The organism is Synechococcus sp. FACHB-909, assembly GCF_014698945.1.
GTDB lineage: Bacteria > Cyanobacteriota > Cyanobacteriia > PCC-6307 > Cyanobiaceae > Cyanobium.
Window position 1 is genome coordinate 1 of record NZ_JACJTY010000002.1, and the last position, 57264, is coordinate 57264.

General features: G+C 67.8%; 50 protein-coding genes and 1 pseudogene (1 of these 51 only partly in view). 19 read left to right on the plus strand and 32 right to left on the minus strand.

The features are described from left to right. A partial coding sequence (locus H6G99_RS03400; protein WP_199296973.1) for a hypothetical protein occupies nt 1-200 on the minus strand: 200 nt, incomplete at its 3' end. Nucleotides 201-1004: 804 nt separating this feature from the next. On the opposite strand from H6G99_RS03400, the gene H6G99_RS16520 reads away from it, so the two are divergent. Both H6G99_RS16520 and H6G99_RS03410 read left to right on the plus strand, forming a co-directional pair. Further along, nucleotides 1005-1259, plus strand: a complete 255-nt coding sequence (locus tag H6G99_RS16520; protein ID WP_502707669.1) for a class I SAM-dependent methyltransferase — start codon at nt 1005-1007, stop codon at nt 1257-1259. Beyond that, entirely contained in the window at nt 1157-1459 is a 303-nt protein-coding gene (locus H6G99_RS03410; protein WP_190610555.1) for a class I SAM-dependent methyltransferase, read from the plus strand. The genes H6G99_RS16520 and H6G99_RS03410 overlap by 103 nt, the downstream gene beginning before the upstream one ends. A 324-nt stretch (nt 1460-1783) precedes the next feature. On the opposite strand, the gene H6G99_RS03415 is transcribed toward H6G99_RS03410, so the two are convergent. The 6 genes from H6G99_RS03415 to H6G99_RS03440 form a co-directional block, all read right to left on the minus strand. After that, complete coding sequence (locus H6G99_RS03415; RefSeq protein WP_199296974.1) at nt 1784-2188, minus strand: ASCH domain-containing protein; 405 nt, start codon at nt 2186-2188, stop codon at nt 1784-1786. After that, complete coding sequence (locus H6G99_RS03420; protein ID WP_190609902.1) at nt 2188-3660, minus strand: GNAT family N-acetyltransferase; 1473 nt, start codon at nt 3658-3660, stop codon at nt 2188-2190. Before H6G99_RS03420 ends, H6G99_RS03415 begins: the two co-directional genes overlap by 1 nt. 191 nt (nt 3661-3851) lie before the next feature. Further along, nucleotides 3852-4307: a hypothetical protein gene (locus H6G99_RS03425; protein ID WP_190609904.1), complete on the minus strand. Its 456-nt coding sequence runs from the start codon at nt 4305-4307 to the stop codon at nt 3852-3854. Nucleotides 4308-5337: 1030 nt separating this feature from the next. Next, a complete protein-coding gene (locus H6G99_RS03430; protein ID WP_190609905.1) occupies nt 5338-5766 on the minus strand; it encodes a hypothetical protein in 429 nt (142 codons plus the stop codon). 122 nt (nt 5767-5888) lie between these two features. Beyond that, entirely contained in the window at nt 5889-7145 is a 1257-nt protein-coding gene (locus H6G99_RS03435) for a hypothetical protein (RefSeq protein WP_190609907.1), read from the minus strand. Between the two features lie 405 nt (nt 7146-7550). Next, complete coding sequence (locus H6G99_RS03440) at nt 7551-7799, minus strand: tyrosine-type recombinase/integrase (protein ID WP_502707665.1); 249 nt, start codon at nt 7797-7799, stop codon at nt 7551-7553. A gap of 50 nt (nt 7800-7849) precedes the next feature. On the opposite strand from H6G99_RS03440, the gene H6G99_RS03445 reads away from it, so the two are divergent. From H6G99_RS03445 to H6G99_RS03460, 4 genes are read left to right on the plus strand one after another with little or no spacing between them, the layout of a single operon-like run. Then, nucleotides 7850-8104, plus strand: a complete 255-nt coding sequence (locus H6G99_RS03445; RefSeq protein ID WP_190609908.1) for a type II toxin-antitoxin system Phd/YefM family antitoxin — start codon at nt 7850-7852, stop codon at nt 8102-8104. After that, nucleotides 8058-8489: a type II toxin-antitoxin system VapC family toxin gene (locus H6G99_RS03450; protein ID WP_286190975.1), complete on the plus strand. Its 432-nt coding sequence runs from the start codon at nt 8058-8060 to the stop codon at nt 8487-8489. The genes H6G99_RS03445 and H6G99_RS03450 overlap by 47 nt, the downstream gene beginning before the upstream one ends. Then, nucleotides 8486-9391 carry a GNAT family N-acetyltransferase gene (locus H6G99_RS03455; RefSeq protein ID WP_190609910.1) on the plus strand — a complete coding sequence of 302 codons (906 nt, stop codon included), beginning with the start codon at nt 8486-8488 and terminating at the stop codon, nt 9389-9391. The genes H6G99_RS03450 and H6G99_RS03455 overlap by 4 nt, the downstream gene beginning before the upstream one ends. 37 nt (nt 9392-9428) lie before the next feature. After that, nucleotides 9429-10184 carry a phytochelatin synthase family protein gene (locus H6G99_RS03460; RefSeq protein WP_199296975.1) on the plus strand — a complete coding sequence of 252 codons (756 nt, stop codon included), beginning with the start codon at nt 9429-9431 and terminating at the stop codon, nt 10182-10184. Here H6G99_RS03460 and H6G99_RS03465 read toward each other — a convergent pair. From H6G99_RS03465 to H6G99_RS03500, 8 genes are all read right to left on the minus strand, one after another. Next, the gene (locus H6G99_RS03465) at nt 10117-11202 is read right to left on the minus strand and encodes a glycosyltransferase family 4 protein (protein WP_190609912.1); all 1086 of its coding nucleotides are present in this window, start codon (nt 11200-11202) and stop codon (nt 10117-10119) included. The genes H6G99_RS03460 and H6G99_RS03465 overlap by 68 nt on opposite strands. Before the next feature lie 20 nt (nt 11203-11222). Beyond that, complete coding sequence (purF, locus tag H6G99_RS03470; protein ID WP_286190976.1) at nt 11223-12755, minus strand: amidophosphoribosyltransferase; 1533 nt, start codon at nt 12753-12755, stop codon at nt 11223-11225. Further along, nucleotides 12755-15124 (minus strand): phosphoribosylformylglycinamidine synthase subunit PurL, encoded by a 2370-nt coding sequence (gene purL / locus H6G99_RS03475; RefSeq protein WP_353617157.1) that lies wholly within the window; start codon nt 15122-15124, stop codon nt 12755-12757. The genes purF and purL overlap by 1 nt, the downstream gene beginning before the upstream one ends. Nucleotides 15125-15152: 28 nt before the next feature. Continuing rightward, the gene (locus tag H6G99_RS03480) at nt 15153-16055 is read right to left on the minus strand and encodes an RNA methyltransferase (protein ID WP_190609914.1); all 903 of its coding nucleotides are present in this window, start codon (nt 16053-16055) and stop codon (nt 15153-15155) included. Nucleotides 16056-16059: 4 nt separating this feature from the next. Then, nucleotides 16060-17223: a DNA polymerase III subunit beta gene (gene dnaN / locus H6G99_RS03485; protein WP_190610524.1), complete on the minus strand. Its 1164-nt coding sequence runs from the start codon at nt 17221-17223 to the stop codon at nt 16060-16062. 373 nt (nt 17224-17596) lie between these two features. Next, on the minus strand, nt 17597-18655 hold the full coding sequence (gene thrC, locus H6G99_RS03490; protein ID WP_094586351.1) for a threonine synthase: 1059 nt from the start codon (nt 18653-18655) through the stop codon (nt 17597-17599). A gap of 94 nt (nt 18656-18749) precedes the next feature. Then, nucleotides 18750-19364, minus strand: coding sequence for an alpha/beta hydrolase (locus H6G99_RS03495; RefSeq protein WP_190609916.1), 615 nt, complete (start codon nt 19362-19364; stop codon nt 18750-18752). 37 nt (nt 19365-19401) lie between these two features. Continuing rightward, on the minus strand, nt 19402-21294 hold the full coding sequence (locus H6G99_RS03500; RefSeq protein WP_094586349.1) for an ABC1 kinase family protein: 1893 nt from the start codon (nt 21292-21294) through the stop codon (nt 19402-19404). Nucleotides 21295-21458: 164 nt separating this feature from the next. On the opposite strand from H6G99_RS03500, the gene recN reads away from it, so the two are divergent. Further along, nucleotides 21459-23177 carry a DNA repair protein RecN gene (recN, locus tag H6G99_RS03505; protein WP_190609918.1) on the plus strand — a complete coding sequence of 573 codons (1719 nt, stop codon included), beginning with the start codon at nt 21459-21461 and terminating at the stop codon, nt 23175-23177. Between the two features lie 37 nt (nt 23178-23214). Here the strand turns inward: recN and H6G99_RS03510 are convergent, their stop codons facing one another. The 3 genes from H6G99_RS03510 to gad all read right to left on the minus strand — a co-directional run bounded on the left by H6G99_RS03510 (nt 23215) and on the right by gad (nt 28902). Beyond that, a complete protein-coding gene (locus H6G99_RS03510) occupies nt 23215-24786 on the minus strand; it encodes a B12-binding domain-containing radical SAM protein (protein ID WP_190609919.1) in 1572 nt (523 codons plus the stop codon). A gap of 234 nt (nt 24787-25020) precedes the next feature. Beyond that, entirely contained in the window at nt 25021-27417 is a 2397-nt protein-coding gene (locus H6G99_RS03515; RefSeq protein ID WP_190609921.1) for a cation-translocating P-type ATPase, read from the minus strand. Nucleotides 27418-27504: 87 nt separating this feature from the next. Continuing rightward, entirely contained in the window at nt 27505-28902 is a 1398-nt protein-coding gene (gene gad / locus H6G99_RS03520; protein ID WP_190609922.1) for a glutamate decarboxylase, read from the minus strand. A 725-nt stretch (nt 28903-29627) separates the two neighbouring features. On the opposite strand from gad, the gene H6G99_RS03525 reads away from it, so the two are divergent. Genes H6G99_RS03525 through H6G99_RS03545 form a run of 5 tightly spaced genes read left to right on the plus strand, consistent with a single transcriptional unit; the run spans nt 29628 to nt 35738 of the window. Continuing rightward, nucleotides 29628-30581: a helix-turn-helix domain-containing protein gene (locus H6G99_RS03525; RefSeq protein ID WP_190609923.1), complete on the plus strand. Its 954-nt coding sequence runs from the start codon at nt 29628-29630 to the stop codon at nt 30579-30581. Nucleotides 30582-30595: 14 nt separating this feature from the next. Further along, nucleotides 30596-31189 (plus strand): DUF4334 domain-containing protein, encoded by a 594-nt coding sequence (locus H6G99_RS03530; protein ID WP_190609924.1) that lies wholly within the window; start codon nt 30596-30598, stop codon nt 31187-31189. Between the two features lie 37 nt (nt 31190-31226). Further along, a complete protein-coding gene (locus H6G99_RS03535) occupies nt 31227-32162 on the plus strand; it encodes an oxidoreductase (protein ID WP_190609926.1) in 936 nt (311 codons plus the stop codon). Between the two features lie 51 nt (nt 32163-32213). Continuing rightward, the gene (gene uvrA, locus H6G99_RS03540) at nt 32214-35240 is read left to right on the plus strand and encodes an excinuclease ABC subunit UvrA (protein WP_286190978.1); all 3027 of its coding nucleotides are present in this window, start codon (nt 32214-32216) and stop codon (nt 35238-35240) included. A 3-nt stretch (nt 35241-35243) separates the two neighbouring features. Then, complete coding sequence (locus H6G99_RS03545) at nt 35244-35738, plus strand: tellurite resistance TerB family protein (RefSeq protein WP_190609928.1); 495 nt, start codon at nt 35244-35246, stop codon at nt 35736-35738. Nucleotides 35739-35742: 4 nt separating this feature from the next. Here H6G99_RS03545 and H6G99_RS03550 read toward each other — a convergent pair whose 3' ends face one another. Together H6G99_RS03550 and purT are read right to left on the minus strand one after the other, a co-directional pair. Next, on the minus strand, nt 35743-36672 hold the full coding sequence (locus H6G99_RS03550) for an LCP family protein (protein ID WP_353617158.1): 930 nt from the start codon (nt 36670-36672) through the stop codon (nt 35743-35745). 135 nt (nt 36673-36807) lie between these two features. Further along, on the minus strand, nt 36808-38013 hold the full coding sequence (gene purT / locus H6G99_RS03555) for a formate-dependent phosphoribosylglycinamide formyltransferase (RefSeq protein WP_190609931.1): 1206 nt from the start codon (nt 38011-38013) through the stop codon (nt 36808-36810). An 84-nt stretch (nt 38014-38097) separates the two neighbouring features. Between purT and H6G99_RS03560 the strand changes: the two genes are divergently transcribed. Further along, nucleotides 38098-38286, plus strand: a complete 189-nt coding sequence (locus tag H6G99_RS03560; RefSeq protein WP_353617160.1) for a 5'-phosphoribosylglycinamide transformylase — start codon at nt 38098-38100, stop codon at nt 38284-38286. Nucleotides 38287-38316: 30 nt separating this feature from the next. Here the strand turns inward: H6G99_RS03560 and H6G99_RS03565 are convergent, their stop codons facing one another. The 3 genes from H6G99_RS03565 to H6G99_RS03575 form a co-directional block, all read right to left on the minus strand. Then, complete coding sequence (locus H6G99_RS03565) at nt 38317-38565, minus strand: hypothetical protein (RefSeq protein ID WP_094586250.1); 249 nt, start codon at nt 38563-38565, stop codon at nt 38317-38319. 61 nt (nt 38566-38626) lie between these two features. Continuing rightward, nucleotides 38627-39703 carry a phospho-N-acetylmuramoyl-pentapeptide-transferase gene (gene mraY / locus H6G99_RS03570; RefSeq protein ID WP_094586249.1) on the minus strand — a complete coding sequence of 359 codons (1077 nt, stop codon included), beginning with the start codon at nt 39701-39703 and terminating at the stop codon, nt 38627-38629. A 34-nt stretch (nt 39704-39737) separates the two neighbouring features. After that, entirely contained in the window at nt 39738-39989 is a 252-nt protein-coding gene (locus H6G99_RS03575; protein ID WP_015109952.1) for a DUF3134 family protein, read from the minus strand. Between the two features lie 53 nt (nt 39990-40042). On the opposite strand from H6G99_RS03575, the gene H6G99_RS03580 reads away from it, so the two are divergent. Continuing rightward, on the plus strand, nt 40043-40255 hold the full coding sequence (locus H6G99_RS03580) for a hypothetical protein (RefSeq protein ID WP_094586248.1): 213 nt from the start codon (nt 40043-40045) through the stop codon (nt 40253-40255). An 87-nt stretch (nt 40256-40342) separates the two neighbouring features. After that, complete coding sequence (locus H6G99_RS03585) at nt 40343-41557, plus strand: argininosuccinate synthase (protein ID WP_094586247.1); 1215 nt, start codon at nt 40343-40345, stop codon at nt 41555-41557. Here the strand turns inward: H6G99_RS03585 and H6G99_RS03590 are convergent. The 4 genes from H6G99_RS03590 to H6G99_RS03605 all read right to left on the minus strand — a co-directional run bounded on the left by H6G99_RS03590 (nt 41520) and on the right by H6G99_RS03605 (nt 44182). Next, entirely contained in the window at nt 41520-42263 is a 744-nt protein-coding gene (locus H6G99_RS03590; protein WP_094586246.1) for a hypothetical protein, read from the minus strand. The two genes, H6G99_RS03585 and H6G99_RS03590, sit on opposite strands and share 38 nt — an antisense overlap. Nucleotides 42264-42320: 57 nt before the next feature. After that, on the minus strand, nt 42321-42683 hold the full coding sequence (gene rpsF / locus H6G99_RS03595) for a 30S ribosomal protein S6 (protein ID WP_094586245.1): 363 nt from the start codon (nt 42681-42683) through the stop codon (nt 42321-42323). Nucleotides 42684-42763: 80 nt separating this feature from the next. Beyond that, nucleotides 42764-43231, minus strand: coding sequence for a Tic20 family protein (locus tag H6G99_RS03600; protein WP_190609933.1), 468 nt, complete (start codon nt 43229-43231; stop codon nt 42764-42766). A 36-nt stretch (nt 43232-43267) separates the two neighbouring features. Next, nucleotides 43268-44182 carry a shikimate dehydrogenase gene (locus H6G99_RS03605; RefSeq protein WP_190609934.1) on the minus strand — a complete coding sequence of 305 codons (915 nt, stop codon included), beginning with the start codon at nt 44180-44182 and terminating at the stop codon, nt 43268-43270. A gap of 176 nt (nt 44183-44358) precedes the next feature. Here H6G99_RS03605 and dnaK point away from each other — a divergent pair, with 176 nt between their 5' ends. Next, nucleotides 44359-46263 carry a molecular chaperone DnaK gene (dnaK, locus tag H6G99_RS03610; RefSeq protein WP_190609936.1) on the plus strand — a complete coding sequence of 635 codons (1905 nt, stop codon included), beginning with the start codon at nt 44359-44361 and terminating at the stop codon, nt 46261-46263. A 76-nt stretch (nt 46264-46339) separates the two neighbouring features. Here the strand turns inward: dnaK and H6G99_RS03615 are convergent, their stop codons facing one another. Beyond that, entirely contained in the window at nt 46340-47479 is a 1140-nt protein-coding gene (locus H6G99_RS03615; protein ID WP_190609938.1) for an NAD(P)/FAD-dependent oxidoreductase, read from the minus strand. 157 nt (nt 47480-47636) lie between these two features. Next, a pseudogene (gene psbQ / locus H6G99_RS03620) lies at nt 47637-48092 on the minus strand (photosystem II protein PsbQ); the annotation flags it as partial. Between the two features lie 124 nt (nt 48093-48216). Here psbQ and purU point away from each other — a divergent pair. After that, complete coding sequence (gene purU, locus H6G99_RS03625) at nt 48217-49071, plus strand: formyltetrahydrofolate deformylase (RefSeq protein WP_190609941.1); 855 nt, start codon at nt 48217-48219, stop codon at nt 49069-49071. An 82-nt stretch (nt 49072-49153) separates the two neighbouring features. After that, complete coding sequence (locus H6G99_RS03630) at nt 49154-50401, plus strand: O-antigen ligase family protein (RefSeq protein WP_190609943.1); 1248 nt, start codon at nt 49154-49156, stop codon at nt 50399-50401. On the opposite strand, the gene H6G99_RS03635 is transcribed toward H6G99_RS03630, so the two are convergent. Then, nucleotides 50328-51941 (minus strand): B12-binding domain-containing radical SAM protein, encoded by a 1614-nt coding sequence (locus H6G99_RS03635; RefSeq protein ID WP_190609944.1) that lies wholly within the window; start codon nt 51939-51941, stop codon nt 50328-50330. The two genes, H6G99_RS03630 and H6G99_RS03635, sit on opposite strands and share 74 nt — an antisense overlap. Nucleotides 51942-52089: 148 nt before the next feature. On the opposite strand from H6G99_RS03635, the gene H6G99_RS03640 reads away from it, so the two are divergent. Further along, a complete protein-coding gene (locus H6G99_RS03640) occupies nt 52090-53181 on the plus strand; it encodes a calcium/sodium antiporter (RefSeq protein WP_190609946.1) in 1092 nt (363 codons plus the stop codon). A 63-nt stretch (nt 53182-53244) separates the two neighbouring features. Here H6G99_RS03640 and H6G99_RS03645 read toward each other — a convergent pair whose 3' ends face one another. Then, complete coding sequence (locus H6G99_RS03645) at nt 53245-54858, minus strand: glycosyltransferase (RefSeq protein ID WP_190609947.1); 1614 nt, start codon at nt 54856-54858, stop codon at nt 53245-53247. Nucleotides 54859-54870: 12 nt separating this feature from the next. Beyond that, nucleotides 54871-57264, minus strand: partial view of a two-partner secretion domain-containing protein gene (locus H6G99_RS03650; RefSeq protein WP_353617163.1) — the 3' portion only. It continues 1131 nt past the right edge of the window; 2394 of the gene's 3525 nt are visible here — the last part of the coding sequence; its start codon lies off the right edge, out of view — the gene reads right to left on this strand; the stop codon is at nt 54871-54873.

The window sequence follows — 57264 nt, forward strand, 5'->3', positions numbered from 1 at the left end:
GCCGGCAGGGCCCAGAGGTAGGCCTGGGTGGCGCGCTGGAAGTCGAGCTCGTCGTAGAGCCTGGCAGCGGTGGCCTTGGTGGGGTAGCCGTTCTCCAGTTGAAGAACCCCAAGCCTTGTCTGTTGGACATCAGCTGCTGGGGGCTGCTTGGCATGCACGCCACTGAGGAAGCTGATACCGGCCAGGGAGGCGATCAGCAACTTCCGAAAGAGGATGAGCTTCAAGGATTTAAGTCAGCGATCGACTTTAGCTGCTCGACCAGCTAAGGCCGAGCGAACGCTGTTCCTGAGAGGCAGGCAAGGTGCTATCGCTGTCGAGACAAACTCAACGATGCCCTGTCTACACCAGGGGATTGCTCAAAGGTGTCGCATCAAGACAAGCAAGGCTTTCGGACCTAAACCTCTTCCGCCATGCTCAAGTCAGCTCGGCTTCACATCACACTCTGGCCATCAACTTCAGTGCATGGGCCGAGACGATCATGATGATGGCAGTAAGGCTCTGACGTGACCCCATCTTTCGCCCAGTTCTTTTGAGAGCTGGTGGTTGGTCAAGCCGCTCTCAACTGGGCGCTTGGGTGGTTCTCATGGCGTCGTGACGCAGCCAAGGGGGCGTACCGGGGGGGGCGTTCCGGCCGCGATGGACCTCTGGCCGCCCTCGACCTGGCGGAGCAGCTCGAGACACTCTGCCGCGACATGCCGCAGGTGGGCCCCGCCATCGCAACGCTGACGGACGCATCGACCTGGAGGAGCTCGCCCGCCTGCTGGAGGGAGCGGGTCGGAGAGCTGATCCCGGCCAGCGGTGAGATGGATGCCCTGATCGCTGCGGTCGACAGAGATGCCTACGGCCGTGTGGATGCCGAAGAATTCCGGCGGCTGTTCCAGGACGCAGAGAATCGCCAGCGGCGCCGTTCCAACACCTCGATGCCTGACCGGGACTGGTGGGGAAGCCTCTGGCCCGAACCCGCCGACACGCTCCTTCAGATGGGATTGCGTCCCGGCATGGCGATGCTGGACGTGGGGTGCGGCTATGGCCTGTTCACGATCCCGGCCGCTCGGCTCGTGGAGTCCCGGCCGGTGGTGGGTCTCGACATCGACGCGGAGGTGCTGGAGCAAGGAAGGAGCCTGGCCTCCGGTCTGACCAACCCACACCCTTCGAGATGGTGTTCCTCCACAGCACCCTGCACGGCATCGAAGACAAGATCGGCCTGGTGCGCGAGGTGCATGCCCTGCTGGCCCCGGGGGGCCGCTTCGCGGTGGTGAACTGGCTGCCGATTCCCCGCGAGCTGACCATCTGGCTGGGGCTTCCGCGCGGTCCGAAGCAGGAGGTGCGCATGGGAGCCGAGGCCACCGCGGATCTGGTGCTGGGCGCCGAACCGGAACTGCGGCTGGAGCGCACCGCTCCTCTGCCTCCCTTCCATTACGGCCTGATCTTCACCAAGGATGACGGAGCGATCGCCTAGAAGCGTCTGGCGCATCGCCCGAGTCCAGGCCTTGATAAAGATGCCCCTCAATGTTCTGTCTTACCAGGTTGAACAGTGGCAAGGGGTGTGAGGCCACAACTCCTAACAAGACCCTTTGTCTGCCGCCCAACGCTCACGATCAGCGGCGAGATGCACTGCGTGAGTATCAAAGGTATCATTACAACCGTACGCTGAATCTTGATGTTAGCCGGCAAGAACGGCACAAGACACTAGAGTGCTGAAATCACACGACCAAGATTGATCGGGCTTCGAGAAGGGATTTCAGCCATACTTCTTCTGTTGGCTGCGCAGCGCAACACAGGCCTAAGCCGAGACAAGGTTGGATGTAAACATTTGAGAGCAAAGATCAGAATCTAGATATCTAAAGCTCTGTGGAGGTCGCTTGGATCCGATAAGCTCTTCAAGCTGCAAAGGCGTTAAAAGCTTATGAACTTTGCCAACCCTAATTGCGATCCCTCGTTCAACACCATTAAAGTAATTATCAAAGTCTCTGTGCTTGATACCCGCTACTTCCTTATACATGCCCCAGAGGCTTGCTGGATCTGAGGCATCTATTCCATCTACAGTGAAATATCCAACCACCTGAGAGACAGGAGACGTAGAGTAAATAACAACAATAGAGGGTGCGTTGCTGAACATCCACTTGCGAAATTCTACTTTCTTAGATCCATTGAGTATTTTATTGGCATACTCAGGGTGAATGGACATCAAGGCGATTGAGGGATCTTGACAGAGAGCCATGAGATTCCTGGTTCCTTGACTTCTACTATAGACACAGGAGGACCGTTCAGCAAGCCGGCCTGATTAAGTGTATCAAGCGGCATAGGTGGGATTAAGTTTCGGTCTTGTCGGAAGAGGATTGCTAGGGTCTCTTTCCCACCTCTACACATCGCAGTTATATCTGAAGAGCTAAATACTGTCCGCTTGCCGACAAAGCGCTGGATCTCTGATCCTTCAGCCGAGACCAGGGTTTTCTCAACTACACCAAGAGGAGAAACTGATTTGGCGATTTTAGACTGGTAAAACAGAAGGATGTCCCCAGGGCTAATTTTTCTAATATTCGAGTTGCATAGATAAGCTTTCATGATACTGTTGCCAAATGGATATGCACCAGCGAACAGGGATGTTTGCTCCGTCAGCTCGGGGAATAACAGTGCGTGCCACTGTGGTTTAATCGGAACAATAAACACCTTATTGCCGCTAAGCTTAATGAATGGTGGCCCGTAGCGAATATGAGCTTCTAGGCATGAGAGAGCTTCGATCTCATGCTCATTACATCGGAACTGTTTTGCCATTACTGATTCCCCATTGGGATTTACTGCAATTTGCTCAAATCCAAATGCCTCAAGCAACCTCACAAGCTCGCTGTGATGGTCAAAGACAGTTAGGTATGTGGATCTAATGCGATTATTTGCTATGTGGTTAAAGACAGCCTTGAGAAGTAATTCACCATAGCGGCGCCCTCTATGCTGATCGCTTACCTTAAAAGTGCAGATCTTTAGCGTTGGACATTTGAGCCCATACTCGCTCTCTGTCTCTGTCTTCATTATACAAATCCCAGCATATTCTCCACCATGTATCTTGACAATCCAAGCTTGTCTGTGTTCACGTTTGCATTTCTTCAGCCAGTCATCAAAGCCCTGATAGTCTAGTCTTAACGTGTCAAATATTCGATCAGTATCGTTAATCTCATGACACAAGACTCTGTCAACTGCTGGCGGTGGGCTAGGGATCTTTTCTAGCAGGCCTCGTAGGGCTGCAACCGCCTCTGAAATTGATAAGACCCTCTCAGCAATATCTAACTGCCTGGCTTTCCTGTGAATTCCCCTATCTTCAGTTACAAGGTAATCAACCGCATCTACGACTACGCAGGTCAGAAGTAAGCAATCAGCCTGATCGTGTTTGTTGTGCGTTAGATCGGAGAGCTTATCTAGGATTGATTCGTGGACTGTTTTTGGTGGTGCGGGCAATCGAGGATACTTTGAGACGAGAATTCTTCTCGCTTCTCTCCTGGAAGATACCTGATCTCCCTCTAGCTCTTCAATAGAGGCTGGATGGATATAATGCTGATGATTGCCCTCAGCAATTAAACGAAGTAGATCAGCTACGACTGGTGACTTTGATTCAAGATATTCAGGGCTGACTGGCTCGGCGGGAATTATCGCGTTGGTATCGAGCAAGAGTTTCATTGCGCCCTAGAAGCTTGCCGTAGCTGGTTCAACTTTAGAGGCATTGATGCTAGTGGCAAGTAGGGGTTGGCCGTAGATCGCACGATTGCTGCTAGCTAATACTTTGGCAACCTCTGAAAAGGGTGTCAATCCGGCTAACGCATCGGATTGTGCCGCGCCGAGACGTGGGCTTGAATGAATTGTTAGCTCTCAAGGTCGGCTAGCTTGACTGAAAATCTATCGCCACCTTGGTCTGATGTGTCATAAGCACGGATCTGCATACCGTCACTACTGCAGGCGTGCAAATGATTGAGATAGTTCTTAGAACGAGAAAAAGTGCGCCAAAAGATTGGCTTTTGGATGTCGAGAGTCTGACGGCTGTCCGACCGCAGAACGATCAGCCGGTCCAAGTACTCGATGATCGACCCAAAAGAAGCCGAGCGAGCCTTAATAATTCGAGAGATAGCTGAGTCAAGTCCTGCAGCTTCGTCTGCATCTCCGATGACCTCTTTACCCACAAGCCAGCGATACTCGTTCCGCCCCGAGGTCTCCAATCTTGCTGTAATCGGCTCCGCATTTTTTGCCCGCCTCATGCTATTGAAAAAGTCTAGTTCATCCGCATAGTCCATTCTCATCGGAAGTGGCATGAACGTTGTCACGTAGGTGTGTTCTCGGCTATTTGCAACAAGGTTAGCTCCGAACCAATCGCAGTCAAATATATCGTCTTCCACGAGCGGCCTCTCAGGTCCATTCAGGATCAATACGCTAAGCCCATTGCTTCTGCTAGCTATAGCAAGACGGCCCCCATCGCCAGGTGCCATTGAGTAGATGTAGCCACTCTTTATGCTTTTAATACTATCAGGTGATATCGATTTTGAAGTGTACCTAAATTCTGCAGTATACGCGCCTGATTCATCAGATATATAGATCTTGTTGGCATATATACTGAGGTCCGTTGGCCAAACCTCCCATAGGATAGAACTAGTTTTGGAATCCCGAAGAATGTCGTTAGGCACTTCTAGTTCTAACCCATGGTCCCCTTCCGCCAAAGCGTTCGGCTTCCTTGAGTCAAGAAATAGTGGCGCCAAGTATTCGCGACCATGTATGTCTAGGGTTAACGAAACCATCCTTTGCCAATCATAAGATGTGATTGCCCCATCCATGCTAATCAAAAAAAGCGTGCCAGAATAAAGAAACGAGTCAAGATAAATATTGTTAATCCGCAATGTAGTGTGTTGGATCATTGATATTGTCCCTTTTGAATACGTCGTACGTCAGAAATATCTACTCGGCCCGCCTCGCACCATGCTCTCATGGCTCCCGCCGGTGGAATGTCGGATTTCACTGGACGTACCGGATATCCATGCCACTCACAATTGGGGTCTGAAACAAATTTTGCGATCCACAAATCACCTTCATGATCCTCTCCCAGTCGATGCACAGGCACCCCAACTGCCTCGGATGCGTTCCATAGCTTCCCCTTGCTGCATGCCCAGTTATTCAAAGCAGCCTCTGAGCAGAGTGCGACCTCTCGCCAATCGGAAATCCGCCACACGCTAGCGACGGCTGTTGGTTGTGCCACACGATGCTTTAGGTTTATGACGTAGCGAGAAATTGGCATTGAGATCTACCGTTGGAATTCTGCGTCCGCCGTAGGCGGTCCGCTGGAATGACGTGTTAGCCGATACGCTACACCCATGGGTTTTGATAGATGGTCCTACGAAGTGCACGTACAGCAAATAGTGCCATGCATTCAAGCTCCTGCTCGGTTTGCTCAGGGCGTTCGAGGAGATTTGAATCGCTCCAAGGTTCATCAACATGAATCCATTTGTTGCGGTATATCCTCAACACATGGAAATCGTCCGCAAGGCCGGCATCAATACTAGCGCGATTGGTTAACTCAATAAGCCGTTCCTTGCCAGTTTCGGAGCGCTCAGATCGAAGGTAAGTCTCAATTCCAGATACAGTAGTGTGAATCCACGCCAGATCTGCGCCGTCTGCAAATGCCACGTCCGCTTCCTGGACGATAAAGCTACACCATTCAGAAAGGATGACTCCGCCTTTGAGCAGTTCTTCGTCGAGGCCGACTAGTTGTGCCCAGCGGTCGTCTTGGGTCATGCTGACTAACGTTCCGGTTGAGCGGCAGCAGATCGCCTCAAGCGATAGGCAAAAAACTTCACCTGCCCGCTCCAACCGGGTTGTTATGCCTCCTGCGCTGAGCAGCCAACCAGCCCATTAAACTAAAAGCGACAGGCACGAACAAACTGATCAACAGATACTTCGATGTTAATCATTTGGTCAATCCAATCTTCTATTGGCTGCAAACTAGCAGGTCTCCTTGTAGGGACAACTGGGGTGATACACCCATCTCCCAAAACTACGGGCGGAAGAACTATTGATTTGTTATAAAGGTTTTCCATTGATAAAACATTCCGCCCCCAAACCCCTCTTTGTTCAAAGTTTTCTCTTCCAATGGAGAGCAAGGCATTTGCTTGATCTGCGTAAATCCCCTTTATCACATCTTTGTCAAGTTCTTTCATTCGAGCAATAGCTAAAGACTCAATTGAATCTAGACTAGGAAGTCCAGCTCTTGTTACGGCTTCTTGAAGCCATAGTTCAACAGAAGTCTCACTTCTATATGTAGGGGCTTGTTGAGCAATAGCAAAAAATGCGAACCCTGGATCTGAGAGTTCTTTGAGCGCTTGGACTCTATCACCCCAAACATTGAACTCCTCTGGCAAAAGTAAGTTATGAAATAGCTCCTTAGGTAGATTCAGGCAGAGAGTTGCTAGAGCAGAAGAATATTCATAAGCCCGGAAGGCATCATTGACTTGAATTGAGTTAGCCAGGCAATGTGTCACCATTGAGTAGATTACTAATTTAGGGTCATAGAGATTCTGTAGGAATTCCTGCTCTAGGCGAATTTGCTCTACTAGTCTCGAATCATCATCGAGAAGTGCAAGACTCTGGCTTTTAACCTTGAACTCAGCATAAGTCGCCGTAGCCTCAGTCAATGCAAACATGCTAAATGGAACGCGAATAATCCGCTGATCGTTGGAATTTGAGAAAACAGTAAACACAAATGGCCTATCTGCTCTTGGCCTACCATCAATCCCAAATTCAAGCCCAGAACCATACGAATACCGCCAAGGAGTAGGCTGTACATCTTGCTGACTTACTTCATACTCTTCTGTATAGTAGAGCGCAAGTCTCGCCCTATGTCTTTCAGAATTAGCAATAGCAATTCTGTAAAAATCATACTCATCTTGATTTGTCCACGCACTGATAGCATTGTAAATGAGAACCAATTGTCTTTGCCCCCAAAGAGTAGATGTATGGTCTAGCCAATGCGTAAACTCATGTACGCATGTTGAGTAGAATCGTGCTATAGATTTATAGTCTGCCCGTAGTGCAGCCCTTTGAGCTCCTTGATCACCTTGATTACCTTTGCTTAATTGAAAATGCTCTAGTAGCCGCGAAAAGGTCTCTTCGTCCAAGTAGTCTAGAGAAACAATTTGTGAAAAGTCATCATAGCAGCCCAGTAATTCGAGATTAGCAAAGATGGCCGAGTTTCTTGCATGATATCTCAGCTTTTGAACAGCGTCCCGATTCGCGTTCCTGCCCATAGGTCAAAGTTCTGCAGCACCATGTCGCCGATCTTAGAGCCCTTTATGTCATCACGCTCCGCATGAATCTCTAAAACTGCAATCTACTCAATAACTGAAGCATAACTCTTTCTTGGACGGTTCCGTGAACCACGGACCTGCTCATACCCCTTTCCGTGAACCGCAGCTAACGCCAGTGAACCATCGGTCGAGAGTCCTTTCCTGAACAGCGATCTTAGTTGGAAGGCCAAGTCGTTGGCCGTGGTGCACGGGTCCGATAACCACATGTAGCCATGGCTACATCATGTCTGCTGGGCTGCAGACACCGAGCGGCCCTCTATTCAGCACATGGGTGTAGATCATGGTGGTGCTCACGTCCTGATGTCCCAGCAGCTCCTGGATCGTGCGGATGTCCTGCCCCCGTTCCAGCAGGTGGGTCGCAAAGGAGTGGCGGAAGGTGTGGCAACTGGCCGCCTTCGTGAGTCCCGCCTCGGCCACGGCCCGCTTCACCGCCTTCTGCACGACGCTCGTAACTGCCAGGGCCACCCGTCCCCACACGCCCTAATCTGTACAGACTCCATGTACAGACGCCCACCATGGCGCGCGTCTCCGTGACCCACCTGCGCCAGAACCTGCCGGCCTGGCTCAAGCGCGTGCAGGCCGGGGAAGCCATTCAGGTCACCTCCCACGGCCGGGTGATTGCCCGCATCGAGCCGGAACAGGACCCGGCCGAGGAGGCGCGCCGCTGGCTGGAGGGGCTGGCGGGCAGCGTCACGCTGGGGGATGTGGTCGCCTCGATCGCCGATGGCGACGCCGATCTCGAAGGCGCCGGTGATGCTGACCATCTGTGACACCCATGTCCTGCTGTTCTGGGCCCATGAGCCCGCCCGGCTGTCCCGGCGCGCCGCGACGGCACTGGCGCAGGGGCGCGCCCAGGGCCAGCTGGCCATTGCGGACATCAGCCTCTGGGAGCTGGCCCTGCTGCACGAACGCGGACGCCTGACCCTCCCGGAAGCCGTGCCCCCGGCCCTCTACCTGCGCCGTCTGCTCGAAGCTCTGAGGCTGCAAGTGCTGCCGATCACCGCCGAGATCGCCCTGCTCTCCCGGGGCCCCCAGTTCCGACGTGTTGACCCGGCCGATCGCCTCATCGGCGCCACGGCCCTGCAGGGCCGCCGTCCCCTGATCAGCGCCGACGAGAAGCTCCGCGCCATTCCGGAGCTGGAGACGATCTGGTGAGCACGCCCGTCCGGAGCCGCCCCTCCCCCCTCACGATCCGCCCCCTGCAGAGCGCCGACATCCCCACCATCACCGGCTGGGCCCGCCAGGAGGGCTTCGCGCCGGGCGTGGGCGATGTGGCCATCTACCGCCAGACCGACCGCCAGGGCCTCTGGGTGGGCTGGCTCGGCGACGAGCCGGTGGGGTGCATCGCCGGGGTCCGCTACAACGCCTCCTACGGCTTCATCGGCCTGTTCCTGGTGGTGCCCGCCCAGCGGGGCCGGGGCTACGGGGTGCAGCTGTGGCGCCACGCCCTCCAGCACCTGGCCGACGTGCCCTGCATCGGCCTGGAGGCCGCCCCCGACCGGATCGACGACTACGCCGGCTGGGGCTTTGCGCCCGCCTCCCCCACCACCCGCTGGCAGCGGCTCGCCGACGACGGCGCGCTGGCTCCGGTGTCCGCCGCGCCGGAACCCCCCTGGTGCCTGCTGGAGGGTGGTGCCATCCCGGCGACGGCTGTCCAGCGCTTCGATGCCGAGCGGGAACCATCGCCCCGCCCCCACTTCCTGCGCCAGTGGCTGCGGCATCCGGCCGGGACGGTGCTGGCCCTGGTGGACCGCCGCGGCGCCTGCCACGGCTTCGGCCGGGTGCGGCCCTGCCTGCTGCCCGATGGCGAGGGCTGGCGCGTCGGGCCCCTGGTGGCCGACAGCCCCGCCGCCGCCCGGGCCCTGCTCGAAGGCCTGCTGCAGCGCCATGCCGGCACGGTGCTGATCGATGCCCCCGGCGCCAATGCCACCGCCGACCCGCTGCTGGCGTCGCTCGGGTTCGCCCCCGTCTCCCGCACCCTGCGCATGTACCGGGGCGCCCCGCCGGCGGTGTCGCTGGCGGATGTCTACGGCCTGGCCTGCCTGGAGCTCGGCTGACCCCCACCCCAGCGATGGCTCCCCTACCTTCGAACCCATGCCGTCGCGCTCGACAATCCCGTTCCCCGGCCTGGTGCTGCTGTCGCTGGCCCTGGCGGCACCGCTGCGGGCGGCGCCGATCCCGCTGATGGAGCCAGCGGGCATGGACCTGCTGGTGGCCAGCACCGCCGCCAGGGCCGACTACGGCCCCCTGGCCGAGCAGTTCCTCACCCAGGCCAACCTCGCCTACTGCGGTGTGGCCAGTGCCGCCATGGTGCTCAACAGCCTGGCCGTGCCCGCCCCGGCCGTGCCGGGTTACGGCCGTTACCGCTTCTGGACCCAGGAGAACGTCTTCGAGGTGCCGGCCGGCCGCCAGGTGGTGAGTGCCGAGGTGGTGCGGCGCCAGGGCATGACCCTGGCCGAACTGGCCGGCCTGCTGGCGGCCCACGGGGTGGCGGCCGAAGCGATCCACGGCGACCAGCTCAGCCTCGAGCAGTTCCGCGCCCTGCTGCGCCGCAACCTCAGCCAGCCCGGCGACCGCCTGCTGGCCAACTACGACCGGCCCGCCCTCGGCCAGGCCGGCGGCGGCCACATCGCTCCGCTGGCAGCCTTCCATGCCCCCTCCGACCGGGTGCTGATCCTCGATGTGGCCCGCTACCGCTACCCCTCGGTGTGGGTGCCGGTCGCCGACCTCTGGGCCGCCATCCGCACCCTTGATTCCACCTCGGGCCGCAGCCGTGGCCTGGTCACGATCCGGCGGCTGCCGGGGGCGACACCGCCTCCAGGAACCGTTCCGCCACCCGGTCCCAGCTGAACGGCCCCACGTGCTCACGGCCGTAGGCCCGCTGCTGGGCCTGCAGTTCGGGTTCGGTGAGCAACTTGAGAAGGGCCTCGGCCAGCGCCTGGGGATCCCGCGGCGGCACCAGTAACCCAGCCCGGCCGTGGGGCACCACCTCGGGGATCGCCGTGGCCGTGGTGCTCACCACCGGCAGCCCGCTGGCCATTGCCTCGAGGAACACGATCCCGAAGCCCTCCTGGATCGACGGCAGGCAGAACACCGCACTGCGCCGGTACCACTCGCGCACGGCGCCGTCGTCGGGCAGGGCCCCCAGCAGCTGCACCACCTCCCCCAGCCCCAGCCGCTCCACCAGCTCCTGCAGCGCCGCGTGCTCCGGACCGTCGCCGATCACCACCAGCCGGGCGCTGGGCAGCCGCTGCTGCACGCTCTGGAACGCCGTGATCAGATCCCCCACCCGCTTGCGGGGGTACTGGCGCGCCACGCACAGCACCGTGTGGGGCTCGCGAGCGGCATCGTCCCCGCCCGCAGGATTCCATAGGCCGACATCGATCCCCTCCGGCACCAGCCGCAGCCGCTCGGCTGGCACGCCGTAGTGCTCTTCGATGCGCTCGCAGCAGTAGCGGCTGGTGGAGAGCACCAGGGGCGCCCGGCGGGCGTTGAGGCGCTCCAGCCGCGACAGGCCCCAGAGCATCAGCCGCGGCCAGCCGCTCTCGCAGCGCGACTCCTCCGCCAGCACCCCCTTGATGCAGCACACGTAGGGCACCGGGCAGCGGTGGGCCACCCGGAAGCCGTCGATGTCGAAGCCCACCACCAGGTCGTAGCGGCCCTCGGCGGCCGCCAGGCGCCGGGGCAGGGTGAGGTTGAACCAGAGGCGGCGCAACAGAAGATTCCGCGGCCAGGCCCCCTCGGGCACCAGCCGTTCCACCGTGTGGCCCCGGGCGATCAGGGCCCCGGCCAGACCGCCGATGGCCGCCGCCGTGCCGCTGCCCTCGGCCACGTCCTGCAGCCAGGAATCCAGGAAGGCGATGCGCATGCTGGGGCCGACCGCCGGGCCTACACCCGCGCCGCCAGGCCGGTGGGCTCGAGCATCAGCTTGCTGTTGCGCACCTCCTCGTCCATCTCGATCGGGTACTGGCCGTCGAAGCAGGCGGTGCAGAAATGGCTGGAGTTGGCCTGGGCCGCCTCCACCATGCCGCCCTTGGTGAGGTAGGCGAGCGAATCCACCCCCAGGTGCCGCTCGATCTCCTCCAGCGTCAGCCGGGCAGCGATCAGGTGGTCCTGGGTGTCGGTGTCGATGCCGTAGAAGCAGGGGTGGGTGACGGGCGGCGAGCTGATCCGCATGTGCACCTCGGTGGCGCCCGCATCCCGCAGGGCCGCCACCAGCTTGCGGCTGGTGGTGCCGCGCACGATCGAGTCGTCGATCACCACCACCCGCTTGCCGGCGAGCACATCAGGCAGGGGGTTGAGCTTCACCCGGATGCCCGCCTCCCGCATCGCCTGGGTGGGCTGGATGAAGGTGCGGCCCACGTAGCGGTTCTTGATCAGGCCGTCGGCAAAGGGGATGCCGCTCACGTGCGAATAACCGATCGCCGCCGGGATGCCGGAATCGGGCACGCCGATGACGATGTCGGCCTCCACGGGCGTTTCCCGGGCCAGCACCTCACCGATCCGCACCCGGTAGCTGTAGAGCGACTCGCCGAAGAAGCGGCTGTCGGGCCGGGCGAAGTAGATCATCTCGAAGACGCACAGCTTGCTGGGCTCCTCGCACCAGCGCTGCCGCTCGGGGATCGGATCGGCCTGACGGAAGTGGATCAGCTCGCCGGGCTGCACGTCATCCACAAAGCTGGCGCCGATGATGTCGAGGCCGCAGCTCTCACTGCTGGCCACCCACTGGCCCTGCTCCGGTTCCCCCAGCAGGCCGAACACCAACGGCCGGATGCCGTGGCCGTCCCGCAGGGCGAACAGGCCGTCGGGGGTGCCGATCACCAGGCTGAAGGCGCCGCGGCAGCGGCCGGCGGCTTGGCGGATCGCCGCGTTCCAGCCCAGGCCGGAATCCACCGCCTCCTGCAACGCAAAGGCGATCAGCTCCGAGTCGGTGGTGGAGGTGAACTCCCCGGCCAGGTGCGCCAGCGAATCCCGCAGCTCCGCCGCGTTCACCAGGTTGCCGTTGTGGGCCAGGGCCAGGGGCCCCAGGCGCGTCATCAGCACCACGGGCTGGGCGTTGCAGACCTTGCTGCTGCCGGTGGTGGAATAGCGGTTGTGGCCCACGGCCAGCTGGCCGGGCATCCGCTCCAGCACGTCCTGGTCGAACACCTGGCTCACCAGGCCCATGTCCTTGTGCAGCCGCACCTTGACGTCGTCGAAGACGGCGATCCCGGCCGACTCCTGGCCCCGGTGCTGCAGGGCATAGAGCCCGAAGTAGGTGAGGTTGGCCACCGCCTGACCCGACGCCAGCACGGCGAACACGCCGCAGGCCTCCTCCGGCTTGTCGGGGCGGTCAGGGTCGATCAGGGAAGCGTGCGCATCGCGGTGATCGGCGAAGGGCACGGCAGGCTCAGACCAAGGACCGACTTCATCTTGGCCCATTACCTGTCGGGTGGGGGGCCGGCCTTGCCCAGGCGGGCGGGGATCGCCTGCTCGTAGGTATGGCGCAGCTGCTCCACCGTCAGCGCCAGCAGGGGCTCGCCGCCCCGCGCCAGCACCAGGCGGGAATCCGCCGTGACCGTGCCCAGGCGCTCGGCCGGCACGGCCGCACCGGCCTCCGCCAGGGCGGCTTGCCAGGCCGCCTCCTGCTCCGGCGCCACGCTCACCAGCACCCGGGCGCCGCCCTCGGCGAACAGCAGCCGGTCGGGGCGCCCCGCGCCGGCGGGCAGATCCAGCGCGGCCCCCAGGCCGGAGGCGATGCAGGCCTCCGCCAGGGCCACCGCCAGGCCGCCATCGGAGAGGTCGTGGGCGGAGCGCACCAGGCCGGCGGCGATGGCCTGGCGCAGGAACCCTTGCACCTGGCCCTCCAGGGCCAGATCCGTCAGGGGCGGGCGGCCCGTGAGCCGGCCGTGCACCACCTCCAGATAGCTGCTGGCCCCCAGCCCCAGGCGTTCGTCGCCGCTCTCCTGCAGCGGCACCCCCAGCAGCCAGACGCCATCGCCGGCCTGGCCCCAGGCCAGCCCCGTCACATGGGCCAGGTCGTGGACCAGCCCCACCATGCCCACCACCGGGGTGGGGTGGATCGGCTGCATCCGCCCATCGGGTAGGCGGGTCTCGTTGTACAGGGAGACGTTGCCGCCGGTGACCGGCGTGGCCAGGGCGCTGCAGGCCGACGACAGGCCCCGGCAGGCCATCGCCAGCTGCCAGTAGCCGGTGGCGGTGTCGGGGGAGGGGAAGTTGAGGTTGTCGGTGACCGCCAGGGGTTCGGCGCCGGTGCAGGAGAGGTTGCGGGCCGCCTCCGCCACCGCCGCCATGGCGCCCCGCTCCGGATCGAGGGCCACCCAGCGGTTGGGGCAGTCGACCGTCGCCGCCACGCCGCGGGTCGCCGCCTCCATGGCCCCGGGCCCCTGCTGGGGCCGCAGCCGCACCACCGCCGCATCGGCGCCACCGGGCAGCACCACCGTGTTGGCCTGCACCTGGTGGTCGTACTGGCGGTACACCCAGCGCTTACTGGCGATGGTGGGGTCATCGAGCAGGCGCAGCAGGGCATCACCCCAGCCCAGCGCTCCAGCGACCAGCTCCAGGCCACCGGCATTCGAGGCCGCCGGCAGTTCGGCTTCGCTCCAGGTCCAGTGGGCCTGGATCTCGGCGGGGGGTTCGGCCAGCAGCTCGTGGTGGTTGATCGGCGTGTCGTCCGCCAGGGCGCTGGCGGGCACCTCGGCCGCCACTGCGCCGTGCTGCAGCACCCGCACCACGTTCTCCTGCAGCACCCGGCCCACCACCGCCGCCTGCAGGCCCCAGCGGCGGAAGCGCTCCATCAGCGGCTCCTCCCGCCCGGCCGCCACCACGAACAGCATCCGCTCCTGGGATTCGCTCAGCAGGAATTCGTAGGCCGTCATGCCCGACTCCCGGGCCGGCACCCGGTCCAGATCCAGCTCGATGCCCAGACCCCCCTTGGCGGCCATCTCCGAGCAGCTGCAGGTGAGGCCGGCGGCGCCCATGTCCTGGGCCGCCACAACATCGCCGCTCTGGAAGGCCTCCAGGCAGGCCTCGATCAGCCCCTTCTCCAGGAACGGGTCGCCCACCTGCACGGCGGGCCGGTCGTCGAGGGAGGCCTCGGTGAGCTCGGCGCTGGCAAAGCTGGCGCCGCCCATGCCGTCGCGGCCGGTGGTGCTGCCCACGTAGACCACCGGATTGCCCACGCCCACCGCCCCGGAGCAGACGATGTCCTCGGTCTCCATCAGGCCCAGGGCCATGGCATTCACCAGCGGGTTGCCGCCGTAGCTGGGGTCGAAGGCCACCTCACCGCCCACCGTCGGCACGCCGACGCAGTTGCCGTAGTGGGCGATGCCGGCCACCACCCCCTCCATCAAGCCCACGTTGCGCTCGTCCTCCAGCGGCCCGAAGCGCAGGGCGTTGAGCAGGGCGATCGGGCGCGCCCCCATGGTGAAGATGTCCCGCAGGATGCCCCCCACCCCGGTGGCCGCCCCCTGGAAGGGCTCCACCGCCGAGGGGTGGTTGTGGCTCTCGATCTTGAAGGCCAGCCGCTGGCCCTCGCCCAGGTCCACCACGCCGGCGTTCTCGCCCGGTCCCACCAGGATGCGGGGGCCGGTGGTGGGGAACTGGCCCAGCAGGGGGCGGGAGTTGCGGTAGCAGCAGTGCTCCGACCACATCACCCCGAACATGCCCAGCTCGGCCCGGTTGGGGGCGCGCCCCAGGCGGCGCACGATCTCGTCGTAGTCGCCCTGGCTCAGGCCCTCCTTGCGCAGGGCCTCGGGCACCGAGAAGGACGGGGTCGAGGCAGAAACCACCGGGGGGCGCGGCAACGGCCCTCCAGTATCAGATCCAGGGGTCGTCGTCCCCGTGGGGTTCCCGGCCCCGGTAGCGATCGCGGCGCGGTGGCGGCTCCTCTGGGGGTGCCTGGCGGGGCTCCCGGAAGTCCTGGGGCTCCTCCAGCGGCTCCTCCTCCTCGGGCCAGTCCTCGAGGGGATCGGGTTCGTCCGGCTCGCCGGCGTAGCGCTCCTCCGGATAGGGATCGGGCCCGCCTGGGTCATCGTCGTAGGGGTCGCGGCGTTCCCGGGCGGGCTCCCGGTCCCGGTCGGGCCAGGGCATCTCCTCGCGGAAGGCCTCTGGCCACGGGGGCTCCTCCAGCCAGCCCTCCAGCCGCTCCTCGACCCGGCCGCCCACCTCCTGCACCTGCTCCTTCCAGCGCCGCGAGCGGCGCAGCAGCTGCTGGCGCACGCTGGCGCGGGCCACCGGCAGGTCATCCAGCCCCCGCAGGGCGGTGAACACCCGGCCGGGCTGCTGGTCGACGATCCGGTCGGGGCTGAGGCGCCAGCGGCTGGTGCCGGGCAGCCGCGGATCGGTGCGGGCCACCAGGTAGTGGAGGATGCGGCCGCTGCGCAGCTCGACGGCGGCGTCGGCCACCAGGCCCAGGGGCACGTCATCGGCGCCGGTGAGGGCCGCATCGATCAGGGTCGGCAACCGCTCCAGGGTGACCGCGTCGGTTTCCGCCGGCTCCCCCTTCACGAACACCTCCTGCTCCCCCAGCCCCCGCAGCTGATCCAGCCGCCACACCAGCCGCTTCTGGGCGAAGGCCGAAGGCCGGCTGGCCCAGCCCAGCAGCCGGTGCACCGGCGGGTGCATCCAGGCCAGCACGCCAGCGCCGCGCTCAAGGCCCTGATCGCACCGCACCTGCCGCCGCAGCAGATCGCTCAGCAGCAGCTGGTCGGGAAGACCCACGGGCTCAGCTGGTGCGGATCTGGACGGGCATCACCAGGTAGGTGAACGCCTCATCGGCCCCCACCGGCGCCAGCACGGCCGGGGTGGTGGCGGCGTTGCACTGCAGCACCACCTGGTCGGAGCCCATGGCCTTGAGGCCATCGAGCAGGTAGCGGACGTTGAAGGCGATCTCGATCGCCTCCCCCTCGATCGTGGCCGCCAGCGATTCCGAGCCGCTGCCCACGTCCTGGGCGTCGGCCCGGATCGTCGCCGTGCCGGCGGCCGGGTCGGCGCTGATCTTGACCACGTTGTTGTGCTGGTCGGCCAGCACCGCCATCCGCTCGAGGGCGGCGATGAAGGCGCGGCGGTCGAGCACCATGCGGCGCTGGAACGACGGGGGGATCAGCTGGCGGTAGTTGGGGTAGGTGCCGTCGAGGCTGCGGCTGGTGAGCACCTGGTCGGCGGAGAGCACCACCACCTGGCCGCGCTCACAGAACAGGCTCAGGGGCTCCTGGGAACCGCGGCCCGAGAGGATCCGCTCCAGCTCCCGCAGGGAACGGGCCGGCACGGTGACGGCGAAGTCCTCGCCATCGGCGGCGGGCGGCTCGCCGCCGGCGGCCTCCACGGCGTGGGAGAGGCGCTGCACGGCCAGGCGGTGGCCGTCGGTGGCGGCGCACTCCAGGCCCTCGCCATCGAGGCGCAGGTGGACTCCCGTCAGCAGCTGCTTGTTCTCATCGGGGCTGCTGGCGAACAGGGTGGCCCGCAGGCCCTTCACCAGGGCCTCGGCGTGGAAGCGGATCGGCGTGCCGCTCTGGGCCAGGGGCAGGTCCGGGTAGTCGTCGGCGGGCATCCCCCGCATCTTGTAGCTGCCCGAGAGGTTGGTCAGCTCCAGCTGCTCTTCGCCCTCCGGGCAGCTGAGGCTGATGGGGCTGTCGGTGGCCAGGCGGGCGACGATCTCGCCGAACATCTTCGCCGGCAGGGTGATGGCACCGCTGGTCTCGACGGCGGCGGGCAGGCTGGTCTGGATGCCGAGGCTGAGGTCGAAGCCGGTGAGGCTGAGGCGGCCGGTGCCCGCATCGGCGGTGAGCAGCACGTTGGCCAGCACCGGATGGGTGGGGCGGGTCGCCACCGCCCGGCTGACCAGCTGGAGGCTGGCGCTGAGTTCAGCCTGGGAGCAGACCAGCTTCATGGCGGGGGCCGGAGAGGGCGGCACGGCGTTCGTGAGGCCCCACGGTTTCACAGGGCGCGCCAAAGCGCAACGGGTGGCTCCCCGACTGTTCAGAGGATCAATCAAGGATTGAGAAGAAGAAAAACAGCCCGTCGCAGTAGGGGCGGGGGAAAACGGGTAAAGCGGTTGACTCCCTTTTCCACCACTGGGTTTTACGGGCTCGATGGCTGGGGAATCGTCGCCGCAACGGGGCCGTTTCCAGGGGTTTTCCACCGATTCCCGGGCCTGGGGAATCCGGGGGGCGCCCACGGGGGTTTTCCCTCCCCCGGCTCTCCCGGCGTGGGGTGGGGAATGTCCCAGGATTTCCCCAGACGGTTGGGGCTCTGTCAGGCGATCAGAAGCCCATCACCTTGGCGACGGTCTCGGTTTCGGGGGCGATGCCGGTGTGGAAGGTGGCGTCGTTGTTCTCGATCGCCGTCGTCGGGTCCTTGAGGCCGTTGCCGGTGAGCACGCACACCACCGTGGCGCCGGCTGGCACCTCCTCCCGTCGCTTGATCAGGCCTGCCACCGAGGCGGCGCTGGCCGGCTCGCAGAACACCCCTTCCCCCTGGCCCAGCAGCTTGTAGGCCTCGATGATCTCGGCATCCGTGACGGCCATGAAGTCACCGTTGCTCTCGGTTCGAGCCTTGATGGCGTTTTCCTTGTTCACCGGATTGCCGATGCGGATCGCCGTGGCGATGGTGTCGGGCTGCTCCACCGTGTGCCCCAGCACCATCGGGGCGGCACCGGCGGCCTGGAAGCCCATCATCCGCGGCAGGACCGTGCTGTGGCCCGCCTGGCGGTACTCCTTGAAGCCCATCCAGTAGGCGCTGATGTTGCCGGCGTTGCCCACCGGGATGCAGAGCCAGTCGGGGGCCTCGCCGAGGGCATCGACCACCTCGAAGGCGGCCGTCTTCTGCCCCTGCAGCCGGTAGGGGTTGAGGGAGTTGACCAGGGTGACGGGGTAGCGGTCGGCCACGTCACGCACGATCGCCAGGGCCCGGTCGAAGTTGCCCTGCACCGCCAGCACCTCGGCGCCGTAGAGCAGGGCCTGGGCCAGCTTCCCCTGGGCCACGTAGCCGTCGGGGATCAGCACGAAGGCCCGCATCCCGCCCCGGCGCGCGTAGGCCGCCGCCGCCGCCGAGGTGTTGCCGGTGCTGGCGCAGATCACCGCCTCCGAGCCCGCCTCCTTGGCCTTGCTGATGGCCATCGTCATGCCCCGGTCCTTGAAGGAGCCGGTGGGGTTGAGGCCGTCGTACTTGAGGAACACCTTCACGCCCCGGCCCACCCGTTCGGCGATCACCGGTGCCGGAATCAGGGGCGTGGCCCCCTCCCGCAGGGTCACCACCGGCGTCGCGTCACTGACGGGCAGCCAGCTGCGGTAGGCCTCGATCAGCCCCGGCCAGTCCTGCATGGTGGGCTGCCGGCCCAGACGTCGCAGGGCTCGAAGCAGGGGCACGGGGGACAGCGGCGAGGCTGACGTCAATGTAGGGCTCCGGTCTGGGGCGTCAGGGGGCAGGGGCGGTGGGGGCCGGCGTGGCGGCTGACGGCGCCGGGGCCGCCTGGGGCTCGTTGCCCCGCAGCCCGTCGAGGGGGGACTCGGAGAAGAAGCGCACCAGCTCGCTGATCGAGGAGGCCTTCGAGGCCAGCCCCATCAGGGCCGGGATGCTCACCTCCAGCTCCCGGGTCGGGTAGGCCCGCAGGAAGGTGATGGCCGACAGCGACCCCTTGCCTTCGTAGGTGCCCAGCACCATGGCGGCGCGCAGGGCGGGCACGCCGGCTTCCGGGGCCCGCAGGGGGAACAGGATCCGGGCCAGGCGGGCCAGGATCGCCTCACCGATGCGGGTGTTGAGCAGGCGGCTCATCAGCACGATCGGCAGCTTCACCGATTCGTTCAGCAGCTTGCTGACCTGCTTGGGGTCCTGGCGGCCCAGCCGCAGCACGTCGGCCAGCAGGCCCCTGGCCTCGCCGGTGGTGGCCAGGTGCTCCAGGTCGGCCACCGGAATCGAGCGCCGGAAGGCCCCGCTGGTGAACACCAGGTTCTCGGTGGCCATGGCCGCGGGAGTCGAGCAGCACAGCCCCAGACCCAGGACAGCGGCCACGAGCCTTCGCCGCTTGTTCACGCTTGTCTCCCTATGGGTTCGATCGACTCTACGGATCTCAGGCACCGCTGACACCGGCGGCCTGGCGCACCGCCGGCGTCACCAGCACATCGCGCAGCAGGTGCACCACGCCCCTCTCCGCCAGACCCTTGGCCACCTGCAGCCCCATGCGGCGCAGATCTGGCTCCCCCAGCACCCGCGGCAGGCGCTTGAGCAGCAGCGACGGCTCGAAGCCGGGCAGGTCGCGCAGGATGGCCAGCAGCTCCTGGATCGGCTCCAGGTCCAGCAGCGGCGGGGTCGCGGCGCTGGGGGGCAGGGCCCGCAACCCCGGCGGCAGCAGGCGGGGCGGAAGCCGGCGGCCGAGGCGCAGGGTGGTGTTCCAGGCCAGGGCATCCATCTGCTGCACCAGTGCATCGACAAGCTGCTGGCGCAGCAGGCCGCCGTTGGGGGAGAAGAGGAAATCGAGCACCTGGTCGAGCAGGCCATCGAGGTCCAGCTGGTCCTGCAGGGAGGCGCTGGCCACCAGGCTCTCCAGCCGCTGCCAGCGGAACTCCTCGCCGTCGTAGAGCATCTCCCGCAGGCTGCGGCGCAGCTCGGGATCGGGATCCTCCATCAGCCGGCGGGCGAAGTAGGGGTAGGCGGCGCCGAGGATCTTGAAGTCCGGGTCGACGCTCAGGGCGATGCCCTCCAGGGTCACCAGGGAACGGATGATCAGGGCGTAGTACGGCGGCACCTGGAAGGGGAAGCGGTACATCACCCCGGAGAGGTCGTCGGTGACCGCCTTGAAGTCCATGCGGCTCACCCCCATCTCCAGGGCCTGGCCGAACACCGTCTCGAAGGCCGGCACGATCGGCTCCAGGTCCACCGCTTCCCCCAGGAAGCCCAGCTGCACGAAGTCCTTGGAGAGGGCGCCGAAATTGCGGTTCACCAGGTGCACCACCGCCTGGATCAGCCCGGTGCGCGCCTCCCGCGACACCTCGCTCATCATGCCGAAATCCAGGTAGGCCAGGCGCCCGTCGGGCAGGGCCAGCAGGTTGCCGGGGTGGGGATCGGCGTGGAAGAAGCCGTGCTCCAGCAGCTGCTGCAGGCTGCAGTTCACCCCCACCTCCACCATCTGGTCGGGGTCCACCCCCAGGGCGCGCACGGCCTCCAGGTTGGTCAGCTTGACGCCGTCGATCCATTCCATCGTCAGCACCCGGCGGCTGGTGGCCTGGCGGTAGATGGCGGGGACGGCGATGCGGGGGTTGTGGCTGTGGAGGCGGGCGAAGGTCTCGGCGTTGGTGGCCTCGTTGATGTAGTCCATCTCCTCGAAGACCCGCTTGCCGAGTTCATCGATCAGACCGACCAGATCACTCTTGATCAGGCCCACGTTCTTGTTCAGCCAGCCGGCGATGTTGCGGACGATGTAGAGGTCGAGGGTGATCTGCTCCCGCAGGCCCGGCCGCTGCACCTTCACCGCCACCCGTTCGCCGCTCATCAGCACACCCCGGTGCACCTGGCCGAGGGAGGCGGCGGAGATCGGCTCCTTCTCCAGCGAGGCGAAGATCGTCTCCACCGGAGCGCCGAGGTCCTCCTCGATGCAGGCCATGGCCAGGGCGCTGTCGAAGCCCGGCAGCTGGTCCTGCAGCTGGGCCAGCTCCTCGAGCAGGATCGGCGGAATGATGTCGGGCCGGGTGGAGAGGGCCTGGCCCGCCTTGATGAAGGCGGGGCCGAGGGCCACCAGCAGTTCGGCGCACTCCCGCGCCCGTTCCCGTGCCCGGGCGGGGTTGGCCAGCTGGCCGGTGAACCAGTCGAAGCCCACCCCCAGCAGATAGAGGCCGATCGGTACCAGGGTCTGCCAGACCCGCCGGGCCAGGCGCATCGGGTGGCCGGCGTAGATGCGGGTGATGGCGGCCGGGTCGTAGCTGAGCAGGCCCGCCGCCTCCAGGAAGTCCCCCATCTCGACGCCCATCTCGACGGTGGCGCCCGGGCGCTCGGGGGTCGCGGCGGGGGCGGGGGGGGAGGAAACCATGGCTGGGAGGTACCGCCGCGGCGCCGGCAGGCGAAACCCCCTTCTAAACGAAAGTCACAGCCGCTACGGTCGGGCCACGTACCGATCGCTCGCCGGAGGCCTGGGTGCTCACGGGTCTGCGCCTCGAGAACATCGCCCTGATCGAGCGCCTGGAGTTGGTGTTCTCGGCCGGGTTCACGGTGCTCACCGGCGAGACCGGCGCCGGCAAGTCGATCCTGCTGGATGCCCTCGATGCCCTGCTCGGCGGTGCCCAGGGCAGCCAGGGGGCCCGACTGCTGCGCCGCGGCGCCGAGCGGGGCCGCATCGAGGCCAGCTTCAGCCTGGCTGCACCGGTGCGCGACTGGCTGGAGCGCCAGGAACTCGACGCCGAGGACGACGAACTGCTGCTCAGCCGCGACTGGCGCCTCCAGGACGACCGGCTCACCAGCCGCCACCGCCTCAACGGGGTGGTGGTGAGCCGCAGCCAGGTGCTGGAGCTGCGCCCCCTGCTGCTCGATCTCACCGTCCAGGGCCAGACCCAGCAGTTGGGCCGCCCCGGCCAGCAGCGCCGCTGGCTGGATCGCTTCGCCGGCGAGGAGCTGGCCGCGCTTCTGGAGGCCACCCGTGCCGCCTGGCAGGGCTGGAAGGGGGAGGCCGATGCCCTGGCGCGGGCCCGCGCCGACCGGGAGCGCTTCGCCCGGGATCGGGAGCGGCAGGAGGAGCTGCTGGCGGAGCTGGAGGCCGCGGCGCTGGAAGACCCCGCCGAGCGCCAGCGGCTCCAGGGCGAACAGGACCGGCTGGCCCACGCGGTGCGCCTCCAGGAGGGCGTGATGGCCCTGATCGGCCGGCTGGTGGAGGGGGCCGAGGCCGCCCCTTCGGTGCTGGATCATCTGGCGGCCTGCGACCAGGAGCTGCAGACCATGGCCGGCCTCGATGCCGGTGTGGCGCCGCTGCACGGGGCCTGCGCCGACGCCCTCGCCGGGCTGCAGGATCTGGCCCGCGACCTCGATCGCTACGGCTCCCTGCTGGAGAGCGACCCCGACAGCCTGGCCCTGCTGCAGGAGCGCATGGCCCAGCTCAAGGCCCTGGAGCGCCGCCATGGCCAGTCCCTGCCCGAACTGATTGCCCGGCGCGACGAGCTTCGCGAGCAGCTGGCCGGCGCGGATGCCGAGGCCGCCCTGGCGGGCCTGGAGGCCGCCGAAGCCGCCGCCCGCCAGCGGCGCGATCGGGCCAATGCCGTGCTCACCCAGGCCCGCACCGCCGCCGCCCGGCGCCTTGAGGAGCAGCTGATGGCGGCCCTGCGGCCCATGGGCCTGGCCAACGTGCGCTTCTCCGTGGCCCTCAGCCCCGCCGAGGCCGGCGAGGAGGGGGCCGATGCGGTGCAGTTCCTGTTCTCCGCCAACCCGGGCCAGCCGCCGGCGCCCCTGGTGGAGGTGGCCTCCGGCGGTGAGATGAGCCGCTTCCTGCTGGCCCTTAAAACCTGCCTGGCCGCGGCCGACCCCCACGTCACCCTGCTGTTCGATGAGATCGATGCGGGCGTGAGCGGCCGCGTCAGCGGTGCCATGGCCCAGCTGCTGCGGCGTCTCGCCGAGCAGCGCCAGGTCTTCTGCATCACCCACCAGCCCCTGGTGGCCGCCGCGGCCCAGCACCACTTCCGGGTCAGCAAGAGCGTTGAGGCCGGCCTCACCCACACGCGAGTGTCCCACCTGCGGGACACTCGCGAGCGCCAGGCGGAGCTGGCGGAACTGGCCGGCGGTGATTCCGGCGAGGCCCACAGCTATGCCGCCAGCCTGCTGGGCGTTGAGGGCACGAGCGAACCCGAGAAGGGGAGACGGGCGGCTTGAGCTCCACTTCTGACTCCGCGACTGAACATCCGGCCGTTCAGTTGGCTACGGCGATGGGCCGATGGCGAGCCAGCTCCTGTTCATGGCCATAGGCGGCTAATTGGGTTTCGATCTGCAGCCGCACGATGTCTCGATACTCCATGAAATGCTCGTTGTGGGCGCAGACAGCGAGGTATTGCTCCGCCACCTTGGGGTTGGCCCAGAGAATGTGGAACAGGTGGTGCCAGAAGGCCCAACGGGTGGAGCGTTTGAGACCCTGGCGCCAGCAGACGATCAGCAGTGCCCGGAGCACCGCCAGCTCGGGAAGCTTGAAGGTGCTCTTCACCCTGGGGGGGCCGAGTTTCAGGAAGTAGCGATGGACCCGATCGAGATACCTGTGGGGTTCGTAAAGCTGGCAGAACGCCTCCACATACTCCTGGGCAATGCCTTCCACCGGCCGGGTCGGCACGAAGTTCATCAGGGTGGTCTGGTTGATGTTGCCGACCTTGTCGATCAGGCGCCCTTCCTTCTCCAGCCTGTGCCAAAGGGCCGTATGGGGCAGCGCCTGCAGCATGGCGAAAGTGGTCGTGGGGATCCCCGCGGCTTCCGAGAAGGCGACGATCCGCTGGCCAGCGCCCTCCTTTTCACCATCAAAGCCGATGATGAATCCTGCGATCACCCGCAGGCCTGAGCGCGTCACCTTGTCGACGGATTCGAGCAGGGGTGAGCGCGTGTTCTGGAACTTCATCGTGGCGGCCAGGCTGTCCGTGTCCGGTGTCTCGATGCCCATGAAGACGGCCGCAAAGTTGCAGGCCAGCATCTGATCAATGAGCTCCTGGTCATCAGCCAGATCAAGGGAGGCCTCCGTATCGAAGCGGAACGGAAACCCACGGTCCCTCTGCCATTGCTCAAGGGCTGTGAGCATCATCTTGACGTTGCGCTTGTTGCCGATGAAGTTGTCATCCACCATGAACACGCCTCCACGCCAGCCGATGGCGTAGAGGCGATCGAGTTCGCTGATCAGTTGCTCCGGCGTCTTGGTGCGGGGCTTACGGCCATAGAGCACGATGATGTCGCAGAATTCGCATTGGAAGGGACAGCCGCGCGAAAACTGCACGCTCATTGAGTCGTAGGCACTGAGCTCGAGCAGGTCGTAGCGGGGGATGGGTGTGGCGGTGACATCCGGTTTCACGCCCTCGGAGCTGAAACGGCCGCCTGTTTCGCCACGGTTCCAGGCCTCGACGAACAGGGGCAGGGTGATCTCGCCTTCATCCAGAATCAGGAAGTCGGCCCCAGCGGCAACGAGTTCCTCGGGAGTTGAGCTTGGGTAGGGCCCCCCAACAGCCACCGGCTTGCCGTGGTGTCTGGCCAGATTGATCTGGCGAATGATGTCGTCTTTCTGGACGATCATCGCTGACATGATCACCAGATCAGCCCATTGCCATTCTTGCTCTGAAACGGGCCTGATATTGACATCTACCAGCTTGAAATCCCAATCCTGGGGCAGAATGGCGGCGACAGTGATCAGGCCGAGTGGTGGCAGCAGAACCTTTCGGTTCACCAATTCAAGGATCTTCTCGTAGCTCCAAAATGTTTTCGGAAATTCAGGGTAGACGAGCAGAACGTTCAAGCTTGGGTATCCATGGCTGGCGCTGAGTTTCAGCAGAATCTAACCAGATAAAATCTGTCCTAGCACGGAAAGCGCGCGTTTCCATTCCAGCCGAGGCCCTGGCATCCTTCCAGGGCCAGGAGCTGCCGACGGGAGCCACTCGATGGCGGGATCTCAGCTGCTGCCGATTGCGGAGTGTTTGGAAGATGGCCAAGATGTAGTGATTGAATTTTTTGGATCATTCCTTTGGTTCCTTCAACGGTTTTCAAAATGATTCGCTGGCTTGGAGATTGGCGGCCTCAACCTGCAGCGATCCGCCACCGCCGCCAGCAGAAGGGCCACTGCGGTGGTGATCAGTAGCGTGACGATCTGGGAAGCCTGCAGGGATGCCAGGCTCAGCAGCCGTTGCAACCGGGGAGTGGCCATCAGCAGCAGCCACAACCCCAGGCCGATGCCGGCACCGGCGGCGGTGATGCGGCTGCGGGGATCCCCGTTCAGCCACACCAGTCCGCCACCGGCCAGCAGGAGCAGCGAGAACACCAGGCTGCGGCGTGATTCGGTGTCCGTGTCGGGCCAGAAGGCCAGCACCAGGGCCGCCACCATCACCACGGCCCCCTGGGTGAGGGAGTGGCGCCAGGTGTCGGGGCCGAACAGGGGGGCCTCCGGCGGGCGGGGCGCCTGCCGCATCAGCCCCGGCGTGGCCGGCAGCGCCTCGAACACCACCGTGCAGGCCGGATCGATCACCAGGTGCAGCAGGGCGATGTGCACCGGCAGCAGGATCAGGGCCTGGCCCGGCAGCAGCAGCGGCACCAGGCCGAGGGCGGCGATCGGCAGGTGGATCGCCAGGGTGTAGCCGAGCGCCCGGTGCAGGTTGGCATCGACGCGCCGTCCCAGTTCCAGGGCCAGCACCAGATCGCTGAAAGTGTCCCTGAGCAGCACCAGGTCGGCGGATTCCCGCGCCACGGCGGTGCCCCGCTGGCCCATCGCCACGCCGATGTCGGCGGCCTTGAGGGCGGGGGCGTCGTTGACCCCATCCCCGGTCATGGCCACCACCTCACCGGCGGCCTGCAGGGCGCGCACCAGCTGGAGCTTCTGCTGGGGCATCACCCGGGCGAACACCGACACCGCGCCGATGCCGGCCGCCAGCGCCTGCGGGGTGAGGGCCTCCAGCTCGGGGCCGGTGAGCACCGGTCCCGGCGGCAGGCCCGCCTGATCGGCGATTGAGCGGGCCGTCACCGGGCTGTCGCCGGTGATCATCACGACGCGCACCCCTGCGCCCCGGGCCGTGGCGATCGCCGCCGGCACCTCCGCCCGCAGCGGGTCCGCCAGGGCCAGGAAGCCCACCGGCTCGAAGGGGTAGTCGTGGGCGGCGGCGGCCGGCTCCGTGGCGGCCGACGGCGGCGGTGGGTCGTGCTGGGGGGCGCCATCGAGGCCGCGGGCCACCGCCAGCACCCGCAGCCCCTGGCGGGCCAGCCCATCGGCGGCGGCCAGCAGGCGGGTGGTGCCGGCGGCATCGAGATGACACAGATCGGCGACCGCCTCGGGGGCCCCCTTGGCCGCCAGCTGCTGCTGCCCATCGCCGTCCCGCCAGAGGCGGGAGAACACCAGCAGATCGCTCTGCAGCGGGTACTCCCGTTCCAGCGGCCAGTCGGGGTGCAGGTGCTCGCTGCCGTCGAGCTGGTCGGTGGCGAGGCGCTGGATCGCCCGTTCCATCGCATCCACCGGATCGCCCCGGCTGGCCAGCACCGCCAGCTCCACCAGCTGGTGAAAGGGTTCCTCCAAGCGGGCGCCGGCCTGCCAGATCTCCAGGTCCGGCCAGGTGAGCAGCTGCTGCACCCCCATGCGGTTCTCGGTGAGGGTGCCGGTCTTGTCGACGGCGAGCACCGTGGCGCTGCCCAGGCTCTCCACCGCCGCCGGCCAGCGGGCCAGCACCCCGATCCGGGCCAGGCGCAGGGCGCCGAGGGCCAGGAACAGGGCCAGCACCACGGGGATCTCGTTGGGCAGCACCGCCAGGGCCAGGGCCAGGGCCGCCAGCAGGGCCCGGGGCCAGTCGCCGCTCGACGCTCCCTGGATCACGGCCAGGGCGGCGCAGAGGGCCAGGGCCATCACGGTGAGGCGGGAGGTGAGCCGGCGGGTCTGGCGCTGAAGGCGGGTCAGCGGCGGCTGCACCGTGGCCAGGCTCTTGCCGAGCCGGCCCAGTTCCGTGGCCTCTGCCACCGCCACCACCGTCGCCCAGCCCCGTCCCCCCGCCACCAGCGACCCCGCCAGCACCCGCTCCCCCGGTTCGGTGCGGGCCACCGGCAGGGATTCCCCCGTCAGCAGGGACTCATCCAGCCACAGCCCCACCGCTTCGGTGAGCGCGGCATCGGCGGCCACCCGATCCCCCTCCTCCAGGCGCAGCTGGTCCCCCAGGCGCACCTGGTCGGTCGCGAGCTCCAGCTCCTGACCATCGCGGCGCACATGGGCGCGGGGCGCCGAGAGGCGCGCCAGTTCCGCCAGGGCGTGGCTGCTGCGTTGTTGCTGGACGGCATCGAGCAGGCCGATGCCGAGCACGAAGGCCAGCAGGATCGCCCCATCGACCCACTCCCCCATCAGGCCGTAGAGGAGGCCGCAGGCCAGCAGCAGCAACGTGGTGGGCTCGAGCCAGTTCATCGGGATCCGTCAGCGACACCACTCCCCAACCTGGGCAGGGCGCCGCGGCCGAGGCGGCGATGACACCAACCTCAACGCTGGTCCGGCTCAGTGGTGGAACCCCGAAGCGGTCGCCTCACTGAGGGCGGAGTGGCCGGGGTGGCTGGCGAAGAAGTCGAGCGACTGGCGGATGTTCTCCAGCAGCAGATCGGCCAGATCCCGGCTGACGCCGTGGCGCACCAGGATCCGCTGCACGGTGATCCCCTCGCAGTGGGCCGGCAGGCTGTAGGCCGGCACCTGCCAGCCGCGTACTCGCAGGCGGTCGGCGAGGGCGTAGAGGTTGAAGTTCACCTCACTTCCTTCCCGGATCTTCCAGCAGAGGGCGGGGATGCCCGCCTGATCCTCGCCGCCGTAGATGATCTCGAACGGGCCCATCTTGCCGATCTCCCTCGCCAGGTACTGGGCGGTGGCGTAACAGGCGGCATGCACCTTGCGGTAGCCCTCCCGGCCCAGGCGCAGGAAGTTGTAGTACTGGCAGACCACCTGGCCCCCCGGCCTGGAGAAGTTGAGGGTGAGGTCGCGCATGTTGCCGCCCAGGTAGTTCACCCAGAACACCATCTCCTCGGGCAGGTCAGTGGTCTGCCGCCACAGCACCCAGCCCACGCCCAGGGGTGCCAGGCCGAACTTGTGGCCGGAGGCATTGATCGAGCGCACCCGCGGCAGGCGGAAGTCCCAGACCAGTTCGGGGGCGCAGAAGGGGGCCAGGAAGCCGCCGCTGGCGGCATCCACGTGGATGGGGATGTCGAGGCCGGTGCGGGCCTGCAGGTCATCGAGGGCGGCCGCCAGCTCCTGCACCGGTTCGTACTGGCCGGTGAAGGTGACCCCCAGGGTGGGCACCACGCCGATGGTGTTCTCGTCGCAGTAACGCAGGGCCGCCTCGGGGCTGAGGATCAGCTGGCCGGGCTCCATCGGGATCTCGCGGTGCTCGATGTCCCAGTAGCGGCAGAACTTGTGCCAGCAGATCTGCACCGGCCCGGTCACCAGGTTGGGCCTGTCGCTGGGTTGTCCCTGCCGCTTGCGCTCGGCTTCCCAGCGGCGCTTCATCGCCAGGCCGCCGAGCATGGCGGCCTCGCTGGAGCCGGTGGTGGAGCAGCCGATGGCGTCGTCGACCGCGGGGGCGTGCCAGAGATCGGCCACCATGCGGGCGCAGCGGGCTTCGATCTCGGCGGTCTGGGGATATTCGTCCTTGTCCTCGATGTTCTTGTCGATGCACAGATCCATCAGGGCATGGACTTCGTCCTCCACCCAGGTCTGGCAGAAGGTGGCCAGGTTCTGGCGGGAATTGCCATCCAGCATCAGCTCGTCGCGGATCGCGGCGAACACGGCGCGGGGGTTGTGTTCCTTGCTGGGAAAATGGCTCTTCGGCAGGGTGACCGAGAGATCGGAGGAGGAGTAGATGTCGTCCTCCAGGGAGTATCGGGCCGCCGCTCTGTCGTGGAGGGTCATCAATCGCACCGGCGCTCACCTGGCCGGTTCAGGCTAGGAGCGCGCTGGGCCCGTGCCGCCGACTTCACCCTTCAAGGGGAAGCGGCGGTGTCCCCGCCCCCGGGAGCCCCCCGAACCCCCACCGCAGCCCACCGCCCCAGGAGATCCCGTTGCCATTGCTCCAGAAGGAACCGCCCACGTCCAAGGCACTGGCGACGCGGTTCTGACCCAGAAGCGTCAGTGATCCGGGTTCAGCACCCAATCGACTTCAGAGCTCAAGGCCAGGTTGAGGCCATGGCCAGACCATCGCGCCTGGGCGGTGCGATCCATCGTCCCGAACTGAAGGGGCGATTGGATCGGTATCGATGGACACGTTGCTGAACTGGTCAGTGGACAGTCCACTGGTTCCGTAGCCGAAGACGCCGCCCATCTTCCAGTCGTTGGAGAGCCGAGACTCCAACCCCTCGGACGCCTGGGTGTTGGAGGCATCCAGCAACAGGGCCCAGCGGCGGCTGACGCCCCCGGAGCGGAAGGATGCTCAGCAGGCCACGAACAATCCATGGGGAAAACCCCCTGCATCTTGTCGAGCAGGACATCCGTAACCACCGCGTGAAACTCAATCCAGAAGACAATGCATTTTCATGGGCACATGTGGATGCCGATGTGAGAGAAAGGCAAGTCTCTTGATTGGCGAGCGGGACGCCCTGTGCTGGTCGCTGTAGAACAGAGACACACGCACCAGCGCCTTGGCCGGTCTGCAACCGCGGCAGTTGCTGGACGCACCGGGCCTGCGCACGGTTCTGCACACCAGGGCGTTCGGCCAGTGGGACAGCCTGGTGGCCAGCACCCTCGGCCATCACCGCAGCCGGTTGTTGCCGGGCTCGCCGCCGTTCGAGGCCCAGATCCGCTGCGGCGCCGTGGAGGAGTTCCAGGTGCTGCTGCTCAGCGGTCGCGGCCGGCTGGAACTGCAGCGGGAGCAATGCGGCCACGGGGTGCTCTGGATACCGCTCCGGGGGCTGACCCAGGAGTGGATCAACGGTGTCGAGCGGGTGGCGGAACCCGGCATGGCCCTGCTGTTCCGCCCGGGCGATGCCATGCGGGGGCGCACCAGCGATGCCATCACCGGTCTCTCGATCCTGATTCCCGAGCCCTTTCTCCGGGGTGCGGCGCCGCCGTCTCCGCTGCTCGACCAGGGGCACGCCAGCCGGCAGCTGATCGCGGCCGGGCTGCAGCTGGCCCGGGCCGCCGCCTGGGAGCCGGGGGGCTCGCAACATGCCGCCGCGGCCCTGGAGGAGGCCCTGCACCAGTGGTGCCACCCCCCCGACAGCGACCAGGGCCCTGAACGCATCACCGCCCGGCGTCGGCGCCAGGCCGTGGCCGATGCCCGCGACTGGATCCAGGAGCACCTGACCCACCGCTTCCGCATTGAGGAGCTGAGCCGGGCCATGGGCCTCTCCGTCCGCAACCTGCAGTACGGCTTCCAGGAGGAACTGGGGCGCTCGCCGATGGCGGAGGCCAAGCGGCTGCGCCTCTGCCGCCTGCGACAGCTCCTGCTGGAGGCCGACCAGGACCACCGCAGCATCGCCGAGCTGATGCAGGCTGCCGGACTCCTGGCCTGCGGCGGCACCGCTGCCGACTACCGCCGCCGCTGGGGGGAATCCCCGCGCGGCACCCGTCGGCGCCGGACAATGGAGACCTGACGCCGGAACCCGGCATGGGTTCGCCCCCCGCCACCAGCAGCACCAGCACCACCAGCACCATGGAGGCGGCCTTCGCCCGCTTCGATGCCCTCCCTCCGGTGGAGGTCGCGTTCATGCTCGGAGCCTGGACGGGGGAGAGCGTCCCCACCGGCCACCCGCTCGACGGCGCCCTGGAGGCCTTCCACTGGCATGGCAAGCGCTTCGACAGCGCCGAGGAGGTCCATCCGCTGGTGTTCCACACGCTCGGCGGCGGCCTCACCTGCCTGGAGCCGAGGGCCATGGGGCCGGGGCTGCGCCTGAGCGGGCGTGTGCCGATCCCCACCGCGCCGCTGGCCGGCCGTCTGTTCCAGCTGCTGCTGCCCCTGTTCAGCACCCGCCGCTCCGGGGCCCGGCTGCGGATGACCCGCTACCGCGGCGTGGAGAGCGCCACGATGCAGTACGACCACCTGCCCATCAACGATGTCTTCCGCAAGGTGGACGACGACACCGTGCTGGGGGTGATGGACCTCAAGGGCATGGAGACCCCCTTCTTCTTCCTGCTGCGCCGCGAAGGACCGGGTCCGTCACATTCCGTTACGATTTCAGCGAAGGAGGACGTCTCCGGCTGACGGCTCTCCCCCAAACGCTTTTCGCTTCCCGATCGCCATGCGCTGGACCGCCGCCGACATCCCTGACCAGTCCGGCCGGATTGCCCTGGTCACCGGTGCCAACAGTGGTCTGGGTCTGGAAACGGCCCGGGCCCTGGCGGCCCGCGGCGCCACCGTGCTGCTGGCCTGCCGTTCCCTGGCCAAGGCGGAACAGGCCCGCGAGGAGCTGCTCACCGCCGCGGCCTCCACCGGCGCCCTCGACGTGCTGCCCCTGGATCTGGCCGACCTGGCCAGCGTGGCCGCCGCCGCCGGGACCGTCGCCGAGCGCTACGGCCGCCTCGATCTGCTGATCAACAACGCCGGCGTCATGGCGCCGCCACGCCGCCTCACCCGCCAGGGTTTCGAGCTCCAGTTCGGCACCAACCATCTGGGCCACTTCGCCCTCAGCCTCGCCCTGCTGCCCCTGCTGCGTGACCGGCCCGGTGCCCGGGTGGTCACCGTCACCTCCGGGGCCCAGTACTTCGGCCGCATCGCCTTCGACGACCTCCAGGGCGAGCACCGCTACGACCGCTGGCGGGCCTACGGCCAGAGCAAGCTGGCGAATGTGATGTTCGCCCTTGAGCTGCAGCGGCGCCTCGCCGACCAGGGCAGCCCCGTTCTCTCCCTGGCCGCCCACCCCGGCATCGCCCGCACCAATCTCCAGCCCGCCTCGATCGCCGCCACCGGCTCCCGCCTCGAGCCCCTCGCCTACCGGCTGATGGATCCCCTGTTCCAGAGCGCCGCCATGGGGGCCCTGCCCCAGCTGTTCGCCGCCACCGCGCCCGAGGCCAAGCCCGGTGGCCACTACGGCCCCGACCAGTTCGGCGGCATGCGGGGCTGGCCCACCGAGGTGCGCATCGCCCCGGCCGCCCTCGATGCCGACCAGTGCCGGCGCCTCTGGGACGCGAGCCTGGAGCTCTGCGCCGCCGCCGCACCACTGCCGGCCTTGGCCTGAGCCTGTCCCAGGGCCATCCCCCGTAGACTCATCGGCTGCCGACCGCCCCCCATGCCCCGTGCCCGCGTCGGATCCTCCAGCAAGAGCGCGGCTCCCGGCAACGGCACCTCCGGCAAGCTGCCGGAGGATGCCGTCCCCTCTCCCGACCAGGCCCTGCGCACCCTCACCGGCGGCAGCCTCGAGGATGTGATCCGGGTCCGTGGGGCCCGCCAGCACAACCTGCGCAACGTCGATCTCACCATCCCGCGCAACCGCATGGTGGTGTTCACCGGGGTGAGCGGCAGCGGCAAGAGCTCCCTCGCCTTCGACACGATCTTCGCCGAGGGCCAGCGGCGCTACGTGGAGAGCCTCTCCGCCTACGCCCGCCAGTTCCTCGGCCAGGTGGACAAGCCGGACGTGGATGCGATCGAGGGGCTCTCGCCCGCCATCTCGATCGACCAGAAGTCCACCAGCCACAACCCCCGCTCCACCGTCGGGACGGTGACGGAGATCCAGGACTATCTGCGCCTCCTCTACGGCCGCGCCGGCGAACCCCACTGCCCCCAGTGCGACCGCTCGATCAAGCCCCAGTCCATCGACGAGATGGTGGACCAGATCCTCACCCTGCCCGAGGGCACCCGCTACCAGCTGCTGGCCCCCGTGGTGCGGGGCAAGAAGGGCACCCACGTGAAGCTGCTGGCCGGCCTGGTGGCGGAGGGCTTCGCCCGGGTGCGGATCAACGGCGAGGTGCGCGAGCTGGCCGACAACATCGAGCTCGACAAGAACCACGCCCACCACATCGAGGTGGTGGTCGACCGGCTGGTGGCCCGCGAGGGCATCAACGAGCGCCTCACCGATTCCCTGCGCACCGCCCTCAAGCGCGGCGAGGGCCTGGCCCTGGTGGAGGTGGTGCCCAAGGCCGACGAACCCCTGCCCGAGGGCGTGGAGCGGGAGCGGCTCTACTCCGAGAACTTCGCCTGCCCCGTGCACGGCGCCGTGATGGAGGAGCTCTCGCCGCGCCTGTTCTCCTTCAACAGCCCCTACGGCGCCTGCCCCGACTGCCACGGCATCGGCCATCTGCGCAGGTTCACCGTGGAGCGGGTGGTGCCCGACCCCTCCCTGCCGGTGTACGCCGCCATCGCCCCCTGGAGCGACAAGGAGAACAGCTACTACTTCTCCCTGCTGTTCAGCGTCGGTGAGGCCTTCGGCTTCGAGCTCAAGACCCCCTGGGACCAGCTCACCGACGCCCAGCGCACGGTGCTGCTGCAGGGCAGCCAGGAGCCGATCGCCATCAAGGCCGACAGCCGCTACCGCAAGAGCGAGGGCTATGTGCGGCCCTTCGAGGGGATCCTGCCGATCCTGGAGCGCCAGCTGCGCGATGCCAGCGGCGAATCCATGCGCCAGAAGCTCGAGAAGTACCTGGAGCTGGTGCCCTGCGAGAGCTGCCACGGCCTGCGGCTGCGGCCCGAAGCCCTGGCGGTGCGGGTGGGGCCGTACGCCATCCACGAGCTCACCTCCGTGAGCGTGGCCGTCACCCTGGAGCGCATCGAGGCCCTGATGGGCGTGGGGGCCAGCGAAGGGGCCGAGCCCCTGCTCAGCAGCCGCCAGATCCAGATCGGCGACCTGGTGCTGCGGGAGATCCGCATGCGCCTTCGCTTCCTGCTCGATGTCGGCCTCGACTACCTGAGCCTGGACCGGCCCGCCATGACCCTCTCGGGCGGGGAGGCCCAGCGGATCCGCCTGGCCACCCAGATCGGCGCCGGCCTCACCGGCGTGCTGTACGTGCTCGACGAGCCCAGCATCGGCCTGCACCAGCGCGACAACGACCGCCTGCTGGCCACCCTCACCAAGCTGCGCGACCTGGGCAACACCCTGATCGTGGTGGAGCACGACGAGGACACGATCCGCGCCGCCGATTACCTCGTCGACATCGGCCCCGGTGCCGGCGTCCACGGCGGCCACATCGTCGCCGAGGGCTCCCTCGACGACCTGCTCAACGCCGAGGCCTCCCTCACCGGCGCCTACCTGAGCGGTCGCCGCTCCATCCCCACCCCCGCCGAGCGTCGCGATGCCGGCAGCCGCCGGCTCACCCTGGCCAACTGCACCCGCAACAACCTCCAGGGCATCGACGTGGAGATCCCCCTCGGCCGGCTGGTGTGCGTCACCGGGGTGAGCGGCAGCGGCAAGAGCACCCTGGTGAACGAGCTGCTGCACCCGGCCCTGGAGAACCGCCTCGGCATGAAGGTGCCTTTCCCCTCCGGCCTTGAGGAGCTGCGGGGCATCAAGGCGATCGACAAGGTGATCGTCATCGACCAGTCGCCGATCGGCCGCACCCCCCGCTCCAACCCCGCCACCTACACCGGCGCCTTCGATCCGATCCGCCAGGTGTTCGCCGCCACGGTGGAGGCCAAGGCCCGCGGCTACCAGGTGGGCCAGTTCAGCTTCAACGTCAAGGGCGGCCGCTGCGAGGCCTGCAGCGGCCAGGGGGTGAACGTGATCGAGATGAACTTCCTCCCCGATGTCTATGTCCAGTGCGACGTCTGCAAGGGGGCCCGCTACAACCGCGAGACCCTGCAGGTGACGTTCCGGGGCCACACCATCGCCGATGTGCTGGAGATGACGGTGGAGCAGGCCGCCGAGGTGTTCGCCGCCATTCCCCAGGCCGGCGAGCGTCTCAGCACCCTGGTGGACGTCGGCCTCGGCTACATCAAGCTGGGCCAGCCCGCCCCCACCCTCTCCGGCGGTGAGGCCCAGCGGGTGAAGCTGGCCACCGAGCTCTCCCGCCGCGCCACCGGCAAGACCCTCTACCTGATCGACGAGCCCACCACGGGCCTCAGCTTCTACGACGTCCACAAGCTGATGGACGTGATGCAGCGTCTGGTGGACAAGGGCAATTCGATCCTGGTGATCGAGCACAACCTCGATGTGATCCGCTGTGCCGACTGGCTGGTCGACCTCGGACCGGAAGGCGGTGACAAGGGGGGCCAGATCGTGGCCGTCGGCACCCCCGAGACCGTGGCCCAGAACGCCGCCAGCCACACCGGCCGCTACCTGCGGCACGTGCTGGAGCAGCATCCCCCCATCCCCCTCGCGGCCTGACCCTTGGCTGAACTCACCCCCACCCAGGCGGCCCTGCTGCGCATCGTCTGCACCGTCGCCTGGGCCGACGGCGAATGCTCCACCGCCGAGCGGGAGCTGTTGGCCGAGCAGGTGGCCACCCAGTTGCAGGGCGACAGCCCCAATGGCCTCGGCGACGCGCAGCTGGAGGCCTTTCTGGCCGAGCGGCTGCCGGTGGCGGGCCTGGACGATCTGGTGACCCAGCTGCCCGGCTCCGACGACCGCCAGCTGGCCCTGAAGCTCAGCTACATGATGGTGCGGGTGGGTCGGCGCTCACCGGCGGAGTCCAGCATCAACGCCCAGGAGCGGGTGGCCTATCGCCATCTCGTGGAGCTGCTGGGCCTCGCCGATGCCCGCATCCAGGAGATCGAGTGGGCGGCGGAGGCCGACCTGCCGAAGAAGGAGGGGCTCGCCCAGCTGCTGGCCGAGCTCACCGCCGGCTGGCGCACCCCGGACGACGGCCGGGGCCCGGCCGCCTGAGGCCTCAGGGCAGCGGCTCTTCGCCGCTGCCGCTGGGGTAGGCCTGGTTGCTGTCCGGCATCCAGTAGCTGAGGTCGTTGTGCCAGTAGAGGCGGCCGGGCACCCGCTGGGTGCTCAGCTTCGTCTTGCCGAGGGCGGACATCAGCTGGGTCATCTCGATCGGCGACAGGTCGGTGACCATGTCGTTGCCGGCGATCTCCAGCAGGGCCGGCAGCTTGGCGATCGTGGCCGGCTGGGCCAGCTTGCTGAACACCTCGGCCATCACCTGGCGCTGGCGTTCCATCCGGCCCAGGTCGCCTCGCTCGTCGTGACGGAAGCGCAGGAAACCCTCCAGGTCCTTGCCCTTCAGCAGCTGTTTACCGGGGTAGAGGTCGATGTAGAGGCCCTGGGCGTTGTCGACGTAGTACATGCGCTTGGGCACATCCACCTCGACGCCCCCGAGGGCTTCGGCCAGCTTGTTGACCGCGTCGAGGTTCACCTTCAGGTAGCGCTCCACCGGGGTGGCGAGCAGGGTGCCCACTTCCGCCTTGGCGGTCTGGATGCCGCCGAGGGCGAACAGGGAGTTGGCCTTCACCACCCCCAGCTGGGGCGATTCGATGAAGGTGTCCCGCGGCACCTGGGTGATGTGGGTGATGTCGCCATCGAGCCGCACCGTGAACATCACGTCGGTGTTCTCGCCCACGGCATCGCGGCCGAGCACGAGGATCGGGCGGTTCTCAATCGTGAGCGGATTCAGCACCGCGCCGATGCCCCGCGAGCTGGGGATCAGACCCGCCAGGAACGGGGCGATCCGTGCCGGCAGGGGGCCCGCCATCAAGGCTCCGACGGCGACGCCGACGCCGAAGGTGAGCAGGGGCCGGCGGCGGGACCGGTGCGGCGCCGGAGGCCGCTGCTTCGGATCGGGCCGGGTGCTGGTCTTCTCAGGCAGCGCCACCGCCCCGAGTTCCCTCTTCTGCCGGGTCTTCCGGGAGCGAGGCAGCCTCGAGGGGGAATGGGCCTGAGTCATTGTGCTACCCGCAGGGGCGCACCATAGGGCTCAAAGCGGCGAAAAACCAGTGGTGGTGGCGGTTTATCGGCTGGTCTGCACCTGCACGCAGGCCGCGGCCGCATCGGCGCGCCCGCGGGCGTCCGCCTCATCGTCGCCGCGGGCCAGGGCCACCCCCAGGCGCCGCCAGGGCCGGACCTCGGGTTTGCCGAAGATCAGCACCTGGGTGTCCGGCACCGCCAGGGCCTGTTCCAGCCCCAGGTAGCTGGGGCTTCCGGCTCCCGGAGGCACGTCCGGACCGGCCAGGATCACCCGGGAGGCCGCTGCGCCGAGGCTGCGGATCTCCGGGATCGGCAGCCCCAGCACCGCCCGCAGGTGCAGCTCGAATTCGCTCAGGTTCTGGCCCACCAGCGTCACCAGGCCGGTGTCGTGGGGCCGGGGCGAGAGCTCGGAGAACACCACCTCCTCGGCGCCGGGCTCGCCGCAGAGGAAGAACTCCACCCCGAACAGGCCGGCGCCGCCCAGGTCGTCGGTGACGGCCTGGGCCATCGCCTGGGCCGCTGCCAGCTGCTCCTCCCCCAGCCGGGCCGGTTGCCAGCTGCACTGGTAGTCGCCCCGTTCCTGGATGTGGCCGATCGGCGGGCAGAACAGGGTGGGCCCCTGCCACTGGCGCACCGTCAGCAGGGTGATCTCGAGGCTGAAGCGCAGGAACTCCTCGACGATCACCCGCGCCCCCTCCCCCCGGGCACCGGCCATCGCCGCCTCCCAGGCGGCTTCGATCGCCTCGGGCCCGTGCACCACGCTCTGCCCCTTGCCCGAGGAACTCATCACCGGCTTCACCACCACGGGCCAGGCCAGGGGCGCCGCCGCCGCCGCCAGTTCGGCGGCGCTTTCGGCATAGGCGAAGCGGGCGGTGCGCAGCCCCAGCCCGGCGGCAGCCAGGTCACGGATGCGGTCGCGGTTCATGGTCACCGCCGTGGCCCGGGCGGTGGGGATCACGGTGAGACCTTCCGCCTCCAGCTCGGCCAGGGCATCCACCGCCAGGGCCTCGATCTCCGGAATCACCACATCGGGCCGGTGGCGCCGCACCACCGCCTTGAGGGCGTCGGGGTCGGCCATGGCCACCACCTCGCTCACCTGCGCCACCGCCATGGCGGGGGCACCGGCGTAGCGGTCGACGGCGATGACGCGGCAGCCGAGCCGCTGGGCGGCGATGGCCACCTCCTTGCCCAGCTCGCCGCTGCCCAGCAGCATCACCGTCCGCGGGAAGGGGGAAGGGCCTGGTGCCATGGCTGGGGTGGGGTGCGGATCAGGCGATCCTGACGCGGCGCGCGCCCCTTCCCCTAACGTGCCGCGATGCCTGCGGCTCTCCCCGTGATCTCCCAGGGCTTCGGCCCCCTGGCCTCCCGAATCCTCGCCTTCAGCACCGCCGGTGACGCGGCCAACGGGCTGCTGCCCTTCGGATGGAGCGTCTCGGACTTCCAGACCTGGACGCTGGTCTACCTGGGCGTGTCGTCCCTGGCCTTCGTGGTGGTGTGGCTGGTGGGCTACCTGCGCCGCTGAGCGGCCGGGCCCCCCACGCATCTGGCCCCCTCAGGCGCCGGGCTCCTCCAGCAGGGTGAGCTGGCTCTCGGCCGATTCCTCGCTCACGAAGCCGTAGGCCCCGAACACCGCCGGATCGGGGTGGGTGATGCGCTGCCCCTCCGGGTGGCGCTCCACCTTGAAGCCCTCATCGGCCATGCGGCGCATCAGGGCCGCCGCCTCCTCGAACCGTGACGCCATCGCCTCCAGGCTGGCGCAGTCGGCGGTGAGGCCCGTTTCCTTCCAGGTGAAAAACGCCATGGCCGGGGGTGCGACGGATCGGTAGGCAGGGTCGCCGCGATCGACGACAGGGGGCGGCTGCTCAGGGCAGCAGCACCAGTCCCACCAGCACCAGTATCAGGCTGGCGCCCCAGAGACCGAGCACCACGCTCTGCTCCGGCAGTCCACCGAGTTCGAAGTGGTGGTGCAGCGGCGCCATGCGGAACAGGCGCCGCCCCTGGCCGTCGGGGCCCTTGGTGGCCTTGAACACCCCCACCTGCAGGATCACCGAGAGGGATTCGGCCAGGAACACCCCGCCCATCAGCAGCAGGGGCCAGAGGCTGTCGGTCAGCAGGGCCACCGAGGAGAGGGCGGCCCCCATGGCCAGGGAGCCCGTGTCCCCCATGAACACCCGGGCCGGATGGCGGTTCTGGCTGAGGAAGCCGAGCCAGCAGCCCGCCATGGCGGTGCAGAAGGCGGCCAGCACCGGATCGCCCCCGTGCCCCCGCAGCATCAACTGCAGCCCCATGCCCGTGAACACGATGGCGCCGCAGCCGGCGGCCAGGCCGTCGAGCCCGTCGGTGAGGTTGGTGGCGTTGCTCTCGGCCAGGAACACAAACAGGGCCAGCGGCCAGATCAGCAGCCCGAGGGTCAGCACCCGGCCGAAGGGCAGCCCCAGATCCCCTGGCACCCCGCCCCCCAGCCAGCCGCCCTGGTGGGCCCAGACCAGGAAGCCGACGGCGGCCAGGGCCTGGAGCAGCAGCTTGCCCCGGGGGCTCAGGCCCGTGTTGGTGCGCCGGGTGAGGCTGCGCCAGTCGTCGACGGCGCCGATCGCCATGTAGGCCAGGGTGACCGCTGCCACCGCCAGCGGGCGGGGATCCTCCGGGCTGATCAGCCCCCCCACCAGCACCCCCACGGGCACCACCAGCAGGCCGCCCATGGTGGGGGTGCCCGCCTTGCTGTGGTGGGCCTGGGGCCCTTCGTCCCGGATCACCTGGCCGAGCTTCAGGGCCCGCAGGCGCGGCACCCCCAGGGCCGCCACCCCGGCGCTGACCAGGGCCGCCACCACCAGCGGCAGGGTCAGCATGGAATTGGCCACCAGGGCATCACTGGCCAGGCAGGCGGCCAGCAGGATCAGGGCGAGCAGGGCCGCAGGGAAGCGGCCGTCGCGGGAGGCCATCGGAAATGCTGCAGGGTGGAGCCGGAGCGGACCGTCAGTCCTCCCAGTCTTCCTCCGAGGGCTCGTCGGCCGGGTTGTAATCCTCCTTCTCGCCCATCAGCGCCGACAGCTCCTCCTCCTCCACCGTGCTCACATCGGTGCTGGCGGTCTCCTCGTCGGCGACCAGGCGGCCGCTGGCCTCCAGCAGGCTCAGCAGATCGGGCTCATCCCGCAGCGGCAGCACCGGCGCCGGCTCGTTGCGCCGGTAGCGGGTCAGGGAGGGGTTGATGGTGTCGAGAATGCTCATGCCGTCAGGCTGGGTCGTCAAGGACCGACTCACCACTCTATCGCGCCGCCCCCATGACCCCAGCCAAGTTCCTGGAGGTGGGCCGTCTCTGGTCGGCGGCCCTCCTGCTCAGCACCCTGCTGGCCGCCGCCGGCCTGCGCTGGCCCCAGCCCCTGCCTGTCCAGCCGGCGGTGGTGGCCGCCCTGGTGCTGGGGCCGCCGCTGCTGCTGGCCCTGGTGGTGCTGCTGCGCTGGCGGCTGCCGCCGGCGGACCAGGGGGGAGAATGACCCCCAGGCGCCAGAATCGGTCGCCACAGCGCAGGAGCGGCACGGATGGCGACGTTGGGGCAGCAGGGGGCGGGCGCTGAATCGCCCATGGGCACACCGCGTGCCGAGCGGGTGGTGCTCGCCTATTCCGGTGGTGTCGACACCAGCGTCTGCATCCCGTACCTGATGCGCGAGTGGGGGGTGAAGGAGGTGATCACCTTCGCCGCCGACCTCGGCCAGGGGGACGAGCTGGAGCCGATCCGTCTCAAGGCCCTGGCGGCCGGCGCCAGCCAGTCGCGGGTGGACGACCTGATCGATCCCTTCATCCGCGAGTTCGCCTTCCCGGCGATCCGCGCCAATGCCCTCTACGAGGGGCGCTACCCCCTCTCCACGGCCCTGGCCCGCCCCCTGATCGCCCGCCGCCTCGTCGAGGTGGCCCGCGAGGTGGGGGCCGACGCGGTGGCCCACGGCTGCACCGGCAAGGGCAACGACCAGGTGCGCTTCGACGTCGCCATCGGCGCCCTGGCCCCCGACCTCAAGGTGCTGGCCCCGGCCCGGGAGTGGGGCATGAGCCGGGAGGAGACGATCGCCTACGGCGAGCGCTGCGACATCCCGGCGCCGGTGAGCAAGAAGTCCCCCTATTCCATCGATCTCAACCTCCTGGGCCGCAGCATCGAGGCCGGCCCCCTGGAGGATCCGATGGTGGAGCCGCCGGAGGAGGTCTACGCCATGACCCGGTCGGTGGCGGACGCCCCGGCCGAAGGCCAGGTGGTGGAGATCGCCTTCGAGCAGGGCAATCCGGTGGCCATCGACGGCGAGCGCCTCGATCCGGTGGCCCTGATCCGCCGGGCCAATGCCCTGGCGGGGGCCCATGGCTTCGGCCGTCTCGACATGATCGAGAACCGGGTGGTGGGCATCAAGAGCCGGGAGATCTACGAGACCCCGGGCCTGCTGCTGCTGATCCGCGCCCACCAGGAGCTGGAGAGCCTCACCCTGGCTGCCGACGTGCTGCGCTACAAGCGCCAGATCGAGATGAGCTGGGCGGATCTGGTGTACCAGGGCCTCTGGTTCGGTCCCCTCAAGGACGCCCTTGACGGCTTTCTCGACCGCACCCAGGCCACGGTCAACGGCCTGGTGCGGATCCGGCTTCAGAAGGGCAGCGCCACCGTGGTGGGGCGCTCCAGCGCCAGCGACAGCCTCTATGTGCCAGACATGGCCACCTACGGCGCGGAGGATCTCTTCGACCACCGGGCCGCCGAGGGCTTCATCTACGTGTGGGGGATGCCTACGCGGTTATGGGCCGCCCGTCGTCGTGGCGACTGATTTTCTGGGGCGCCCCTTCGCCGCCCAGCCGCAGGGCCCGCTTCAGGGCCTGGCCCCAGCCCTGCTTCCTGGCCACCGTGGGCAGCAGCAGGGGCTGGGGGCGGCCTGAGCCCGGGGGCGGCCCATCGGCCGCGGCGGGGTTGAGGCTGTAGAGCCGGTCCCGCAGGGCCTGGTTGTCGGCGAGCAGGTGCTTCTGGTGCTCCATCACCGTGGCCAGGCGCTGCTGGAACTTGCGCTCGAAGATCTCAGGAAGGTCTTCCAGCATCTCGTGCAGGGCCTTCAGCTCATCCCGGGCGGCGGCCAGCTCCATCTCAAGCTGCTGGGCGTCGGGACCGGTGGTGGTGATCGCCAGGCTGGTGGGCTTGGCCGTGGCCACCGCCGGTGCTGCCGCCGGCATCGCTGATGTCGGCGGGACGGGCTCCACGGCAGGCCCCAGGTCGTCAGTGACGGGCTCGACGGCCATGGGGGCCGGATCCGCAACGGCCGGAACTTCTCCGAAACTGAAGCTGGCCGGCGGTGGCACCGGAACGGAGGCCACCGGCTGGCCGGGCGTCAGGACACTCGCCGCCGGCGGCGCCGGGCTGGCCGGCCAGCTGGTGGGCGGAAAGGCCGGCTGGGCCGGCAGGCCACGGGACGCTGGTCTGCCTTCCGGGCCGACCTCCTCGCCGGCTTCCTCGCCGGCTTTGGACTTGTCCGTCGCAGTCATCGCCTAGCACCCATTGGGGGGAATGTAGGCCCAGTGATCAGCGGAGAACAAGCCGGATCAGGCCGTCGCCGCTTCGGTGGGGGCCACTTCGACCGCTGCGCCGGGGACGCTGCGGGGCGGGGGCATGGGGCCGTCCTGGATCACAGTCAGGTAGCGGATCACGTCCTCGGAGAGACGCATGGCCCGCTCGAGCAGGGCCACCTGCTGGCCGTTGCCGCTGTGGTTGAGCTGCACGTAGATGCCTTCCCGATGCTTGGCGATCGGGTAGGCCAGGCGGCGCTTGCCGCGCATCTGGGTGTCGAGCACTTCGGCGCCGGCCTCGACGACGATGTCGCGGTACTTGGCGACGTGGGTCTCGACTTCCTCCTCCGGGATGTCCGGCCGGAGGATATACATCGTTTCGTAGTAGGGCTGCGTCATGGTCGCCTGTGGAGGGGCTGAAGGGCACCGGGGCCCGTCAGCGACGGATTCAAGACCCTATCGCAGCGCCGTGGCCCCCTTCAGAAGAGCTGCATCCGCACCGCCTCGGAGACGGTGGGGATGTCGGCCTCCTTGCCCCGCAGGCTCTGGATCACCGAGAACAGCACCAGCAGCACCGTGCCCAGGAAGATCGTGTTGGAGAGGGTGCGGATGGCGAAGCCGGCGCCCAGGGGCGCCAGCACCGTGTCGAAGGCCAGGCTGAGCAGCACCAGCACGATGTCGATCAGGATCGCCTGCAGCACGTTGAAGCGGATCGGGTAGGGCACCTTGGGGTTGCGCACCACCAGCAGGAACAGCAGCAGGAACAGCACCAGGCCGCCGAAGGGGATGGCCTGCTCCAGGACCACCAGGGGCAGGGCCGGCAGCGCCAGCCACCCCAGCAGCGGGAACATGTCGAACAGGGACTGGCCGAAGCGCAGGGCGTCGCTCAGGGGCAGCAGGTAGGCCAGGGCTCCCAGCAGCCGCTGCCAGATCGGAGGACCTTCCATGGGGGCGCTGGCTCGGGTGTGGACGGTCCCCGCAGGCTAGGGGGCCCCCAGCCTGGCCAGGGCGGCGTCCCGCATGGCGATCACCGGCACGTCCGGCCGGCCGCTCCAGAGCCGCAGGGAGGCGGCCCCCTGCTGCACCAGCATCTCCAGGCCGTCGATGGTGCGGCAGCCCCGTTCAGCGGCCAGGCGCAGCAGGGTGGTGGGCCGGGGGATGTAGATGAGGTCGTAGACCGTGGCGGCCGGCCGCAGCAGGGCCACCTGGGCGGGATCCAGGGGCGAGCGCGCCGCCGCCGCCGGATCCCCGCCGGAGGCCATGCCCAGGGGCGTGGTGTTCACCACCAGATCGGCGCCCGCCAGCGCCTCGGCCAGGGGGTCGGGCTGTCCGTCCGCCCCGGGTTCCCAGGCCAGGGGTTCCAGGCCGGGGGCCCAGTCGGCGCAGGAGGCGAGGAAACGGCCCAGGCGGGTGCTGTCGCGGCCCGCCACCCGGATCCGGCCCAGCCCGAGCTCCACCAGGCCCGCCACCACCGCCCGGGCACTGCCGCCGCAGCCCAGCACCAGGGCCTCGCGGGCGGCCAGGCCCCGCAGCGGCGCCAGGAACCCCTCCACATCGGTGTTGGCGCCCAGCCAGCCGCCCCCGTCCCGTCGCACCAGGGTGTTCACCGCCCCCAGCCGCTGTGCCAGCGGTGTCAGCTCCCGCGCCAGGGCGGCCGCGGCCTGCTTGTGGGGCAGGGTGACGTTGAGGCCGCGGCAGTCGATCGCCTCCAGCCCCTGCAGCACCACGGCCAGGTCCGCGGCCGCCACCGGCAGGGCCAGGTAGGCCCAGTCGAGGCCCAGCGCGGCGATGGCGGCGTTGTGCATCGCCGGTGAAAGGGAGTGGCGCACCGGATCCCCCAGCACCCCCGCCAGGGCGGTGCCACCACCGATCACCGGTGCTGCCTGTGGGGTTGGCATGGGCTCGCATGGGCAGCTGCCGCCCGACCGTAGGTCCGCCGGATCCCAGGCTCCGACAGGCCCAGACCCCCTTCCCGGTACGGCACCGGTTCGGGAACCACCCCTCGCCTGGGTGAACCCTGGATGCGGAAGATGGCTCCAGTCAGAACTTCATCCACACCAGGAGGTGGTCATCCATGGGAAAGGTCGTCGGTATTGACCTCGGCACCACGAACAGCTGCGTCGCCGTGATGGAGGGCGGCAAGCCCACGGTGATCGCCAACGCCGAGGGCTTCCGCACGACGCCGTCGGTGGTGGCCTACACGAAGAACCAGGACAAGCTGGTCGGACAGATCGCCAAGCGCCAGGCGGTCATGAACCCGGAGAACACCTTCTATTCCGTCAAGCGCTTCATCGGCCGCCGGGTCGATGAGGTCAACGAGGAGTCCAAGGAAGTCAGCTACGGCGTCGAGAAGGCCGGCTCCAACGTCAAGATCAAGTGCCCGGTGCTCAGCAAGCAGTTCGCCCCCGAGGAGATCTCGGCCGAAGTGCTGCGCAAGCTGGCCGAGGACGCCGGCAAGTACCTGGGTGAAACCGTCACCCAGGCGGTGATCACGGTCCCCGCCTACTTCAACGACTCCCAGCGCCAGGCCACCAAGGACGCCGGCAAGATCGCCGGCCTCGAAGTGCTGCGGATCATCAACGAGCCCACCGCCGCGGCCCTGGCCTACGGCCTGGATCGCAAGAGCAACGAGCGCATCCTCGTCTTCGACCTCGGCGGCGGCACCTTCGACGTCTCCGTGCTGGAAGTGGGCGATGGCGTCTTTGAGGTGCTCTCCACCAGCGGTGACACCCACCTGGGCGGCGACGACTTCGACAAGGTGATCGTCGATCACCTGGCCGACAACTTCAAGGCCAACGAGGGCATCGACCTGCGCCAGGACAAGCAGGCCCTGCAGCGCCTCACCGAGGCGGCCGAGAAGGCCAAGATCGAACTCTCCAGCGCCACCCAGGCTGAGATCAATCTGCCCTTCATCACCGCCACCCCCGAAGGGCCCAAGCACCTCGACCTCACCCTCACCCGGGCCAAGTTCGAGGAGCTCGCCTCCAAGCTGATCGACCGCTGCCGGGTGCCGGTGGAGCAGGCCCTCAAGGACGCCAAGCTCTCCACCAGCGAGCTCGACGAGATCGTCATGGTGGGTGGTTCCACCCGCATCCCCGCTGTGCTGGAGCTGGTGAAGCGGATCACCAACAAGACCCCCAACCAGACCGTCAACCCCGATGAGGTGGTGGCCGTGGGTGCCGCCATCCAGGGCGGTGTGCTGGCCGGCGAGGTCAAGGACATCCTGCTGCTCGATGTCACCCCCCTCTCCCTGGGTGTGGAGACCCTCGGCGGCGTGATGACCAAGATGATCACCCGCAACACCACCATCCCCACCAAGAAGTCGGAGGTGTACTCCACCGCCGTCGACGGCCAGACGAACGTGGAGATCCACGTGCTGCAGGGCGAGCGTGAGATGGCCTCCGACAACAAGTCGCTGGGCACCTTCCGCCTCGACGGCATCCCCCCCGCCCCCCGTGGCGTGCCCCAGATCGAGGTCACCTTCGACATCGACGCCAACGGCATCCTCAGCGTCACCGCCAAGGACAAGGGCAGCGGCAAGGAGCAGAGCATCTCGATCACCGGCGCCTCCACCCTCAGCGACAACGAAGTCGACAAGATGGTGAAGGACGCCGAGGCGAATGCCAGCGCCGACAAGGAGAAGCGGGAGAAGATCGACCTGAAGAACCAGGCCGAGACCCTCATCTACCAGTCCGAGAAGCAGCTGGGCGAGCTCGGCGACAAGGTGGGCGCCGAGGACAAGGCCAAGGTGGAGGGCTTCGCCAAGGACCTCAAGGAGGCCCTTGAGAAGGACGACTCCCCGGCCATCAAGGCCAGCCTCGAGGAGCTGCAGAAGGCTCTCTATGCCGCCGGTGCCTCCGTGTACCAGCAGGCCGGGGCCGAGGGTGCCGCTGCCGGCGCCGCCCCCGGTGGCAACGGCAACGGCACCGCCTCCGCCGCGGATGACGTCATCGACGCCGAGTTCACCGAGAGCAAGTGATCCCCGGGCCGCCCGGCCCGGATCGCTCGGCACCAAGCCCCCCTCGGGGGGCTTTTTTCATGGCCTGCCGCGGCGTTCAGGTGCCGGTGGGAAGGCTCTCGATCTGCCCGGCCACCCAGGCGGCGCTGGCCGGCGCCAGCAGGATGCCGTTGCGGTAGTGGCCGCCCGCCAGCAGCAGCCCCGGGGCCGGCTGCTCCAGCAGGGGGGCCGGCCGGCCGACGGGGCGGGGACGCAGGCCCTGCCAGCGGCGCACCACCCGCGCCTCCTCCAGCCACTCCGGTGCCGCCCCGCCCAGGCCGCGCAGCTCCCTGAGCTGGTCCGGGTCGGCCCGGCGGCCCGGCTCCAGGGTCGCCCCCAGCCACAGGCGCCGGCCCCCCTCCAGGTCGGGACGGGGCACCAGGTTGACGCCCCGCCACACCACCGCTCCGGGCCACGGGCCGGGGAGGGGGGCGTCCAGCTCCAGCTCCAGGGCCTGGCCCAGCACTGGCTCCAGCTCCCAGGGGCCACTGTCCACCCCCGCGCCCACCTCCGCTGCGGCCTTCAGCAGCGTGCCGCTGGCGGTCCCTGCCGCCAGCACCACCCACGCCGCCCGCTCTGCGCCGCCGCCGGCCAGGTCCACCCGCCAGCCGCCGCCATCGCGCCGCAGGGCCACGGCCGCCTCCGCCCGCACGGTCAGGCCCCGTTGCCGGCCGTCCGCCGCCAGGGCCGCCAGGGCCGATCCCGGATCCAGCTGGCCGTCGCGGCCGGAGTGGAGCCCCGCCAGGGAGGGCTGGGGCAGGCCTGGCTCGAGCTGCTCCAGCCGGCGCCGGTCCCAGGGCTCGAGGGGCAGGCCCAGGGCCCGCTTGCGTGCCCCCAGCGCCGCGAGGCGTTCCTCCTCGTCCCCATCCGCCGCCAGCAGCAGCACGCCGGAGCGGTAGGGGATCGGATGCCCCCGTCGGGCCAGCTCCTGGCGCCATTCGGCCCAGAGCTCCAGGCTGCGCTGACGCAGGTCCCAGGCCCGGCCCCGCTCCCGGTGGAAGCTGTCGGCCATCAGCACCCCGAGGGCGGCCAGGCTGCCGCTGCGCACGGGGCCCTCGCCCGGGGCATCGGCCGCGGCGGCTGCCCGGGCCGGATCGAGCAGCAGCACCGTGTGGCCGCGGCACTGCAGGAACCAGGCGCAGGCCAGGCCCACGATGCCACCCCCCACCACGATCACGGAGGTGCCGGAGGGGCTCACAGGGGACGGTCCCGCTTCAGCAGGAGGGCAGGGGGCCCCGCCGGGGTGCGGATCAGGCGTCGCCGCTGGCGACCGGCTGGGGCGCGGGGGTGTTGGGCGAGGGGGCCGGCGGCACGGCGTTGGACACCTTGGCCTCGGCGCTGAAGGATTCGGCCAGGGCGATGGCTTCGGCCGGAATCACCTCGGCGTAGGAGCTGAAGCCGGTGGCCACCTTGATGTAGTCCTTGCGGAGGTTCTCGCCGTCCTGCAGACGGGCGGCCTCATCAAGCTTGGCCAGGGAGGCCTTCAGCTTGGTGGCCCGCTTGGCGGCCTCGGCCCGGTCGGCAGGCAGCAGGCGCTGGTTGATGTAGAGCATCTGGCGACCCAGATCCTGCATCGGGCCGTGGATCAGGTTGCGGGTGAAGACCCAGTTGCGCTCGTTGACCAGATCGGCCAGTTCCGGCAGGCGCTCCTTCGCGGCCAGGAACCCTTCGGTCTGGCGGGCGATCAGGGTCATGTCGGCGGGGCTGATCGTCGGCGGCTTGCGGGTCTGCTCGCCCGAGCAGGCCACCAGGGAAACGCTGAGCACCAGGGCCACGGCAAGCAGGCTGAGGCGGCGCAGGACACCCATCAGGGAGAGGGGCGCGGAGATCGACGCGACGGCCATGGGACGGTGCAGTGACGTGGCTGGCGCCGTGACTTTACCGGCCCGCCTGCGCCACCATGACGGTTCCGACCGATCCGTTCCGGATTCATTGATGCGTTCCCTCACGGCGATCCTGCAGCTGATCTGCCCCGATCGGCCAGGGCTGGTGAGCGAACTCTCGGGCTGGGTGGCCGCCAATGGCGGCAACATCCTCCATGCCGACCACCACACCGATGCGGGGGCGGGGCTGTTCCTGAGCCGGATCGAATGGGCCCTGGAGGGGTTCGGCCTGCCCCGTGAGGCGATCGTTCCGGCCGTGGCGGCCCTGGCGGGGCGCCTCGGCGGCGAGGGCCAGGTGCACTTCTCCGACGCCCTGCCCCGGGTGGCGATCTTCGCCAGCCGCCAGGACCACTGCCTGGTGGACCTGCTCTGGCGCACCCGCTCCGGGGAGCTGCCGATGCAGGTGCCCCTGGTGGTCTCCAACCACCCGGACCTGGAGGCGCTGGCGGTTGATTTCGGTGCCCGCTTCGTGCACCTGCCGATCACGGCGGCCTCCCGCGCGGAGGTGGAGCAGGCCCAGCTGGCCCTGCTGGAGGAGGAGCGGATCGAGCTGGTGGTGCTGGCCAAGTACATGCAGGTGCTGAGCCCCGCCTTCCTGGCCCGCTTCTCCCAGGTGATCAACATCCACCACTCCTTCCTGCCCGCCTTCCAGGGGGCCCAGCCGTACCACCGCGCCTGGGAGCGGGGGGTCAAGCTGATCGGCGCCACGGCCCACTTCGTCACCGAGGAGCTGGACGGCGGGCCGATCATCGAGCAGGCCACCATGCACGTGGGCCACCGCGACGAGGTGGAGGACCTGATCCGCAAGGGCCGCGACACCGAACGGCTGGCCCTGGCCCGGGCGGTGCGACTGTTCCTGCGCCGTCAGGTGATGGTCTACCGGGGCCGAACCGCTGTGTTTGATTGAGCCTTGCCCCGGGACCCGCCGTCGGTCCTTCGCTGCCGCCGCCGCTCCGGTGATCCGTTTCTCTGCCCTCGATGAGCGCCTGATGGCGCCCAAGCCGGCCGCCGCCACGCCCCTGGGCTGGCGCTGCTTCCAGCTGGGGATGTTCCTGCTGGCCAGCAGTGCCTTCCTGGCCGGCCTGGCCCTGCTGCTGGCCCTGATCCTGGGCAGCCGCGGCCGACGCCCGGTGCTGGCGGACCGGGTCAACGTCGTGCTCCTGGCGGCGGCGGTGCTGATGGTGCTGGGCTGCTTCCGGGCCGCCAGCAATGACCTGGCCTGGCTGGGGATGGGGAACTGGCTGCCCTTTTTCTGGGGGTTCTGGGGTTTCCAGGTGTATCTCGGCACCCCCGCCGCCCGCCGCCGCGTGGCGCTGGCGGTGGTGGCCGGCACGGTGCCGGTGATCCTCACCGGCCTGGGCCAGATCTGGTGGGGCTGGAGCGGACCCTTCCAGTGGCTGGGGGGCCTGATCATCTGGCACATCAAGGCCGGCGGCAATCCGCCGGAACGGCTGGCCGGACTCTTCGACTACGCCAACATCGCCGGGGCCTGGATGGTGCTGGCCTGGCCCCTGACCCTGGCGGCCCTGATCGAGGGCGGTCTCGGATGGCGGCGCCGGGGGGTGGTGCTGGTGATCGCCGCCGGCCTGGTGGCGGCGGTGTTCCTCACCGATTCCCGCAATGCCTGGGGGGCCCTGCTGCTGGCGGTGCCCGTGGTGGCCGGGCCCGGCAGCTGGCTGTGGCTGCTGCCGGTGCTGCTGGTGGTGCTGGCGGTGATCGGCCTCTCCACCCTGCCCTGGGTGCCGGCGGCCCCGCAGGAGCTGGCCCGGCAGGTGGTGCCCGAGGCGATCTGGGGCCGGCTGATCGACCTCGACCACGGCGGCCAGCGACCTCTGGCGATCACGCGCCTGGCCCAGTGGCAGGTGGCCCTTGGGCTGATCGCCGAACGGCCCTGGCTGGGCTGGGGGGCGGCCGCCTTCAGCATCATTTACCCGATGCGCACCGGCTTCTGGCACGGCCATCCCCACAACCTGCCGATCGATCTGGCGATGAGCCACGGGGTGCCGGTCGCGGTCCTGGTGGTGGGCCTGGTGCTGTGGCTGCTGGTCCGGGCCGGCTGGCTGGGCATGGCCGGCGGCACCCTCTTCGACCGGGCCTGGTGGGCCGCGGTCCTGGTGCTGGTGGCCCTGCACGCCACCGACATCCCTCTTTACGACAGCCGGATCAATGTGGCGGGCTGGGTGCTGCTGGCGGGTCTGCGCTGCTATCGCCAGCCAGCGCCTCCTGCCGGTGCCTGAGCAGGGTGGCGGCTGGTAGCGGGCCCTCCAGATGGGTCCAGGGCAGCACCCGTTCTTCCCCCCAGGTGGCGTGGACCACCTCCTCCCAGGGGGGCGGCGCCGGCAGGGGGACCGGCAGATCCGCCGGTGCGGCCACCTCGCCGGCGCGGGCTGCCCGGTAGGCCTTCTTCCAGCCGCCCTGGCTGTCGTGCTGGCCACGGGCCGCGGCGATCACGGGCGCCAGGCGGCGGTCGCTGCGGGAGAGCAGGGCCTGGATCACGCTCCAGCCGTAGCTCTCGGGGCGCAGTTCGATGCCCTTGGGCTGCAGGCGCCGCGCCAGCCGCTGCAGGCGCTTCTCCGCCTCCGGCCGCACCCCTTCCCACTGGAAGGGGGTGTGGGCCTTGGGCACGAAGGTGCTCACCCCGAGGCTCAGCCGCAGGCCCGGGGTGGCTTTCTTGAGGGCCAGCAGCAGGTCGGCGGTGGCTTCGATGTCGGCCTCCTCCTCGCTCGGCAGGCCGGCCATGCCGTAGAGCTTCAGGCCGCTGAGGCCCCCTTCCTTCGCGTAGCGGGCCGCCGCGAAGATCTCCTCGCCGACCAGCTTCTTGTTGACCACCCGGCGCATGCGTTCGCTGCCGCTCTCGATCGCGATCGTCAGTGACTTGCTGCCCCGCCGGGCCAGGATCCGCCCCAGCTGGGGGGTCACCGTGGCGGCCCGCACCGAGCTGACGCTGACCCGGGTGCCCTCGAAGCGGTCCTGATCGAGCCAGGTGAGCAGGTCGGCGAACTGGGGGTGCTGGGTCACCGAAGCGCCCAGCAGGCCGAGCCGCTGGGTCACCGCCAGGCCCGTCTCCACCGCCGGGATCAGGCCGTCGTCGAGGGAGGCGGTGCGGAATGGCAGGGTCAGGTAGCTGGCCAGGCAGAAGCGGCACAGTTCCGGGCAGCTGCGGGCCACCTCCACCATGTGGATCGAGGGCCAGGCCGCCTCCGGCGTGATCACCGTGGAATGGCTGAGGGTGTTGCCGCGCCAGGTCTGCTTGGCGATGGTGGCCGGCAGGTCGGCGGCGGTGGGCTCCACCGCCAGCAGGGCGCCGTCGGCGTCGTAGCGGGGGGCGTAGAGCGCCGGCACATAGACCCCGGGAACCTGGGCCAGCTGCCGCAGGCGTTCGGACCGGGGCAGGGGGCGGGCGGCCTGGAGGGCGTCGATGAAGGCGGGCAGCAGCAGCTCGCCGTCACCGAGCAGCACCACATCGAAGAAGGGGGCCAGGGGCTCCGGATTGGCGGTGAGCACCGGGCCGCCGCCGAACACGATCGGGTCGTCCTCCCGCCGCTGGTGACTCCACAGGGGGATGCCCTGCCGCTCCAGCAGGTCTAGCAGCACCGGTCCGTCCAGCTCCCAGCTGAGCGACAGGCCGAACAGGTCGCAATGGCGGTGCGGCGGATCCCCCTGGTCGGTGAACAGCCGCCGCACGTCCAGGTCGCTGCGGCGCGCCAGGCTGGCCCACACCACCTGGTAGCCCAGGCTGGTGATCCCCACCGAATAGCTGCTCGGGAAGGCCAGCACGGTGCGCAGGGCATCGGCGGCCGGTTGGGCCGGCTCGAACAGCAGGGTTTCCTGGTTCAGGGGGGCGGCGGGACGGGGAGATCCAGCGTGTCACTTCCGGGGACGCGGTGGCGGCTCCCTAAAGTCGGGCGCTCAACGACCGCTCGCCATGCCCACCCTGCCCAGTTTCGTCGAGATCGTCCTCGGGATTCTGGTGCTGTTCGGCGGCGGGGAACTGTTCGTGGCCGGTTCCGTCGCCCTGTCCCTGCTGCTGGGCATTCCCCAGCTGGTGATCGGCCTGACGGTGGTGTCCCTGGGCACCAGCACCCCGGAACTGTTCGTGAGCCTGATCTCCACATTCAATGGCGACGCCGACCTGGCGGTCAGCAACGTGGTGGGCAGCAACATCTTCAACATTCTGGTGGTGCTGGGCGCCAGCGCGGCCATCGTTCCCCTGCGGGTGAAGAGCCGTCTGGTGCGCCGGGACGTGCCCCTGCTGCTGGGCATCTCCATGGCCGTGTGGGGCATGGCCTCGGGGGGCCGGCTCACCTGGCAGGCGGGGGTGGCGCTGCTGTTCGCGATGGTGGCCAATCTCGTCTGGGAGATCCGCACCGCCTCGGAGGATTCCGAGGACGACGAGGACAACGAGAACGAGCGGGCCACACCGCTGGTGGCCTCCCTCAAGCTGGCGGCGGGCCTGGCCCTGCTGGTGCTCGGCTCCCAGCTGCTGGTGCGGGGGGCCACCACGGCCGCCGTGGCCCTGGGGGTGAGCCAGACGGTGATCGGCCTGACGATCGTGGCGGCCGGCACCTCCATGCCCGAGCTGGTCACCTCCGTGGTGGCCGCCTACCGGGGCAAGGCCGACCTGGCCATCGGCAACGTCGTGGGCAGCAACCTGCTCAACCAGGTGGTGATCCTGGGCCTCTGCGCCGTGGTCTCCGGCGGCAAGGGGCTGGCGGTGGATCCGGTGATGGTGAGCCGCGACCTGCCGATCATGGTGGCCACCACCCTGGCCTGCCTGCCGATCTTCTGGACCAACGGGGTGATCAGCCGCCTCGAAGGCTGGCTGCTGCTGGGTCTTTACGGGCTCTATCTGGTGGAGCAGGTCCTGGCCGCCACCGTCGGCGGTGAGATCGTCGACAACACCTACCGGTTCGTGGTTCTGGTGGCGGTGCTGCCCCTGCTGATGGTGTTCCTGGTCTGGCAGGTGCTGCGCTGGAAGCAGCAGCGCAAGCTCCTGGCCGTTCAGGGCGGCGAATAGGAACGGGTAGGCCAGCCCTTGGGTGGAGCGTTGGTAGCGGAGCGCATGGCATGCATGGCGAAATCAACCAGCTGGCTGAATCAAACGCAACAGCTGCTCCCGTACGGCACTCTCCTCAGGCGATTGATCGAGCAGCTTGAGTAGCCATCCCACCGCGGCAGAGGGGTGTCCGGCCCGTTCCTCAAGATCCGCCAGGGCTGCCCAGATCATCCGATCGGCTTCAGGCCAGTAGAGATGGCGAAGGTAGGGATTGAGGCTGGCGGGGTGGAAGGCTCCAATCGGCCCTGGTCCGACCTGTCGGTGGCGCTCGATGATGTCGGCACCGCGCTGCAGCCAGAATCTTTCGCCCGCTTGTCGCCCCACGGCCCGAAGATTCACGGCCAGCAGGCAGATGGCTGGCAGGTAGTCCGGATCAATCGTCAGCAACTCGGCCAGTAGACGGGTCGCCTCCTCGTGCCGCTGCAGCTGGAAGCCATAGAGGGCCTCGCGGTAGAGGCGGGCCGTGCGGTAGTGGTCAGCATCCGGCTGATGGAGCGACGACAGCGCCAGGGGCAACTGGCGCACCCGATCGAGCGCCAGTTGGGCATCCTGCAAGTGAGCCGTGGCATGAAGCTCCGCCTCATCGAGCATCGGCAGCACGGGCCGGAAACGCTGGAAGAAGTCCACCATCTGCCGGTCCCGCTGTTCTGGGCCCAGGCCGAGGCGCAGCATCAGAGTTTTGAGCTGGGGCTTCTCCTGCAGGAGCAGCTGCAAGGCCGTTTCGACCATCTTAGCACCGAAATCGAAGCGCAATTGTTCATGCATGCGCTCCGCCACCTCGGCGCTGTAAAGCACGGCGCCACAACGCAGGCTGTTCATCAACATCGTCGACACACCCCGTGTGGCTGCATCGGCATGGCGGAAAACAACCTCCGGTAACACAACCCCATCGCTCGGGAGGGGGTCCGAGAAGGCTTCCGGCTGGGTCAGTCCCTCCTGTTCATTGAACACATCCTTGTAGAGATGGCCGACGCGCAGGCGTTGATCAACGCGGCAGTGGTAGCCACAGAGCCCAGCCAGCATCGAAAGGAAACGATCCTCATGGCCCCAGTCCTCCAGGAAGTCCGGAAAACCTTCCAGGCGTTCGTACACCTGCCGGCGGATGGCAAAGAAGCCGCCATTCACGAAGGGCGCCGTCACATCGACCAGGGGATCGGATTGAAGCCTCACCCAGGCAGGATTCAGATGGCACAGCCGCTTACTGCTGTAGATCGAGCCGGCGGTGGAGGCACCATTACGACTGTCAAAACAGTCGATCCCCAGCAGATCGCAGCCTGGGTTGCGGAAATGGTCCTGAACCTTCAACCAGAGATCGCTCTGGGGAAACTCCAGATGGGCATCGAGGAACACCAGGACCTCCGCACGGCAGCCGGCCGCACCCTGGCGACGGCCCCGGGAAACACCAATCCGGAAGGCCCCGCGCTGCAGTCGAACCGTTCCCTGGTCGCGACGTTGACGCCAGTGGGGTTCGTCGCAGAAGTCCGTGCTGCCATCGCTTGAGGCGTCGTCGTAGAGGGAGCACTCAAGGCCGCCCTCGGGGGGCGTGAGCGCCAATGCACCCTCAACAGTTCGCCTCAGATAGTCACCCTCGTTGCGGCTGCCGATGATCAGGCTGAGGCCTGGAGAAGTGGTCGGCATGGCTCAGCCGCTTCAGGGTTTGCCGATGGTGAGCGTGAACGAGCCGGGCGTGCCGCTGCGGGTCGGCACGGTGAGCAGCACGTCGAGTGGCAGCGTGATCTTGCCGTAGCCCCTGATCTCGAACGTCTGGCTGAAGGCGTCGAAGTCGACTCCCGGTGGCAGGGCACGTCCGTCCGCCAGGCGAGCGCGGCTTTTCTCTGGGATGGCACCGGGAATCCGTTCCTCGATCAACCCCTTAGGGATCTGGTAACTGAAGGAATCGGCGCGAGGAACGGGCCGCACCCCAGAGGTCGGCAGCAACTCGCCTGGGCTGATGGGTCGGAGCACCGGCTGTGCAGCACTGGAGGGCTGGGGCGCCAGTGCCGGCTGTGGAGACGCTTCCCCAGGTGCCATGGTCGGCGTGAGGACAGGCTGCGGTGCGGTCGTGGGCTGGAGCGGCAGTTTCCCGGGCGCCATGGTCGGCGTGAGCAGGGGCTGTGGTGCGGTGGTGGGCTTGGGCGGCACCTGCGCCGGGGCCATGGTCGGCGTGAGGACAGGCTGCGGCGCGGTGGTGGGCTGAGGCGGCAGCTTGCTCGGCGCCATGGTTGGCGAGAGGACAGGCTGCGGCGCAGTGGTGGGCTGAGGCGGGAGCTTCCCAGGCGCCATGGTTGGCGTGAGCAGGGGCTGTGGCGCGGTGGTGGGCTGAGGCGGCAGCTTGCTCGGCGCCATGGTTGGCGAGAGGGCAGGCTGCGGCGCAGTGGTGGGCTGAGGCGGGAGCTTCCCAGGCGCCATGGTTGGCGTGAGGGCAGGCTGCGGCGCGTTGGTGGGCTTGGGCGGCAGCTGCGCCGGCGCCATCGTCGGCGAGAGCAGGGGCTGTGGCGCGGTGGTGGGCTGAGGCGGCAGCTTGCTCGGCGCCATTGTTGGCGAGAGGACAGGCTGCGGCGCGGTGGTGGGCTGAGGCGGCAGCTTGCTCGGCGCCATTGTTGGCGAGAGGACAGGCTGCGGCGCAGTGGTGGGCTGAGGCGGGAGCTTCCCAGGCGCCATGGTTGGCGTGAGGACAGGCTGCGGCGCGTTGGTGGGCTTGGGCGGCAGCTGCGCCGGCGCCATCGTCGGCGTGAGCAGGGGCTTTGGCGCGGTCGTGGGCTGAGGCGGCAGCTTGCTCGGCGCCATCGTTGGCGTGAGGACAGGCTGCGGCGCAGTGGTGGGCTGAGGCGGCAGCTGCGCCGGCGCCATCGTCGGCGTGAGCAGGGGCTGCGGCGCGATGGTCGGCTGCGGCACGGGCATCCGGGTTGGTGCCGGCGTCGGTCCAGCCGTAGGGGTCAGCTGTGTCTGTTGCGGCACCAGTGTCGGAGCCAGAATCGGACCAGCCGTCTGGGGATTGGGAGCGGCGGTGGGCTGCGGCGCGATGGTCGGCTGCGGTACGGGCATCCGGGTTGGTGCCGGCGTCGGCCCAGCCGTAGGGGTCAACTGTGTCTGTTGCGGCACCAGTGTCGGAGCCAGAATCGGAACAGCCGTCTGGGGATTGGGAGCGGCGGTGGGCTGCGGCGCGATGGTCGGCTGCGGCACAGGCATCCGGGTGGGTGCCGGCGTGGGTCCAACCGTCGGGATCTGCTGTGTCTGCTGCGGCACCAGCATCGGAGCCAGAATCGGAACACCCGTCTGGGGATTGGGAGCGGCTGTGGGCTGCGGCATGGGCGGAGTTGGCCGCTGCCATGTGGACGTGCCTGAACCCTGGGGAATCGAGGCCTGGCCCGCCAGGGGAAGTGCCTGCTGGAGCTGCACCACGGTGGGAGTGCCCGGCGTGGTGACCTGCTGGTAAATCGGCGGTCTCACCACCTGGGTTGGTGGATTCTTCGGTGTGGTCTGGGGGTTGAAACTTGACGCGTCGGTCACGTAAGTCCGACCTCCCACCATGTAAAGCACATGGGTGGGAGGCAAACTGCCGGTGGTGGTGAACTGCGGACGGCCGTTGCTGTCGGTGGTGAAGTGCCCTTTCCAGTAGGTCACTTCACCGGTGGTGGGGTTCACATAACGGCAGCCACTGCAGGGCCTTGTCCCAGCGTACTGGCCGTTATGACCGTGATAGTAATACCCCTCCTGGCTCACGAATTGCTGGCTGGTTCCGGCTTCCTGGGGCCTGGTGAATCCTGGATTCGTCTGCCCCTGATTGATCGTGAACGATCCGCCGGGAACGAGCACCATCTGGGTGGTGGGAGTTCCGGGAATCGTCTTGTCCCAGGTGATCACTCCCGTTTGCGGGTTGTAGGGCGCCTTGACGCCATTGCTGCCGACCACCGATGAGGCGCCGCCGTCGATCGTGACCTTCAGGGGGCCGGTGCCGAACTGGTCAACGAAATCCGGGTTCGTGAGTGCTGTCGAACCGGGCTGAACCGTGAGCGTTCCGGAGGTGAGCTTGCCTGAGGTCTG

Bases quoted from the DNA above. Each gene is read 5' to 3' on its own strand.
- H6G99_RS16520 (WP_502707669.1), top strand. From the start codon at position 1,005: ATGCTGGACGTGGGGTGCGGCTATGGCCTGTTCACGATCCCGGCCGCT.
- H6G99_RS03410 (WP_190610555.1), top strand. From the start codon at position 1,157: ATGGTGTTCCTCCACAGCACCCTGCACGGCATCGAAGACAAGATCGGC.
- H6G99_RS03415 (WP_199296974.1), bottom strand. From the start codon at position 2,188: ATGTCCATTCACCCTGAGTATGCCAATAAAATACTCAATGGATCTAAG.
- H6G99_RS03430 (WP_190609905.1), bottom strand. From the start codon at position 5,766: ATGACCCAAGACGACCGCTGGGCACAACTAGTCGGCCTCGACGAAGAA.
- H6G99_RS03445 (WP_190609908.1), top strand. From the start codon at position 7,850: ATGGCGCGCGTCTCCGTGACCCACCTGCGCCAGAACCTGCCGGCCTGG.
- H6G99_RS03450 (WP_286190975.1), top strand. From the start codon at position 8,058: ATGGCGACGCCGATCTCGAAGGCGCCGGTGATGCTGACCATCTGTGAC.
- H6G99_RS03460 (WP_199296975.1), top strand. From the start codon at position 9,429: ATGCCGTCGCGCTCGACAATCCCGTTCCCCGGCCTGGTGCTGCTGTCG.
- H6G99_RS03465 (WP_190609912.1), bottom strand. From the start codon at position 11,202: ATGCGCATCGCCTTCCTGGATTCCTGGCTGCAGGACGTGGCCGAGGGC.
- purF (WP_286190976.1), bottom strand. From the start codon at position 12,755: ATGGGCCAAGATGAAGTCGGTCCTTGGTCTGAGCCTGCCGTGCCCTTC.
- dnaN (WP_190610524.1), bottom strand. From the start codon at position 17,223: ATGAAGCTGGTCTGCTCCCAGGCTGAACTCAGCGCCAGCCTCCAGCTG.
- thrC (WP_094586351.1), bottom strand. From the start codon at position 18,655: ATGCAGGACTGGCCGGGGCTGATCGAGGCCTACCGCAGCTGGCTGCCC.
- H6G99_RS03500 (WP_094586349.1), bottom strand. From the start codon at position 21,294: ATGGGCGTCGAGATGGGGGACTTCCTGGAGGCGGCGGGCCTGCTCAGC.
- H6G99_RS03515 (WP_190609921.1), bottom strand. From the start codon at position 27,417: ATGAACTGGCTCGAGCCCACCACGTTGCTGCTGCTGGCCTGCGGCCTC.
- gad (WP_190609922.1), bottom strand. From the start codon at position 28,902: ATGACCCTCCACGACAGAGCGGCGGCCCGATACTCCCTGGAGGACGAC.
- H6G99_RS03530 (WP_190609924.1), top strand. From the start codon at position 30,596: ATGGGTTCGCCCCCCGCCACCAGCAGCACCAGCACCACCAGCACCATG.
- H6G99_RS03535 (WP_190609926.1), top strand. From the start codon at position 31,227: ATGCGCTGGACCGCCGCCGACATCCCTGACCAGTCCGGCCGGATTGCC.
- uvrA (WP_286190978.1), top strand. From the start codon at position 32,214: ATGCCCCGTGCCCGCGTCGGATCCTCCAGCAAGAGCGCGGCTCCCGGC.
- purT (WP_190609931.1), bottom strand. From the start codon at position 38,013: ATGGCACCAGGCCCTTCCCCCTTCCCGCGGACGGTGATGCTGCTGGGC.
- H6G99_RS03565 (WP_094586250.1), bottom strand. From the start codon at position 38,565: ATGGCGTTTTTCACCTGGAAGGAAACGGGCCTCACCGCCGACTGCGCC.
- mraY (WP_094586249.1), bottom strand. From the start codon at position 39,703: ATGGCCTCCCGCGACGGCCGCTTCCCTGCGGCCCTGCTCGCCCTGATC.
- H6G99_RS03575 (WP_015109952.1), bottom strand. From the start codon at position 39,989: ATGAGCATTCTCGACACCATCAACCCCTCCCTGACCCGCTACCGGCGC.
- H6G99_RS03580 (WP_094586248.1), top strand. From the start codon at position 40,043: ATGACCCCAGCCAAGTTCCTGGAGGTGGGCCGTCTCTGGTCGGCGGCC.
- H6G99_RS03585 (WP_094586247.1), top strand. From the start codon at position 40,343: ATGGGCACACCGCGTGCCGAGCGGGTGGTGCTCGCCTATTCCGGTGGT.
- H6G99_RS03590 (WP_094586246.1), bottom strand. From the start codon at position 42,263: ATGACTGCGACGGACAAGTCCAAAGCCGGCGAGGAAGCCGGCGAGGAG.
- rpsF (WP_094586245.1), bottom strand. From the start codon at position 42,683: ATGACGCAGCCCTACTACGAAACGATGTATATCCTCCGGCCGGACATC.
- H6G99_RS03600 (WP_190609933.1), bottom strand. From the start codon at position 43,231: ATGGAAGGTCCTCCGATCTGGCAGCGGCTGCTGGGAGCCCTGGCCTAC.
- H6G99_RS03605 (WP_190609934.1), bottom strand. From the start codon at position 44,182: ATGCCAACCCCACAGGCAGCACCGGTGATCGGTGGTGGCACCGCCCTG.
- dnaK (WP_190609936.1), top strand. From the start codon at position 44,359: ATGGGAAAGGTCGTCGGTATTGACCTCGGCACCACGAACAGCTGCGTC.
- purU (WP_190609941.1), top strand. From the start codon at position 48,217: ATGCGTTCCCTCACGGCGATCCTGCAGCTGATCTGCCCCGATCGGCCA.
- H6G99_RS03630 (WP_190609943.1), top strand. From the start codon at position 49,154: ATGGCGCCCAAGCCGGCCGCCGCCACGCCCCTGGGCTGGCGCTGCTTC.
- H6G99_RS03640 (WP_190609946.1), top strand. From the start codon at position 52,090: ATGCCCACCCTGCCCAGTTTCGTCGAGATCGTCCTCGGGATTCTGGTG.
- H6G99_RS03645 (WP_190609947.1), bottom strand. From the start codon at position 54,858: ATGCCGACCACTTCTCCAGGCCTCAGCCTGATCATCGGCAGCCGCAAC.